The organism is Empedobacter stercoris (assembly GCF_025244765.1).
Classification (GTDB): domain Bacteria; phylum Bacteroidota; class Bacteroidia; order Flavobacteriales; family Weeksellaceae; genus Empedobacter; species Empedobacter stercoris.
Genome location: NZ_CP104209.1, coordinates 2,146,201 through 2,203,871, shown reverse-complemented (window position 1 = coordinate 2,203,871; position 57,671 = coordinate 2,146,201). Strand labels below are relative to the sequence as shown.

Below are 57,671 nucleotides of genomic sequence, written 5' to 3'. Positions count from 1 at the left end.
TGCCACATAAGAAAAACCCAGATGTTTTTGAATTAACTCGTGCACATTGTAATAGAATTCAGGCATTGCCAAATGACATTATGATGACGATCAATAATTTACCAAGTGGTTATCATCGTGATTATCAGATTTTGAAAGAAATCTTATTTGAACCAATGATGCAATTTGATAACATTATTGACATCTTAACTTTTGCAATTCCTCAACTTCAGATTAAAGACAACTATATGAATCAGGAAAAATATGATCCGATTTATACCGTGGAAAATATTAACGAAGCCATTAAAAATGGAACACCTTTCCGCGATGCTTACAAAGAAGTTGGATTATCTGTAGAAAATGGAACGTATATTCCGCACAAAGAATTTAAAACAACACATATCGGAAGTATTCATAATTTGAGATTAGATTTGATTTCGAATAAAGTTGAAAAATTCAAATTAGAAGCCCAAGTAATGAAATAACTTCTTGTAATTAATAAAAATATCAACCTCAACTTCTATAAATTGAGGTTTTTTTTAATTTACAATTTTATAATTTCGGAATATTCAAACATATAAACAACTGAAATAAAGTATTTTGTAAAATAAAATTCGATTTACAAAATAATTACAACAGATTTTTATTACATCAGGTCAAAATCATTCTAACTTTGACTCATCAAATAACAAATTTGTTTAATCGATTAAAATTTAAAAAAATGAAAAAATTTTTCGCAGTAGTTGCAGTAGCAGCTTTATCATTAGGAGCAGTATCTTGTGGAGAGAAAACTGAAGAAGCACCAGTAGAAGAAGGAGCAACAGTTGATTCTGCTACAGCAGTAGTTGATTCTGCAGCAGCAGTAGTTGACTCAGCAGCAGCAGTAGTTGATTCTGCAGCAGCAGTAGTTGATTCAGCAGCAGTAGCTCAATAATTTATAGCGAAGCTAAAATATAAAATGCGCTTAACTAGGTTAAGCGCATTTTTTTATGTTTTAAATTTTCAAGAATAACAATTAAATAATTGATCCATCAAATTTTTCGGATTCTATTTTGCGATCTAATTCTGCTTGAATATCTTCTAATACTGGGCGAACAGTAGATTCAGGAATATCAGAAACTCGAATATACATCAATCCATCTATTGCATCATTAAACTTAGGATCAACGTTAAATGCAATTACTTTCGCATTTTGTTTGATGTATTTCTTAATCAAGACTGGTAATCGTAACATATTTGGCTCAAGTTCATCAATTAATTTATCAAACTTATTCAAATCTGCTTCAGATTCATCAAAAATAAATTCTTTATCTTCTTCTTTTAATTTAACCTTGTATTCATTTTTAGCTTTTACATATTGTGCTACAGTCGAATCATAGTAATGAGATTTCATAAATTCAATCATCAATGATTTCGAAAAATCAGAAAATTGATTACTAATACTTACGCCTCCAATAATAAATTTTTGATTTGGATTTCTTAATGTAACATGTACTATTCCTCTCCATAATAAGAACAATGGCATTGGTTTTTGCTGATATTCAGCAGAAACAAAGGCACGTCCCATTTCAATACATTTCTTAAAGAACGGATGAATTTCTGGTTCAAAATTAAATAACTCGTGAATATAAAAACCATTAATTCCATATTTTTCGTACACTTCCGAACCAATTGCCATACGATAGGCACCAACAATTTTATTAGATTCTTTATCCCATAGAAATAAATGATGGTAATGATTATCAAAACGGTCTAAATCTATTTCATCATTTGTTCCTTCTCCTATTGCACGAAATGTAATTTCGCGTAAACGTCCAATTTCTCTTAAAATATTAGGAATTTGCTTCGCTGTAGAAAAAAAACATTCGTAATTATTATTTGTAAACAATAATGCTTCTTCATCTTTTCGCAACGCTTCAATATCTTGTAAAAGTAACTTTAAATCCGTTTCAGCAACAACATCCTTAACCTTTCTATTTGAAGATGATAAGCTTGGTAAATTCGGAATTTTCAAATCAATATTACTTGGATTTTTCAGTACTTCTGATAAACTTCTTTTTTGTTTATAATACGATGAAAGCATATAGGTTTTCTTTCTTAAAAAAGCCGAATAATCTTCTATTGTGTTGTGTTCGTCTTGTTGCTTTTGTAAAATAGGTTTTCCTATTCGAATTTGAATTGGTCGTGTTCTTTTTTTCATCATTTCTGATGGCAGCATAGCTGTTTGAAAATCTGGATGTAACTTTGCTACGCGGTAGAAGACATTGCTATTTCTTGCTCTAAAAAACATTGGAACAACAGGAACTTTTGACTTTTTAATCAACTTCATTGCTGATTCTTGCCATTCTCTATCAATCACTCTACTTTCATCATCACGATAAGAAACTTCTCCAGCAGGGAAAATTCCTAAACAACCTCCGTTGCGTAACAACTTTAATGCATCGCGCATCCCCGTAAGGCTACTGTATACTTCTTTACGTGTTTCGAAAGGATTGACTGGTATAATCATCGGTTCTAATGGTTTAATTTTTTGCAGTAAAAAATTCCCCATAATCTTGAAATCAGGACGAACTTTTGACATAAAATGCATCAAAATAATTCCGTCCAATGCACCAAGAGGATGATTAGAAATAATAATAAAAGGGCCTTCTTTTGGAATTCGTTTTAAATCTTCTTCATGAATTTCGTAATCCACTCCAAGATCATCTATTAAATAATCCAAAAAAGGTTCGCATTGCAAGTGTTTTCCTATATTGTATAAATCATTGATTCCATCAATATTAAAAACTTTTTTCAATGCCCAAGCAACAGGTTTACCTAAAATTCCTATTTTAGAAAGACCTGATGCTGAAATAATATCTTCTGTTGAAATTAAACTCATTTAAGCCTTGACAACTATTTGTAATGTTTCACGCACTGTTTGACGTAATAACTCTTTTTCTTTTGATACAACTTTATCAGAATCTGCATCGAAATGACGAATTGTGTACAATAAAACATCGTTTTCTACTTGTACTTTAAACGCTTCGTTCATATCTGCAACAAACTGATCTAAGTTGTTGTATTTATCCTCTAAACATAAAGATAATGAAATTGCTGAATTTTGCATCAAATTTACTTTGATTTGATAATCATATAGTTTATTGAAAATCCCACTCAATTTATCTTCTGTAATAAACGAGAAATCTTTACTTGATAAACGCACCAAATTTTGTTCTCTTTTTAGGATAAAACATGGTACTTTTGGATCTAATGGTTGACCTTTTGCTACTTCTGTTCCTGCTTCTGTTGGATTGATAAATGATTTAACAAAGAATGGAATTTCTTTTTGTTGAAGCGGTTGCAATGTTTTAGGATGAATAACCGAAGCGCCATAATAAGCCAACTCAATTGCTTCTTCGTACGAAATATGATGCAATAATTCTGCATGCTCAAAATAACGTGGATCAGCATTCAAAACACCTGGAACATCTTTCCAAATCGTCATGCTTTCAGCATTTAAACAATATGCAAAAATTGCAGCAGAATAATCTGAACCTTCTCTTCCCAATGTCGTTGTAAAATAGTTAGGATCTGAACCTAAGAAACCTTGTGTAATGAATAAACCTGATTGTGGTAATTTAGAAATACTATCCTCTGTCAACGCCCAGTTTACTTTTCCTTCGCGGTAAGTGTGATCTGTTTTGATATAATCTCGAACATCTAACCAATCGTTCTTAATTTTAATTGAATTAAGATACATACTGATAATTTTTGTCGAAATTAACTCTCCACAGCATACAATTTGATCATAAACATAGCTGTAATTTGGAGATTTGTTTCGTCTTAAAAACGAAACGATATCATCAAAAAATTGAGATATTTCATTCGAAACCTCATCCGCATTATCAAACAATTCTATTGCTAAATCAATATGTTGTTTTTTTACATCATTAATTGTTTTTTCGAAATCATCCTTTTCAAAATAGCGTTTGACTACTTCCTCTAATGCATTTGTCGTCTTGCCCATTGCAGAAACAATTATACATGTATTTTCGTAACCAACTGATTGCAATAAATCTGCAACATTTCTAACGCCGGCTGCATCTTTTACGGAAGCACCACCGAATTTGAAAACTTTCATTTCTATAAAAATTTTTTTTGTAAATATTTAACTTGCAAATATAACCAAACTACCTCTTATATATTGACCGAATTTAATTAAAGTTAAAAATAAATTTCCAGTATGATTTTCATGTATTTAGATTAATTTCAAACGTTTGAAATGAGTAGAATTGAGTTTTTATTCCGATATTTGACCAGCAAAACATAATTATGAACACAAATTCTCATCAAACTCTTGGAGAGTTTATCATAGAAAATCAAGCAGATTTTATTTACTCATCTGGAGAACTATCTAGATTATTGAGTTCGATTAAATTAGCAACAAAAGTTGTTAATTACAAAGTAAACAAAGCAGGATTAGTTAACATTTTAGGAGAATTCGGAAACGAAAATGTACAAGGTGAAAAACAGCAAAAATTAGATGTTTTTGCGAATGAAACTTTCATTGACACTTTATCACAACGTGAAGTTGTTTGTGGAATCGCCTCAGAAGAAAATGAAGATTTCATCGCTATTCAACCTTCTAAAAATTCAAAAAATAGCAAATATGTTGTTTTAATTGATCCCTTAGATGGTTCTTCTAATATTGATGTAAACGTTTCTGTTGGTACAATTTTCTCTATCTATCATCGTGTTACAGAACCAGGAACTCCTGTAACAAAAGCAGATTTTTTACAACCAGGAAATAAACAAGTTGCAGCTGGATATGTGATTTACGGAACATCGACTATGTTGGTTTACACAACTGGAAATGGGGTGAATGGATTTACATTGAATCCAGGAATTGGAACGTTCTATTTATCACATCCTAATATGTGTATTCCAGAAGATGGTAATATTTATTCGGTAAATGAAGGTAATTATGTGAAATTCCCTCAAGGTGTTAAGAACTACATCAAATATTGTCAGGCTGATGAAGAAGATCGTCCATACACTTCTCGTTACATTGGTTCATTATGTTCAGATTTTCACCGTAACATGTTGAAAGGTGGAATTTACATCTATCCTTCTGGAACAAATAACCCAAATGGTAAATTGCGTTTATTATATGAATGTAATCCGATGGCTTTTATTGCAGAACAAGCTGGTGGTAAAGCTACTGATGGGTTTAATCGTATTATGGACATCGTCCCAACTGAATTGCATCAACGTATTCCTTTCTTTTGTGGATCTAAAAATATGGTTGATAAAGCAGAAGAGTTTTTGCGTGAAGCAGAATCTAACTAAAGTTTTTCAAAAAATTATCAATAAAAAATCCGCTCAATGAGCGGATTTTTTATATTATATTCTATTAAGGAATTTCTATACCTGGATAATTTCCTGGATAAACGTGTCTTAAAGTAGAATGATATTTTTTGTTAATTGCATCCGCAAACATATTTGCTACAATGGCATATCCAGTTCCTGTTAAGTGAACTCCGTCTAATGAGAACGCTCCACCTGAAACGAACGTTGTTGTATATGTTTGTCCATAGTATTTAATTCCCGATTGAGAACTTAATTTCTTCATTTCAGAATATGCATCCACTAAAGCTAAATTATAAGCTGTTGCTAATTCAGCAATTGCTGCATTGTATTTAACCACAGCCGCTTCTGCTTTTGCTGTTTCTTTTGCTGTTAATACATAATTATCTGCCATTGGATAACTAACACCAACTACCGATAATTTACCAGCTTCTTCTTGAGTTAATCCTAATTTCATTAATTCTCCAACTCTATTAGTATCTACTTTTCCAATTACAGAAGAAGAAGTTAAAACCAATAAATCTTTCGCTGTTGCTTGACGAGCTTGACCATAAATCATTCCGAATAATGTAGCCTTAGCAGCTCCAATTTTTGGTGTTAAAGCTGCAGTAATAGTTGCTGATAAATCTGCTAAATCTTTATCTTTAATTACTACAGGACTTGCAGCAGTTTTAGAAAATGAAATTTTTCTATCAGAAGCTCCAACTGCATCAAATACTTGATTTAATCCTGCATAAGTAGCATTTAACTCATCAATCATTGGTGCAAAACTTGCATTTGCTGGTGATAATGGCGCGTATGGAACCGTTGTAAAATATGGAATAGATGTAACAGAAGGAATATTTGCAATTACTCCTTTTGCTCCTGCAGCAGTTAAAGCTTTCAATCCATCATTAATTGTAGATTTTACAACATTTACATTAGAGATATCAGAACCTCCATACGTTCTTGGATCAACATTATTTGTTTCATTATGATCTACTCCAACTCCTCCAGATGTTGCATAACCTAATACATCATTATTTCCAATCCAATATGAGAAAAATGTAGGCTTTTGCGCAACAGCATCAGCAACAACGGAAGTTGTAGCGCCACTTGCAAAACGCACAAAATACGGATTTGCTGTTACAGGATCAGTTTGTAATCCTGCTGGGTTTCCATAACCTGGTGCAACCAAATGATAAGATTTTGCTCCTGGAACTCCCATGTTTTGGTAAGTCCCTTTATCAGCTAAAATATCTAACGCTGCTCCTGGTGCAGTAGGAACTGGTGTTAAAGCTCCATTTACAATTTGCAAAGTCAACTTACCCGAAAAACCTGGTAAATTTGTAAAACCTCCTGTGTCATTTGGCATATAAGGAATTTTGAACTCCCCTCCTCCTGCAGCTTTCATTAATCCAGCTAACATATTTGGATAAGAGTTTTCTTGTCCTGATCTGTATAATGCATTATCTCTATAACCAGAAGTCAACGAGTTTCCTAAAGCAATATATTTTGAAAAGTTAGCTTCACCTGCTGTAACTTGAATATCCTCGATTGGATGCTCAAAGTCTTGATCACAACTAAACATTGTAGCAGCTAAAGCAACTAAAACTATTTTATTTAAATGTTTCATTTTGTAGTGTTATTTAAGGTTATACGTTAGTCCTAAACCAAAGTTAATTGCACGCATCTTAACATCTCCAGAGAAATTTTGTTCGATGTTATTAATGTATCTTTCATCACCTTGAACATAAGATCCAAATAAATCTAAGTAAAATCCATTGTTAAATTTAAATCCTACTCCAGCAGAAACTGAATTTAAGTTTGAACTTGGTGTTTCAGAAGACCAATAAGCTCCAGGAACCGGAGATTTATCATGGTAATAACCAACACGCCCTGTAATCATCTCGTTAAATGTATATTCTGCTCCAAAACGGAATAAAGTATTGTCTTTCCAATTTTTTGTTGACGTTGAAGTATAGAATGTATTTGACGCGTCGTTGTATAAATTAATATCTAAACTTTTGTAACGTGTCCAGTTTTGCCACACTACATCTCCAAAAAGCTCTAACTGTGGTAATACTTTATAAGACATTCCGAAAGTAAATTCAGATGGCAATGGTAAAGTTGTATTCCATTTATCTGTGTTAAAAGGCACATTAGATGCAATTCCAGCCGGAACATCCATCCATGTCACATCTCCTTTGTTTGCAGAAACATCTACATTAGAACGGTAAGCTAATCCAACTCCAAATTTCTCTGTTGGTTTGAACATTACCCCTACATTAAATCCTAAACCATGTGCATCTTTGTCTTCTAATCTAAGCTTAATGTCATTTCCAGCAACCGTTTGCACTTTTTCTAATTTAGCCGATCCATGTGAATAGATAAAACCTAAACCTAAACTAAACCAATCTGAAAAACGATAGGCAACTGTTGGCTGAATATTAAATGCTTTTAAGTCGATATGCGTGATATTAGCCTTATTTTGCCAATCTTCTGGCCAAGTAACCGAGCTACCAAAAGGCGTTGTCACACTCACTCCAATTGCCAAATCATCGACAGGTTTGTAACTCACCGCCAAATACATTGGAGTTCCTAATTTACTATCCGTTTCAGCTTTTTGGAAAGTTGTTGGATCTTGCCATTTTACGTCAGTTTTTACACCAAAACCTCCAACAGCAATACTCAATTTGCTCTCTACAAAAGCTAATCCTGCAGGGTTATAAAACGCCACACTCGCATCACGAGTTTGCGTTGCAGAAGTTCCACCTAAAGCAGCTTGGCGAACTCCTTGTAAAGCAACACGGTAACCTCCTGCAAAAGCAGATGAAGATAGACCGATCAATGCTAATGTTAAGAAAATTTTCTTCATATTTTTTGTTCGTTTTTAATAATTCCTTTTAACAAAAATAACATAATTTTATAATAATGTTATGTTAACATAATAAATTTTAAAAAATACTTTATACTTAAGGCTTTCAGCCATAATATTAATTGTGTAAAATATACACTATTGATAAATTTCTTTGATTTTTTCGGATATAACATACCCTTCAGACCAACAAGCCTGAAAATTAAAACCTCCAGTAATTGCGTCAATATTCAAAACTTCTCCTGCCATGAACAAATGAGGTAATTTTTTAGCTTCCATCGAATGAAAATCAATTTCTTTCAAATCAACTCCTCCAGCAGTCACAAACTCATCTTTGAATGTGCTTTTACCATTTATTTGGTATTTTCCTTGTGTTAATTCTGATGCTAAAGCTTCGATATGTTTCTTCGACAAGTCGGCATATACTTTATTTTCGGCTATGTTGCAATAATTCAGAATACTCAACCAAAAGCGTTTAGGAAAATCAAATGGATTGTTTTTGTGTACATTCTTCTTTGCATCAACTTGTTTCTTATTATTCAAAAAAGAAACTATTTCTTCTTTAGATTGATTGACAAAATTAATTTCAGCTTCGAATTTATAATTACTTTCGTTCAATTTTAAAGCTCCCCAAGCTGATAAACGCAAAATAGCAGGACCACTAAATCCCCAATGTGTTATTAACAAAGGTCCTTCTGCCTCTAACTTTTGTTGATTGATTTTAACTTCTGCATTTTCGAATGAAATCCCCATCAACCCTTCGATTCTTGGATCTTTGCAATTAAATGTAAATAGAGAAGGAACAGGTTGAATTATCTTCAAACCTAAGTTTTTCAAACTTTTCCAGAATTTTGGTGTACTTCCTGTTGTAATAATTACTGTTTCAAAAAAATACTTTCCTGATTTTGTAATCAATTCATAACCTTCATTAACTTTATTGATTTCTTGTACGCCATCCGAAAAATTTAATTGAACTTTATTTTGATCAACCGCTTTAGTTAACGCTTCGATAATAGAAAGAGATGAATCGCTTACTGGAAAAATACGATTATCATCTTCAATTTTCAATTCAACTCCGCGTTCATCAAACCACGCCATTGTATCGCCTGGCTGAAATGTATAAAAAACACTTAGTAATTCCTTTTTCCCACGTGGGTAAAACTCTACTAAATCCAATGAATCAAAGCATGCATGAGTTACATTACACCTTCCTCCACCCGAAATACGTACTTTTTGTAGTGGTAAATTTGCTTGTTCAAACAATACAGTTTGTTGTCCTACAGTTTTTCCAAGGTTTGCTGCAACAAAATATCCTGCTGCACCACCTCCTACAATGGCTATTTTTTTCACGGAGCAAAGGTAAAGTTTTATTTTTAACAGAAATTTTTAATAAAAAAAGGAAATGTTTTCACATCTCCTTTTATGCTTTTTGTTCGTGAAAAACGAACAAAGGTGTTATATTTTTGTTTGCTATTTTTTTTGTAAATCCAGGCGAAAATATCTTATCGAAGAAACCTTTGTTTCGACTAACAACGGTTAACAAATCAATTTCTTTTTCTTTGATAAAATCTAAAACCGCATTTACAGGATCCGCATCATGATAAATTTCAAAAAAAATTGGGTCTCCTGCAAATTGATTTTGCCAATCTTTCATTGCTTGTTTATTATATTTTCCGTCTTTAGAAACATGCATACAATGAATTTTTGCATGATGACGATTTGCTATTTCAAGCAAATATTTCAAGGCTTCTTTATCTTTTTGATCAAAAACAGTTGTAAAACCTATATTCTTAAATCCTTTGAATATCATTCCATTCGGAATACTTAAGATAGGAATTTTCATCGATGTAATTGCATTAATAGTATTGGAACCAAAAAGCATTTTTTCTATCCCTGTATTTCCATCTGTTCCCATTACCACAAAATCAACACTTTCTTCGCCAATGATTTCGCGTAATATATACAAGAAATTTCCTTCTTCTAAAATAAATTTAATTGGAATTTCATTTAATCCGTTTTTATCTGCTATTTCCCTTAATTGCGGAATATTATCTTTGAAGTTATTAAAACTTCCTAATTCTACAGTTTCATATACATTCTGAATTAAACCTGCACTCAAAGTACCAGTAATCATTGGTAGTTCATAAACGTGCAATACATAAACTTGTGCATCTATACTTTTCGCAAGGTTAAGAGCATATAAAAACGCATTATTAGCCGTCTCAGAAAAATCTGTTGGGAACAATATTTTTTTCATTTTTTTGTGTTTTGTACACAAAAGTTACGAATAATTTTAGTTCTACGCGAAAAAAAAGCTCAATCTATCAAAATAATTAAGCTTTTGTTATTTTCTAAAAATTGTCGCTATTCGTGAAAAACAAATAATGGTACTTTATTTTGAGAAAGAATTGTTTTGGTAAAACTTGGTGAAAATAATTTCTCGAAAAATCCTTTATTGCGACTTACCACTGTTAATAAATCAATTTTTTCTTCTTTTATAAATTCTAAAACTGCATCAACAGATTCGTCTGCTGTATAAATAGAAAAATCTACAGGTTCGTCTTTGTAATATTCTTTCCAATGATTAAGCGTAGGGACATCGTAATTTCCATCTTTAGAAACATGTAAACAATGAACTTTGGCTTTGTATCGATATGCAATTTCTGTTAAATAATCTAAGGCTTTACGGTCCTTATCTTCAAAAATTGTTGTAAAACCGATGCTTTTTATTCCTTTATATTCATATCCATGCGGAACACTCAAAACTGGAATTTTCAAATGTTTAATTGCATTCATCGTATTCGAACCAAAAAGTACTTTATCAAATCCTGTATTTCCTGTTGTTCCCATCACTACAAAATCAACTTTCTCTTCTTCTATAAAATTTGGTAAAACGAATGAAAGCATCCCTTCTTTAATAAAAAATTTCATTTCCACGTCACCAAAACCATTATCCCCTGCTAATTTTCTAAGAAAAGGAATGTGATCTTTTAGATTTTCAAATTTATTCAATTCAATGGTATCATATACATTTTGTAAAATGCCAGCATCAATTCCTGCATTCACAATTGGATATTGAAAGGCGTGTAAAATATACAACTCTGCATTTTGATTTTCTGCCAAATTCAACGCATACAAAAATGCGTTATTTGCTGTCTCGGAAAAGTCGGTTGGAAATAATATTTTTTTCATAATCTATCTCTTTATTAGCTCCCTAAATATACGAAATAAATAGCGTGTAAAATTAATTTGAAGTTAAATATTATTGTGTTTTTTTAATTTAAGCTGATTAAAAATATATTCATTTTTGAATAAATTCTTATCCGTAACTTTGCACTTCATAAATTTCAATTCATGAATAATAAATATTTCCAGAAAACCATTGTTCGATGGTCAGATTTAGACGCTAATCGTCATTTAGCGAATGCTTCATATATGAATTTCACAAGCTTTGCTCGAATTGCTTTTTTAAGAGATTTTGGTGTTTCGATGAATAACTTAGCTGAATATGGTATTGGTCCAGCAATTTTACACGAACAATTTTCATTTTTTAAGGAAGCTATGGAAGGTGAAGAAATTTATATTTCGGTAGAAATTGGTGGAATGTCAGAAGATGGAATGATTTATCAATTTATTCACAATTTGTATAACCAAGATGGAGTACATCTTTGCCATTCTGAATTGACAGGTGTTTGGTTTTCGATGTCGAAAAGAAAAATGCAGGCACCACCAACTGAAATGGTCGAAAATATTAAAAAATCATTTGAAGGACAAACAATCAAAGCAATGTCAAAACAAGACATTATCAATTTACCTTTTCGTTCAGAAAATATAGATCCTTCAATTTTCAATCAAAAATAAAATCATGTTAGAAGATAAAAACATTTCAAAAACAAGTTTAGCCGAAATCGGTGAATTTGGTTTAATTCATCAAATTAAAGAAGGTTTTCCAATCAAGTTAGAAAGCTCTATCAAAGGAATTGGCGACGATGCTGCTGTTCTTGATTACAAAAAGGACAAAATTGTTGTATCAACAGACATGTTGGTAGAAGGTATTAACTTTAGTTGGTCGTACATGCCTTTGCGTCATTTGGGATATAAAGCTGTTGTAACTGCAATTAGTGATATCTTGGCAATGAATGCTATTCCAAAACAAATTTTGGTTTCTATGGCAATCTCAAATCGTTTTACGATAGAAGCTGTTGATGAAATTTACAATGGTATGAAATACGCATGTGACAAATACAAAATCGATATCGTTGGTGGTGACACCACTTCTTCTGTTAGTGGTCTTGTACTAAGTATGACCGCAATTGGCTCGGCTCCTGAAAAAGATTTGGCGTACAGAAGTGGAGCAAAAGAAAATGATTTGGTTGTACTTTCTGGTGATTTAGGTGCATCTTTCCTTGGTCTACAGGTTTTGGAACGCGAAGCTCAAGTATCGAAAGTAAATCCAAACAATCAACCTGATTTTGAAAACTATTCCTATTTAATTGAAAGACAGTTAAAACCTGAAGCGAGATTAGATATCATCAATCTTTTGAAAGAATTAAAAGTTAAACCAACTTCTATGATTGATATTTCGGATGGATTATCGTCTGAGATTATTCATCTCTCAAAAGAAAGTGGCGTTGGAATCAATATTTACGAAGAAAAAATTCCGTTAGATTCTGTTGTCATTCGCACTGCCGAAGAATTCAAAATCAATCCAATTACATGCGCTTTAAGCGGTGGAGAAGATTATGAATTGTTGTTTACAATTGATCAAAAAGATTTTGAGAAAATAAAAGGAAACCCACATTTAACGGTAATTGGACATGTAACTGGTAAAAACGAAGAAAACTATTTGATTACTCGCGGAAGCGAACAAATGGTTCCGTTGACTGCACAAGGTTGGGGAGTTGAAACGGAAGACGAAAGTTAATTAACGAATTAGTTAATTCGAAAACGTGAGAATTTTAAAAGAAGCTGGCATTGAGCTTGTCGAAATGAAGCTTCTCATCAAAATATAAAATCAAAAGCATTCAAGAAATTGGATGCTTTTTTAGTTTGAAATAAGTTGTAATTTAGATTATTATTAATAATTATGTCTAAAAAATAAATAAAATGCTATTCAAAACAGGAATTGGGTTGTTATCTTTATCAATTCTAATGCTTATTTATGCGATTGCAATGTTTGCAGCAAGAGGTAATTATAGTAAATTTGAAATAAAGCTTTCAGAAATTTCACTTGTTTTTTGGCTCCCTATATTTTGTTTAGGTATTTTAATCTTAATAATTTCATTTGTATTAATTACAATAAAAAAACAAAAAAGCTCGAACTAATAAGTTCGAGCTTTTATATTGTTAGCGTTTTCGCTGTCGAATTATCAATTAAGATAATGGTTCAACTGAAACGTAAGATCTATCGTTACGTTTTTTAGTGAAAACAACTTTTCCGTCAACTAAAGCGAATAATGTGTGATCCTTACCGATTCCTACATTATCACCAGGATGATGTTGAGTACCTCTTTGACGAACAATAATGTTACCAGCGATTGCTGCTTGTCCACCAAAAATTTTAACACCTAAACGTTTCGAATGTGATTCACGACCATTTTTCGAACTTCCGACCCCTTTCTTATGTGCCATTTCGTTTTGTTTTTAAGAGTTAATAATTAATCTCTGCTCAATCTTAACCGATTGAAGCAATTTCAATTTTAGTGAATTGTTGACGATGACCGTTAGACTTTTGGTAACCTTTTCTTCTTTTCTTTTTGAAAACGATTACTTTGTCTCCTTTCACGTGTTCAACGATTTTAGCTACTACGGTAACTCCGTCTATAACTGGGGCGCCGACAGTGATTGCTCCGTTATCTGTTAATAAAACACGGTCGAATTTTACTTCGTCACCTGCTTCACCAGCTAAACGGTTTACAAACAATTGTTGGTCTTTTTCAACTTTGTATTGAAGCCCTGCTATCTCTACAATTGCGTACATAAATTAATGTTTATAAATGAAAATTGAGTGCAAAGATAATCAAAATTTTGAATTTAAGAACTTGAATTGATTGAAATTTAGTTAGAAAGATGAAAAAACAATGACATATCTTCTATTTGGATTAATTAAAAATAACATATCTTTGCAATGAAAATCAAAGATAGATTGGTAGAGATGGTTGAAAATTATTCTTTAAAAGATTTAAAAATTGGTGAACAAGCTGTTGTAATTGGTTTTACGACTGAAGATGTTCCTGCAAAATTTTATGAAATGGGTTTTGTCCCAGGTACTAATTTACTGGTTAAAAACAAAGCTCCTTTTGGTGGTCCTATTTGCATCAGTATTGTATCGAACAAGTCTGTTTTAGCATTAAGAAGAAACGAAGCCGATAAAATCTTGATAACAAAGAAATAATGAATCATTATAAAATTGCCTTAATTGGTAACCCAAATGTTGGTAAAACTTCGTTATTTAATAAGCTTACAAATCTTCGTCAAAAAGTAGGAAATTATCCTGGTGTGACGGTAGAGAAACGTGAGGGGAATATTGAACGAAATGGAAACAAATTTTTCATTACAGATTTCCCAGGAACGTATACTATTTATCCAAGTTCTTTGGATGAAGAAATTGTTTTCAAAACTTTAGGAAACAAAACCGATAAACATTATCCTGATTTAGCCATTGTTATAGGTGAACCATCAAATTTAAAACGTTCGATTTTATTGTATCAACAAGTTCGAGATTTAGATGTTCCTGCGATTTTTGTCATTAACATGAAAGACGAAATCAAGAGCAAAGGCCTTAACATTGATTTACCAAAATTAGAAGATTTTCTTCAAACTAAAATATACTTAACAAACGCTCGTACAAGCGAAGGTATCGATGAATTGGTAGATGCTTTCACTAAAAAAGCAACCGATTACACTAATCATTATGCAATCACGAAAGAATATCTTTCAGTCGTAGAGAATGTAAAAAATGAATTTCAATTAGATTCTAATTATCAAGCTTGGCAATATCTATCGCAAAAAGAAGTTCCTTTTCTATCAAAAGAGAAGCAAGATAAATTAGAAGCAATAAAAAAAGAAAACGCTATTATTTCGAAGCGTTTACAAGTAAAAGAAGCTTTAGATCGAAATAAAATTTTAGAGGAGAAATTAAATACCATCATTTCTTATAAATTCGAAGGAAATGAAACTTTAACTGATAAAATTGACAAAATCTTAATTCATCCAGTCTTTGGTTATGTTATCTTTTTAGGGATTTTATTATTAATCTTTCAAGCTGTTTACGCATGGTCAGCTCCATTAATGACAATGGTTGAAGACCTGTTTGGTTGGTTTGATGAAAAAGTAATTAGTTTTTTACCCGAAGGACCCATCAATGAAATAGTTGGCGGCGCTATAATACCAGGAATAGAAGGTATTGCTGTTTTTGTTCCTCAAATTGCCATTTTGTTTTTATTCATTTCGATTATGGAAGAAACGGGATACATGAGCCGTGTTGTATATTTGATGGATAGATGGTTAAAACCTTTTGGATTAAGTGGAAAAAGTGTTGTACCATTAATCTCGGGCGCTGCTTGTGCAGTACCAGCAATTATGTCTGCGCGTAACATCGAAAATGACAAAGAACGCTTATTAACGATACTTGTCACCCCATTTATGACGTGTTCTGCTCGTTTGCCTATTTATATCGTTCTGATTGCCTTGGTAATTCCTGACGAAAAAATATTTGGTTTCAGTTACCAAGCCTTGGCCTTATTTGTGATGTACATATTAGGTGTTGTAGGAGCTTTGGGAAGTGCTATTTTACTGAACTTAATTATAAAAGCAAAACATAAAAGTTTCTTGATTTTAGAGATGCCAACGTACAAACTTCCTGATTGGAAAAATGTTGGAATTAATGTATGGGAAAAAACATTAGGTTTCTTGATTGATGCTGGTAAAATAATATTTGCAATTTCGATTATTCTATGGGTTTTAGGAACATTTGGACCAGGAGAACAATTTAAAAATGCAGAAGAGATAGTTACTGCTCATCACCCAAAAATGGATGAAGATGATTTAGCCAATGAAATTGCTTCTTATAAATTAGAACATTCATACTTAGGAAGATTAGGAGCAGTTATAGAACCAGTTGTAGAACCGTTGGGATATGATTGGAAGATGGGAATTGGTTTGATTTCTTCCTTTGCTGCCCGTGAAGTATTTGTCGGAACAATGTCAACTGTTTATAGTTTAGGCGAAGTTGATGTGGAAGACGATGGTCAAAAAGATCGTTTACTTCATCGTATGCAATCAGAAATCAACCAAAATACAGGTGAACCTGCATATAATCTTGCAACAGGAGTTTCGTTGTTATTATTCTACGCTTTCGCAATGCAATGTATGAGCACTATCGCGATTGTAAAAAGAGAAACAAATTCTTGGAAATGGACACTGATTCAGACAGGATTTATGACTGGTTTGGCATATATTGTTGCATTTATTGCTTATCATTTATTAAAATAATCCTATGGACAATATTTGGATACAATATGGCTTTATTGCATTTCTTTTTGGATTTGCTATTTGGTATATTGTTAAATTAATAAGAAACTCATTTAGTTCAAAAGGAGGAGGTTGCTCTAAAGGGTGTGGCTGTTCTCCAACTAAAAATGAATTTCAGAAAAAGGCTAACTCATAAAGTTAGCCTTTTTTATTTCAAAATTTCGGAGTATTTTTACACTAAAAAGAATTAGTATTTATCAATTATTTTATTGATTTCTAATTAGTTTTATTTCATTTATTCGGAATTATATTTTACAAAATGGACAATTGGATAATCATTTCTTTCGTTATTTCAGCTTTAATCATTTTAGGCTTAATTATTTACTTTATCTCAAAAAATAAAAAAAATAAAATTATTCAAGAGATTGAGTTAAGTACGAATAATGATAAAATAAAAACTGTAAAGAACGAAGTTGCTGCTAAAAAAATTGTAGAAATTAAATCAACAGGAAATACAGAATCTGAATCTACTCCACAACAAGATATACGGAAAGAAAAAATCGTTAGTAATCTGAGTATCTCCTCAAAAACAGAAAACGATTTGTTACGAAAGTTAGAGCAATTTGAGAAAAATAATGATTTTATCAAAAAGGACATAAATCTTGCTGTACTATCAAAACAGTTTAAAACAAATACGAAATACCTTTCTGAAGTGATTAAAACTCATCGGCAAAAACCTTTTAATACTTACTTGAATGAGTTAAGAATAAACTATATCGTCAACCGTTTAAAAAATGAACCGAAGTACATCAATACAAAAGTGAGTTATTTAGCAAGTGACTGTGGATTCACTTCTCATAGTACTTTTACCACTATTTTTACTCAAATTATGAACGAATCACCTTCTGTTTTTGTAAAAAGAATAAAAGAAGAACAAAAAAAATAATAATTCTGTTTTATAAAAACATATCCTATTCATTTACAACCAGTAACTTAATTTATACCTTTCTTTTAAAATCTATATTAATAGAAGAGCTATATAAAATATCCTATCAAAATTAACTTTATATTTTTTTATTCTTGATTAAGATTCTATCTTTAATTTAAGATTATGTCTTATGCGAAAAATAGAACCAGAAATACTTGCACAAAAAATTAAAGAAGGTGATCGATTTGCCTTATCAAGAGCAATTACACTTGCGGAAAGTAATCGATTAGATGACCTTAATTTAGCACATCAAGTTATTAGCTTACTACCCACTTCCAAAACATCTAAAAGGATTGCTATTACAGGAATTCCAGGTGTTGGAAAAAGTACATTTATTGAGTCTTTAGGAAAGTATATCGTTCAACAAGGAGAAAATGTTGCTATTCTTGCAATCGATCCAAGTAGCTCTTTGTCTAAAGGAAGTATCTTAGGCGATAAAACTCGAATGGAAGATCTATCCCGAGAAGAAAACGCATACATTCGTCCAAGCGCTTCTAATGGCTCTTTAGGCGGAATTACATCGCGTACCTATGAAGCTATTTTACTATGCGAAGCTGCTGGTTTCGAAAATATTTTAATCGAGACTGTTGGAGTTGGACAATCGGAAACACTTGTAAACGAGATTTCAGATCTTTTTCTTTTCCTACAACTTCCTGGTTCTGGAGACGATTTACAAGGGATTAAACGAGGAATAATGGAAATGGCAGATCTAATTTTTGTCAACAAATCCGATTCATTTCAAGAAAAATTAGTGAAAGACGCAAAATTAGATATTGTACGCTCATTACAGTTTTTACCAACAAAAGCATCTCAATGGAAAAGAAAATCGATTATCGGATCTGGATTAATCGGAAAAGGAGTTCCTGAGTTATGGGAATTGGTCCAAGATTATTTTACATTTATTAATGAAAACGATTATTATCGTTCAAATAGAGAAAATCAGCAACTAAAACAAGCTGAGCGATACACTATTGATTTGATTAATCAACATTATTTAAAAGCTTTAAAAGCTCATCCAATTGAAGTAAACAAACACATTTCTGCCTTTGAAATGGCTAAAGATTGGCTAAACAATCATTCAGTTGAAATGACTATAAAATAAAAAAAGACAATCGTAATGATTGTCTTTTTTGCTCCTCCTCTTGGGCTCGAACCAAGGACCCTCTGATTAACAGTCAGATGCTCTAACCAACTGAGCTAAGGAGGAAAATCCGATATTTTGTAAATTTATTTTTAAGTCTTTGTTTGACTTTTTACTAAAAAAGCTCCTCCTCTTGGGCTCGAACCAAGGACCCTCTGATTAACAGTCAGATGCTCTAACCAACTGAGCTAAGGAGGAATGTTGCTTAATTGTGGGTGCAAATATAATAGTATTTTTTACACCCACAAAAAATATTTTAAATTTTATTGAAAAATCATATTGATAATATCATTACCGAAGATGAAAATCATTAATCCTAAGATAATTACAACACCAATCATTTGTGCTTTTTCTAAAACTTTTTCACTTGGTTTTTTTCCAGTGACCATTTCATAGATAGCAAAAACTGCGTGTCCACCGTCTAAACCAGGTATTGGTAGTAAGTTTATAAAGGCTAACCAAGCAGAAATCATTGCTGTAAATGACCAGAAAAATAACCAGTTCCATTCTGTTGGCATTTGTTTTACCATTCCAATCGGACCCGCAACTTGCTTACGACCATCTTTTACTTGGAATAACGTTCCAATACCACGTACTTGTGTTGCAATTGCTTCAAAAGGCTCTACAATTCCTTTTGCAATACCTTCTCCTATTGTATAATCTTCTCTCGAAATTAATGATTGTACATATTCAGTAGAAGCATTAAAACCGATTGTACCATCTTTATCTACATTTACCATCAATTCAATAGGTTCACCTTTTCTTTCGATACTTAAAGAAATCGTTTTTCCTTTGTAATCTTTCAATTTGTTTTTAAAATCAGAAAATAAAGGTGTTGTAAACCCATCCACTGCAATTATTTTATCACCTTTTAATAAACCTGCTTTTTGGGCGGCACTATTATCCACGATAGAATCAACAACAGTTGGACTTTGCGGAATAAAGAAATTTCCTTTAGCATTCAAGATTTCTGTTCTAAAATCTTCTGTAATTGGTAATGATACTTCTTGTCCATCACGTTTTACATCTAAAGTTTCACCTCCCAACAAAGCTTCTTTGCCTATTTCGTTTAGTGCTTGATATTTTACACCATTTACACCAACAGGAATATCACCTTTCTGTAAACCAAATTTTGTTTGTGTTTCATTTGCTTCAATTCCATATTGCATTTTATTTACATCAATAAAACTTTTTCCTTGCGAAATAAAAAGTGCAGCATAAATAATCATTGCTAAAATGATATTGACAATAATACCACCTAACATAATAATTAATCGTTGCCAAGCTGGTTTTACTCGGAACTCGTAGGGTTTTGGTTCTTGTTTCATTTGTTCCAAATCCATGCTCTCGTCAATCATTCCCGAAAGTTTTACATAACCTCCAAGTGGTAACCAACCGATCCCATAAACGGTATCTCCAATTTTCTTTTTCCAAATGGCAAATTTCACATCGAAAAAACAAAAGAAACGTTCAACTCGAACGCCAAACCATCGTGCTGTAACATAATGTCCAAGTTCGTGCAACATTACTAAAAGCATCAAACTAAGCATTAAGGTAGCTATCTGTATTAACATATTATTTTAAATTTGATTATGTTCTAATTTTTAAATGACTACAAAATTAATTGTTTTTATTTACCAACGCATTTTATTTTTTCCATTCTAAGGTTTCTAACAATTTTTTTACATCTTTCTTGATGTAATCAACTGCAGGAGCTAATGAATCTGGCTTTGGTTGAGTTTTGAAATATACCGAACCTGCCAAAAAATTCTTGAGGCTATCGGTTGCATGAAATTGAATGTTAATTGCGGATTCTCCTCCTAACTCATACATAGTACCAAAAACCTTTCTTTCTGGAAAAGAAAATTCTTGTGGCGAAATAAAGCTGGCTTTAACCGTCTGTTCTTGTACAAAGCTTTCACTTTCTTTAATTTGAATGATTAAATCTTGAGGTGATTGAACTGGAAAATAAGTTAAGTAAATCGTTGCTTTCATGCTTGGATAAACAATATTAAAAGAGTTTGTTTTTTTCCCTTCTATAATTTTCCCAAAATTAGAATATTGAAATGTATAAGGAACATTTTCTTTAAATGTAAGGTAAGTTTGCTTAGGATATTCAAGACGAACTTGTCCCAAAGGCTTGGCGATATCCTCGCTTTTATTACATGACACAAAAAAAATAGCACTACTACATAATGCTATTATAGTTTTAAAATTCATGGTATAACGTAAAACGTTAGATTTTGTAAAATTCATTTAATAATTTAATTTCTAAAAAGGCAAATCGTCCTCTCCTTCATCGATAAAAGGAGGTTCAATTGTTGTATTTTCTTGTGTTTTCTGAACTTTGTTTTGTTCGTTTTGCATTGCTTGTCGTTGCTCATGATCAATTTTTGGTGTTAAAAATTCGATAGAGTTGGCAACAATTTCTGTTGTATAACGCATTTGTCCATTATCGTCCCATTTACGAGTTTTGATACGTCCTTCAACAAAAACTTTATCTCCTTTTTTTAGATAACGATCACATAATTCTGCCAACTTATTTCGTGTCACAATATTGTGCCATTCTGTTTCAGTAATACGTTCTCCTGTCCTCGAAATGTACGATTCTGTTGTGGCAATAGGAAATCGTCCAATGCAATTTTGTTCATCAAAATGATGCAATTTTACATCATCACCTAAATTCCCAATCAAAAGTACTTTATTCGTTGTTCCATTCATAGCTATAGATTTTTAGTGGCCTGTAACATACAAAGTTAATCCAAATAATGTTTATTTATAAATTTTTCTATTGGTTTTGGAAGCGGATAATCTTCGAGATCATTTAGAGAAATCATTTCAAAATTATTTTCTGCTTTCATTTTTGTTATTTCATTTAAAGATACATTTAATTTCCAATATTTTATAAATAAATTTTGATGGGATAAAACATGTTTTTCTTCGTCTATGAAAGTTAGTTTATTTTCAAGATTTTGATCTAAAATCCAACCTTTATCCAATAAATCAGTTTCAGTTTCAATTTTAGGAAAAGTGAATAAATTTTTCCAAACATCATTACCCGTTCGTTTTGAAAAAGCAATTGTTGATTCATTTTCGATAATGATAAAATGTAAAAAACGATTCGACACTTTTGTCTTTTTTAACTTTACAGGAAGTTCGGTCACTTTATTCAACCGAAGAGCTTCGCACGATTCGTTTAAAGGGCAAATTTCACACTTTGGTTGTTTAGGCGTACAAATCGTTGCGCCAAGATCCATTACGGCTTGATTAAAATCTCCTGGACGTTTTTTATCAATGATTTCTAAACCTAAATCCCAAAATATTTTCTTGGTTTTAGGTGAGCTTATATCATCCTCAATATTAAAATATCGAGCAAAAACACGAAACATATTACCATCTACTGCAGGGACAGCTTCATTGTAAACAATTGATGAAATAGCAGCTGCTGTATAATCTCCAATTCCTTTTAGTTTTTTTAAATCGTTAAAATTTGTAGGAAAATGTCCATTTAATTCATCAGAAATCACTTTCGAAGTGTAATGTAAATTTCTTGCACGCGAATAGTAACCTAATCCTTGCCAGAGTTTTAGGACTTTTTGCTCCTCTGCATTTGCTAAATCAAAAATTGTATCAAATTCTTGTATGAAATTATTGTAAAATTTCATACCTTGGTCAACCCTTGTTTGTTGGAGAATTATTTCCGATAACCAAATGCGAAAAGGGTCTTTTGTATGACGCCATGGTAAATCTCGTTTATTTTTGTCAAAATATGACAAAATCAGATAGTTGAAGTTCATAAAAACTATTAAAATGTTTTTTTGTTGAGATACATTCGTTATATTTGCACCCGCTTTCAAATTTAAGAATAATAAGAGGAATTATGACAAAGGCAGAAATAGTAAATAACATTTCAAGTAAATTAGGACTTGAAAAGAGCGATACTCAAAGAGTGGTAGAATCGTTTATGGAGGAGGTGATTAAATCATTAGTAGAAGGAGAAAATGTATACTTAAGAGGATTTGGATCTTTTACTATTAAAACTAGAGCAGAAAAAACAGGTAGAAATATCACAAAAGGTACGTCTATTATTATTCCAGCTCACAACGTTCCTACATTCAAACCAGCTAAGACTTTCATCGAAGATGTAAAGACTAGTGAAGCAAACGTAATCAAATAACAATAAAATAATTGTATCATGCCAAGCGGAAAAAAACGTAAAAGACATAAGGTAGCGACGCACAAACGCAAAAAACGTCGTCGTCTTAACAGACACAAAAAGAAAAAATAATTAGTAGCTCGCTATTAATAATTTTAGTCTTTTTACAAGATAGCACTTTTCAATGGAAATTTTGGAAAGTGCTTTTATCATTTTTAAAAACATAATTTTTTGATGAGTAAAGAATTAGTGATTTCAGCCTTAGCTGATCAAGTACGCATCGCAGTTTTAGATGAAGGTCGCTTGATGGAATTTCATCAAGACACTGCAAATGATGGCTTTGCAGTTGGCGACATTTACTTGGGTAAAATCAAAAAATTAGCTCCCAGTTTAAATGCAACCTTTGTTGACATTGGTTATTCGAAAGATGCATTTTTACATTATCATGACTTAGGTCCACAAATACGTTCGTCAAATGCTTACAACAAAATTGTAGCAAATGGAACGTACAAAACCGAAAAATTGAAAAACTTCCGTATGGAAAAACCAATTGACAAAGATGGTCTGATTACAGAAATCTTTGCACCAGGTGATTCCGTTTTAGTTCAAATTACAAAAGAACCAATCCATACGAAAGGACCAAGAATTACTTCTGAAATTTCAATTGCTGGTCGTTATTTAGTTTTAGTTCCTTTCTCGGAACGTGTTTCGATTTCACAAAAAATCAAACAAAAACCAGAGCGCGATCGTTTAATCAAAATTTTAGAAGGTTTAACACCCGAAGGCTTCGGAGTGATCATCAGAACTGTTGCTGAAGATAAAAATGCTGAAGAATTACAAGCAGACTTGGCTTATTTATTGAACAAATGGACACAAGTTTTCAAAAATCTTCAGAAAAAGAAAGCTCCTTCTAAAATTCTTAGTGAAATGGACAGGGCTTCCTCTATCTTGAGAGATAATTTTAACGATGATTTTGTTAAAATTTCTGTTGATGATGCTGAATTAGCTGACGAAATGCGCGAGTATTTGGAAGTCATAGCACCAGATAAAGTAAATTTGGTGAAAGAATATGAAGATCCTTTTGTTCCAATTTTCGAAAAGTTTAATGTCGAAAGACAAATCAAACAAGCTTTTGGTAAAACGGTAACTATTCCTCAATCTAAAGGTGCTTACCTCGTGATTGAACACACAGAAGCGTTACACGTAATTGATGTAAACTCGGGAAATATTTCTCGTAACTCTAAAAATCAAGAAGATTCAGCTTTTGCCGTAAACAAAATTGCTGCTTCTGAAATTGCACGTCAGTTACGCTTACGCGATATGGGAGGAATTGTTGTGGTCGATTTTATAGACATGACTGATGCAGAACATAAAAAAGAATTGTTTGAGCATCTGAGAGCTGAAATGTCGAAAGAAAAAGCAAAACATAAGATTTTGCCACCAAGTAAATTTGGATTGATTCAGATCACAAGACAACGAGTTCGCCCAGAGGTGAATTTTATAACGACTGAAGAAAATCCGAACCAAGAATCGAATGAAGTAGAAGCACCTATCGTTACAATTGATAAAATTGAACAAGTGCTCTTGAATATCCTTGACAGAAAAGATAAGGATTTACGAAAAATGTCATTGCATGTGCATCCTTTCGTAGCGGCTTATTTACAACATGGATTGCCAAGCATTCAGATGAAATGGTTTTTTAAGCATAAAAAGTGGATTAAGATTGTGCCAAGAGATGCGTACAAATACTTACAATTTAACTTCTTGGATAAAGATCATAATACACTTTACAACGAATCAAATTAATAAAAAACCTGCTCAATAGAGCAGGTTTTTTTAAGTTTTGTCAACACCTTGTTTTTGAGATTCTTTAAACTTTTCATCAATTTTTCTGTAATAATCACCGATAAAAACTTTGAATCCCACATCATTCATTTGAACCCCTTTACTCGGTTTCTGAATTAATATTTTATTGTCAAGTTTGATAGATTCTAATCTTATCGTTGTAAAAGTTGTTGGTTTTTCTATAACTGTAGATTTTACTTCTAAAATTAAACCTGGTAAATTATTATATTTATTAGGTCCACATTTACTTTTAATATCCTTTGCAAACCGAGCTTCTACAAGATGAATATCGTTGTTTAAGATAGCTTTTCTTACTTTATAACCATTAATAATTTTAGTCTCTTTTGTAAGTTTCCAATCATTATTTTCGATTATATCACTAACCAAATAAGCTTTTCCATCAACGCTTTTTTCAATGATTTTTTCGTTAGAATTAAAATCTAAATATGTTTGTTTGTCAACTACATCTCCTTCAACGGTAAATATAGTCATTCTACTTCCCTGAGAATTATCAATTCGTTGAAGTTCTTTGGATAAACATTTATCTTTATCAACAAATAATTCATAGAATTTAGGTTTTGAATAAGCTTCTTCTAATTGTTTTGCCTTTTCGGGTGATGTATTTGAAATGGTTACAAAATTTCTAATTTCATATTCGACCTTGAATTTTTCTTGAGCAAAAGTCATGAAAGGAATAAAGAGCAATAGTAAGTATTTCATTTGTATTAATGAAAAGTGAATTAAATATACTAAAAAAAATAGAGAACTAATTAACAAAAGCTTTTCGCGATTTTCTTTATTTTAGCTAATTAATCCATTACGATGAAAAAAATCTTACGAATACTACTAAAATCCTTAGCTACTTTAGTATTACTTGTTATGGTATACTTGCTTGCAGTGGTTTTGTTACCGTTAATTCCTGTGCACAAGGAAAAACAGAAATCAACAGATCAAATAACGGCTTATATTTTAACAAATGGTGTACATACAGATATTGTGGTTCCTGTGAAATCTGAAGCAATTGATTGGTCATTTTTCGTACCATTTTCCGATACAAAATCGAAGAAAGAATATAAATACATTGCTTTTGGTTGGGGAGATAAAGGTTTTTATTTGGATACGCCAGAATGGAAAGATCTTAAATTTACAACAGCTTTTAATGCTGCTTTTTGGTTAGGAGATTCAGCGATGCACACTACTTTTTATGATAATATGACAATTGGCGAAGATTGCAAAAGAATCTCTTTGAGTTTAGAAGAGTATCAAAATCTGATCGTATATATTAAAAATTCATTTGATTTGGATCAAAATTCTAAAGTAGAATTGGTTGAAACAGATGCAGTTTATGGAGAGCGTGATGCGTTTTATGAAGCGAAAGGAAGTTATAGCTTATTTTTTACGTGCAATACTTGGGCGTCAAGTGCCTTAAAAGCGGCAAATAAAAAAGCTCCTTTGTGGACAGCAACCCAACAAGGGATATTTTATCATTACAAATAACGTTGAATAAAATTATTTCTAATTCATTTTCAAAGAGTTGTTTGTTTTAGCGACTTTCAGCGCAAAAAAAAATAGTTTTAAGATTTGGAAGTAATAAAATTTGCTCTATATTTGCATCACAATATCGATAACGATACTCCTCCTTAGCTCAGTTGGTTAGAGCATCTGACTGTTAATCAGAGGGTCCTTGGTTCGAGCCCAAGAGGAGGAGCAAAAAAGACAATCATTACGATTGTCTTTTTTTATTTTACAAATATTTAACACTACATCACACAACCTTTTCTCCTCTTAGATCATCTTACAAGTAGAAAACAAAAAATAAATTTAAGATGAAATTTAGAAAAGTATTTAGCATTTTAGCAATATTAATGGTTATGGTATCATTTGCACAAAAAAATAATAAAATGGATTATTCGATGTACCCAGAAGCAAAAGAAGGTTACGAACAAAAAATTATCGTTCTTCAACCTCAAACGAACGAAGAAAATTATTCGGTTGAAATTTTTGCTGGTAAAAAAGTAATGGTTGATTCGTGCAATCGTTTTTTCTTAAGTGGAAATTTTGATCAGAAAACAGTAGAAGGATGGGGATATAATTACATTAATTTCGAATCGAATGGGAATGTCGGAGGAACTATGATGATGTGTCCAGATAATCAATCTGTAGAGAAAACAATCTACGCTCAGTCTTTACAAACACGTTACAACAGCAAATTGCCAATTGTAGTTTATGTACCGAAAGGTTATACGTTAGAATATAGAATTTGGAAAGCTGATGAAAAACTTAACTTGGTAAAATAATATTACAGATTTTAAATTGAAAAAGCTCGAGAAATTCTCGAGCTTTTGTATTTTAATGGAAAACCAATTGTGTAATAGTATAAATAATCAAACCAACAAGCCCTCCGACAAGCGTACCATTTATCCGAATAAATTGTAAGTCTTTACCAACTTCCAATTCTAACTTTTCGCTCAGTTCTTTTCCTTCCCATTTATCGACTGTATTACTAATCAAACTTTCTACTTCTTTCACATTTCTCAAAATCATGCGGTAAATAAAATGACGTACCCAACTATTAATTTTATCAATCATTTCTTGGTTATCATTCAAATTCTCGGTTAATTTTTTAATGTTTTTATTGATATAAACTTGTATCGCAGAATTTGGATCATCAAAGCTTTCTGTCAGACTTACTTTAAGAGTCAACCACAAATCTGAGGCATATCCATTTAATCTTTCTTTGGTGATAAACTCATCTCGAAGCGATTCTAATTTCAATTTCCAATCGGGCGATTCTTTTACATTCAAAATATTTTCTCGAATAATTCGTTCGATATTATGACGAACTGGGTGTTCTTTGTCATTCTCTACCTCATCCAAAAAACTCACCACTCCTTCCACTACTCCTTTTGAGATTTTTTTTCCTGCAAAGAATGAAATGACAGGATGTTTTTCGTTTAATTTATCTTTAATAATCAAATCACTTTCGATGATATATTCTTTGGCTTTCGGAATAATTGCTTCTAAAATTTCATTGTGCTTTTCTTTTTCGAGGATATATTCTAAACTTGTTGAAACCAATTCTGGAAGATCAAACTGTTTTAAAATCTCATCACCTTTTAACGTGATAAAATCAACCACATCTTTATCATCTAAATCTTTGACAATCTTCTTCAAAAAATTAATCAATTCTACTTGTAACATTTCTTGATTAGTCGGCTTATTCAACCAATCAGCTGCATATTTCACCACTTCTAACTTAACGATATACGGACGAATAGTAGAAGGAATTAAAAAATTATCTGTTACAAATTGCCCCAAATTATCACCTATTGCATTTTTACTATTTTCGATCAAATTTGTGTGTGGAATTTTTAGCCCTAATGGATAGCGAAACAAAGCAGTAACCGCAAACCAATCTGCAAGTGCTCCAACCATAGCCGCTTCGGCAAATGACTCTACATAGCCAATCCAGTTTGCAGGAGAATATTGTTTCAAATAAACCATCAAAAAGTAAACAAAAGCCATCAAGATAAATAATCCTGTTGCAATTGCTTTATGTTTTTTGAGGCTTTTTATTTTCTGAAGTTCAGTCATAAACGTATTTTGAAAGAATTGAAGCAAAAATTTAGCCAATCAAAAAAGCGGAGAATTCTCCGCTTACAAATTTATGTATATAATTTATTTACTTTCTTGAAAAACCAATAATGCTACATTTGCACTTGATAATAATCGTTGGCTGTGATTGATGGTAAACAAGCGTTCGAAAGATGTTAATTCTCTGTGTACAACTCCTAAAACATCAATATTGTTTTGGGTACAAAAATTAATTAATCCTCCTTCTACATCTTTGTTGGTTTCTATCGTAACAATAGCTTCAGGATATTCGGATTGCCATTCTTTTTTAACGTTTAACATTTCTGGTGTAATTGACTTGTCATCGACATGAACAATATTCAACAATTTTCCGTAACGACTTGTCACTTCTTCCATCTCAGCCAAAGCCTTCGATTCGTTTTGGTGAAACAAGGTTGCAAAAGCAAAATTTCTTTCTTCCTTGAATTTTACTTGATTTGGAACAACCAACACAGGAACGGGTGAATTGTTGATTACATTTACTGTATTCGAACCAAAAAACTTTTTACCTAAACTATTTTGTCCATTTGTTCCCATTACAACATATCGAATATTATCTTTATTGATAATGTCTAAAATCATTAACAATAAGTCACCCACAATCAACGAACTTTCTATTTTGACATGTTCTAAGTGATTTTCTTTTGCTATGTTTTTTAATTTATTAATATAGTTTTCAAAGTTTTCTTCTGTTACATCAAGATAATTTCTAAGATTAGGTTGTACCGAAACTAACTTGATATCTGTATTTAAAACTTTTGCGAGATTTAAAGCATATAAAAAAGCATTGTTTGCTGTTTCAGAAAAATCCGTTGGAAATAATATTTTAGCCATAATTTAATTCATTAATGTGTTCTATTCTTTTTATAAATTTACAATTAATATTATGTCTATCCATAAAAAAAGCCTTGATTTCTCAAGACTCTATTATTTTTTATTCGTTTTTAATAACCAAAGCGGCGCAAATCATTTTCTTTGCTTCTCCAATCTTTTCGCACTTTTACAAAAAGTTTAAGGAATACTTTCTTATCAAAGAATTTTTCTAACTCTTCTCGAGCTTCTTTTCCTACTTTTGATAACGATTCGCCTTTATGTCCAATAATAATTCCTTTTTGAGAATCTCGTTCAACATAAATTTCAGCTTCAATCGAAATTAAATTCAAATCTTCTTTGAATCGCTCTGTTACGACTTCTACAGAATAAGGAATTTCTTTTTGATAGTTTAATAAAATTTTTTCGCGTATCACTTCGTTCACAATAAAACGCTCTGAACGATCTGTTAATTGTTCTTCTGGATAATATTGCGGACCTTCTGGAATGATTGCTTTAATTTTATTAATCAACAAATCGACATTTACATTTTCCTTTGCCGAAATGGGCAAAATCTCGGCCTTAGGTAATAATTCGTGCCAATATTCTACCGCTTCATTCAAACGATCTGGTGTAGCAGTATCAATCTTATTCAACAATAAAATAATGGGTGTCGATGTTTTTTGCAGACGTTCAAAAACTTCTTCGTTTTTCAAACGTTTTTCTCCGATTTCCACAACATAAAGAATCACATCAGCATCTACCAACGACTCTTTTACGGCGTCCATCATTTTGGTTTGTAACTCATATGCAGGATCTAATACGCCTGGTGTATCAGAAAATACAATTTGATAATCTTCTCCTGTCAAAATACCTTTGATACGATGACGTGTCGTTTGCGCTTTGTGTGTCGCAATTACAAGACGTTCTTTCATCAACATATTCATCAAAGTAGATTTCCCAACATTTGGATTACCTATGATGTTTACAAAACCGGATTTAAATTTCTTTTCGTCTGACATTCTGCAAATTTAGTGATTTCTATAATATTATTTCAGATTAATATGTTGAAGAAAAGATTAATCTTCTAATGAAATTTTAGTTTCATAAAATTGATTTTGGTCTGTATTTTGAATAATTCTAATTAACATCAAAAAAAGATGACAAAAGTTATGGTTTTTTGAAAAATATGATTAATTTCATACAAGTGTTATGGAAAAATTAAATTAACCAAAATTTAAAAAAATGATGAAAGCAGAGCTTATTGAAAAAGAAGAAGTAAGAAACTATAAGTTTTTAGATGCACCAAAAGACGAAGTAACAGTAGAAGTAAATAAGTTGAATGGTGCTGTTAGATTAGGGAATGAATTCAAATCGAAAGCATATATCACTTTTCAAACGGATCAAGGTCCAAAGAAAATCGAAACAACTGTATGGTCTGTTATGGATAAATTTTTGCAAATTAAAAATGGTGTTTTGATACCTTTGAAATCTTTAATTGATATTCAATACTAATAATTGTTTATGACTTAAACTAAAATGGGGACACTACATGTAGTGTCCCCATTTTAGTTGTTATTGATTATCATCTGATTGATTTAACAATTTAATTAACTCTTTTCGAATAGCGGCTTTGTCCTTACTTTTTGGAAATTCTCCAATAAAAAAAGTTTGTTGTGGAACTTCATTGCGTTCCAATTCGCTTTTCTGAATATCAACATGTTCTGTAAATCGACTTTCTATCACCAAAGAAATAACATCCTCTGTACTTCCTTGCTTCGGAAAAGTCACTACACTAAAATTATAATCAATATATGGTTTTAGTTTCTCTTCTATAACTTCTAAATTGACAACATCTTTTCCATTTAGCTTGCATTCGTTTCCTGAAATCCATCTAAACTTCTTCTGATCATCAGAAATAACAGCTTGTCTATACAGATTTAAAGACTCATCTTCATAAGGCGAACTTAAAACCAAATGGCCTTTTTCATCTTCAGAAAGTTCTATTTTATCTAAAACAGTATACTCTATATCATCTATATTTTTTACTGCAATCGGAAAACCATTTGCGGTAAACACTTGGTAAAAACTTGTTTTTTTATGATCTTTTAATTTCTGAATCAACTCATGTGATAAATGATCACTTTCGATCGCAATTTTTTCTATTCGAGCTAAATCGTCAAATGAATTTTCTAATTGATTTTTTGTCAAATAAGCATAATTCAAAGCATAACCAATTTCGCTTTGACCCTCGTTAGTTAACGGAATTTTCACTTGATCCGAATCTTCGTGACAATACAAATCTAATCCTCCTTCTATCGCTTGTACCAGGGATATTTCTCCTTCATTTTCTAACACAGATGAAATTAACAAAGACGAATCACCGCTCTTTAATCCTAAAAAATGATTCAATGATTGAAAAGTTTCATTTACAAACTGTCGATTAAACGTTGACGTATAAATATTATCTTCTTTCATATAATGAAAATTAAACATCTCATTTTTTCCATCGATTTTTTCCATCAATTCAAAAATATCATCCTGCCATTGAAAGGTATTCTTATCTTGAAATTCATTTAGAATTTCAGAAATCTTCTTTTTACTAAACTCTAATTTCATAATAGCTATTTTTTGTGCGGTTTTAATATATTGATAATCAAATTCAATCAATAATTTGACCAAAGGCATTTCAATTTCTATATTTATTGCTGTTGTTGAAAAAAAGTTGAAAAAAGAGCTCTCAAAAAATGGTAATTTTATAAAATCTAATAGATTATTATTTATCTTAGCAAGATGAATCACAAAACAGATTTTTCGAATTTAAGATTTAAACGAAATCTAAATTCTAATCCATCACATATAGAGTTATTTGAGTTAGATAGCTTACAGGTAAAAAGTGATTACGATTATAATGATGTAAAAGATTTAAAACAATTGGATTTTTTACCTGGTGTTGCACCTTATTTACGTGGTCCTTATTCTACAATGTATGTTCGTCAACCATGGACAATTCGTCAATATGCAGGTTTTTCTACTGCCGAGGAATCAAATGCATTTTACAAAAGAAATTTAGCTGCAGGACAAAAAGGTCTTTCAGTTGCGTTTGATTTGGCTACTCATCGCGGTTATGATTCTGATCACGAACGTGTTGTTGGAGATGTTGGAAAAGCTGGTGTAGCAATTGATTCTGTAGAGGATATGAAAATTTTATTTGATGAAATTCCATTGGATAAAATTTCAGTTTCGATGACAATGAACGGAGCTGTACTTCCTATTTTAGCTTTCTACATTGTAGCGGCTGAAGAACAAGGGGTTTCGCAAGAACAACTTTCGGGTACAATTCAGAATGATATTTTGAAGGAATTCATGGTACGTAATACATACATTTATCCACCAACACCTTCGATGAAAATCATTGCTGATATTTTCGAATATACTTCTCAAAACATTCCGCGATTCAATTCTATATCTATTTCAGGTTACCATATGCAAGAAGCTGGAGCTACTCCTGTTTTGGAAATGGCATATACATTAGCAGATGGTTACGAATACGTAAAAACTGGATTAGCTGCCGGATTAAAAGTTGATGATTTTGCTCCTCGTTTATCATTTTTCTGGGCAATTGGAATGAATTTCCCTCAAGAAATTGCGAAAATGAGAGCCGCTCGTATGCTTTGGGCAAAATTGATGAAGGAATTTGAACCTCAAAATAAAAAATCATTAATGCTAAGAACGCATTGTCAAACTTCAGGTTGGAGTTTAACAGAGCAAGAACCATATAACAATATTGGTCGTACAGCAATCGAAGCTTTAGCTGCTGCATTAGGAGGAACGCAGTCTTTACACACAAATGCATTAGACGAAGCCATCGCTTTACCTACCGATTTCTCAGCACGAATTGCACGAAATACGCAAATCATTTTACAAGAAGAAACACAAATTTGCAGAACTGCAGATCCTTTTGGTGGTAGTTTTATGATTGAGTCATTGACAAATGAAATGGCAAATCAAGCGTGGGAATATATTCAAGAAGTTCGCGAATTAGGTGGAATGACACAAGCGATAGAAGCGGGAATCCCGAAAATGCGTATTGAAGAAGCTGCTGCAAAAAAACAAGCCAAAATAGATTCTGGCGAAGTTTCAATTATAGGTGTTAATGCCTATCGTTCGAAATTAGAACAACAAGAGTTTGAAATTCTTGAAGTTGACAACACAACTGTTCGTCAAAAACAAATTGATCGATTAAATCAAATAAAAGCAGAGCGTAATAACGAAGCTGTTCAAGAGATATTAGCGCAATTAACAAAAGCTGCTGAAACAGGTGAAGGAAATTTATTAGAATTATCTATCGAAGCGGCTCGTCGTCGTGTAACGTTAGGTGAAATTTCTGATGCTTTAGAAACTATTTTTGGTCGTCACAAAGCAATTACAAGAGGAATTCAAGGGGTTTATGCTATGGAAGCAGGAAAAATGAATAAATTTGAAGAAGCTCGCAATTTAGCAGACGAGTTTGCAGAAGAGGATGGTCGTCGCCCTCGTATTATGGTCGCAAAAATGGGACAAGATGGTCACGATCGCGGTGCTAAAGTTGTTGCAACATCATTTGCTGATATGGGATTTGATGTCGATATTTCGCCATTATTTCAAACACCAGCAGAAGTTGCTAAACAAGCAATTGAAAATGATGTTCACATTTTAGGAATTTCTTCTTTAGCTGCAGGACACAAAACATTAGTGCCAGAAGTAGTAAAACTATTAAAAGAATTAGGTAGAGATGATGTATATATTGTTGTCGGTGGTGTTATCCCACGTCAAGATTATGATTACCTTTATCAAAATGGCGCAGATGCGATTTTTGGTCCAGGAACCAATTTAGCAGAATGTGCGTGCGAAATTTTAGAGAATTTATTGAAATCTTATAAATAAATCTATTTTAGTTTAAGTATTCCTGTCTATTGACAGGAATATTTTTATATTTATACCACACAAACCAACAAGCGATATGAATAAAACTCTTCGAAATATTATCTTAATCATCTGTACAATTTTTATTTTATGGTTTATTGGATACTTTTTAATTGGAGATTTTATTAGTTTAGAATTTGCGAATCATGAGTTTGCAAAACTATTCCCAAAGATTTTAACCTTTGCTACAGCTGTCAGCATTTATATCCTGTTTCTACTTTCTATTAAAAATAAAAATGGTTGGAGTTTTATGAATGTGATGAAATTTATCTTAGGCATTATATTTAGCTTACTTCCTTTATTAGCCTTTGAATATTATAACATTGGAAGTTGTACAAATTGGAAAGTTGACAAAAAAATTAAAGAAACGCTTTACAAATCAAACTCTTCTGACTCTGAAAAAATAGTATTATTTGAAACATTTTGCCCAGAATCAAACTTGAGAACAACTCAAATAAAACGAATTGTAGAAATTACGCCTCTTTTTATCACTACTTCTGATTTTGATGTTTCGAAAATCTCAGATAAAAGTTGGAAAAAACTTTAATCAAAATTAAACTTTATCCTAATTTAGATGTCTAACAGATGAAGAAATCAATTCATCTCATGACAAAATATATTTTTGCACTTCTTATTAGTTTCGTCACAACACTCTCTTTTGGACAAGATAAAATTACCATTACAGGAAAAGTAACCGATGGACTTCATTATCCATTAACTGATGCTGAGATTATATTAGGTAATCAATCCGATTCGACAAAAATTGTTTCTGCAACAACAAATGAATCAGGCGTTTTTAAACTTGAACTTACTCCACAAGAAAAACCCGTTTACTTGATTATTGATGATGCTTTAGAAGGTGTTTTCAAGCAAAGTTTTGAGTCTCTAAAAAACAACATTGACCTTGGTACTGTTATCATTAATCCGATGATTTATGATTTGGACGAAGTGATTGTAACCAATGTAGAACCCATTGTTGTAAAACAAGATACAATCGAATATAATGCGGATTCATACAAAGTAAAACCAAATGCAAACTTAGAAACCCTATTAAATGAGTTGCCTGGTTTTGAGATGGACGAAGATGGAAAAATAACGGTAAATGGCAAGGATGTTAATGAAATTTTGATAGATGGAGAACCTTTTTTTGGAACAGATGGAAAAGTCGCATTAGAAAATTTACCAGCTGATATCATCAAAAAAATTCAGGTTTCGGATTATAAAACGAAAAACGAAAAATTTTCTGGCGAACGCTCTAAATCTGATAAATCTTCGTTGAATATTACCTTGAAAGAAGACAAGAAAAAAGGTTATATGCTGAAGGCCACAGCTGGTTATGGAACAGCTAATCATTACGAAGGTAATTTAATGGCAAACTATTTTAAAGGAAAAAAGAAAATTAGTCTAATTGGTTCTTCAACTGATATTGCGTCTTCGGGAATGACAAATGGAGAAGGTTCGAGAGGACAAGGCAGAATGGGAAGAAGAAATTCGAACGGTGTTACAAACAATACATCAATTGGACTGAATTATAGTGATCAATTAAATGATAATTTGAAGATTGGTGCTGATTATAGACTGAATCATTCCTATACAAAAAACGACCAATTCAAACACATCGAAAACTTTGCTCCAAAAAACACGTATATATCTGATGCAAATTCTAAAACAAAAAATGAAACCTATGGTCATAACTTTGGAACAAATTTAGAATGGACAAAAAACAATACGAAGATCTATTTTTACCCGTCTTTTAACAATTCTTCATCAACAAAATCCTCTATTTCGGATAGTAAAACCTATTCAGATTTAGGAGATTTAAGAAATCAAATGAACCAAACATCCGATGCAAAATCAAATTCGAACATCTTCAAAACGATTTTATCACTTAATCAACAATTCAAGAATAAATCTTATTTAGACTTTAATTCGGATATTTCGATTGGCAAAACAGATCGCAATTCATTCATAAATTCGACAACTTTATATACAACTGATTCGATTGATGATATTTATCGAAATGTAAATGAACAAAATATTTCGAAAGATAATTCGTATAATTTTAACGTAAAATATACCTATCCCATTTCTGATTCTTTAAAAATTGCAGTTGGTACTGCATATAATTTAACCGATTCTGAAACCAATAATAGAACGTTAAATTACAATGAAACTACTGGAGAATATGATAACTTGAACACTGATTTGACACGATTTTATTCCACTCGACTGAATGAACTTAATCCATTCACTCAATTATTATTGAACAAAAAGAAGATTTCTGCAACCTTAAGATTAGGTGCAACGACTTATAATCAACAAAATTTTGGAATATTTAAAGCAGCTGATTATAGTTCGACACAAAACAAAACTTTAACAGATATTTCGGGTAATATTCGTTATCAAAATGGAAACAACTCGCTTTCTTTGTTGTATAATTATCAAACAAGTTTAGCTTCGACTTCACAAGTTTTACCAATTATAGACGAAACGGATCCGTTAGATGTTTTTAAAGGTAATCCTGATTTAAACCCTAATAAAGCACATCGAATCAATTTAATGTTTAGCAATTTTGATCGAAAAACACGTCAAGGATTCAATGCAAATTTAGGCTATACCTACAACGAATCGAATATTGTTAATTATACCGAAATGGATTATTCGATTTATAAAAGAACAACAACTTACGAAAATGTCAAAGGAAATTATCGCCTAAATGGTAATGTTTTTTTCAATAAACACTATCAAAAAGGAAACAATAAATTTAGAATTAATATTGGTACATCTGCAAGTTATGCATTAACACAAGGTTTTAGGGATGCTGTAAAATATGAACAGTACAACACGACTTTATCACCTATGCTAAGATTAAATTGGGATTACAGCGATTATTTAACAATTTCTCCATCGTACCGTTTAAACTTTACCAATTCTAAATATGTCAATTATTCGATTGATAATCAGAATAATATAACGCACAATTTCGGAATTAAAACGATTTCTACTTTTCCTAAAAATTTGACATGGACAAATGATTTCAGCTACAATTATAATTCGAGAATGGTAGCAGGTTTCAAGCGCGATTTCTTTTTATGGAATACAAGTTTAATGTATCGTTTCTTTGATGATAAATTAGAAGCTGGAATAAAAGTATATGATTTATTGAACCAAAATAATAGTTATACGCGAACAATTAATGCAGAGTCTGTCGTTGATCAACGTAACAATATTTTGACGCAATTCATCATGTTTTCATTAACTTTTAACCTCAATCAATTTGGAGCAAAAGTAAGCAAAACAGGAGATGGAAATCGATATAGAGAAAGTAGTGGAATGCAAATACAATAAAACAAAAAAGGCTCAATATTACACTGCCCCCAAAAAGTTAGACACTTTTGGGGGCATTTTTTATGACAAGAAAAGTAAAATATGGTGTAGCATTTAAGTTACGCTGTGTGAAAGAAGTTTTAGAAAAACATCGAACAATACGTTCAATTAGTAAAAAAGAAAATATACATGCTTCTTTATTAAAGAAATGGGTTTCTGATTATCATAATCAAGGAATTTCAGGTATAGAACCTAAAAAAAACCAAACGTATAGCGTTGAATTTAAGTTGAAAGTTATTAAGACTATAACCAAACAGTTTCTTAGTTTGCGTGAAGCACACTTGAAATTTAATATTCCAAGTGAATCGGTTATTATAAAATGGCAAAAAGATTTTGCTACCTTTGGAATAGACGGATTAAACCCCAAACCAAAAGGCCGTCCCAAGACTATGAGCACATCTAAGGGTAGACCTAAAAAATCGAAACAACCGTTAACAAGAGAAGAAGAACTATTGTTAGAGATTGAACGTTTACGTTGTGAAGTTGCACTCTTAAAAAAGTTCAATGCCTTAATTCAAGCCGAGGAAGAAAAACAAAAGAAACTTGGACGCAAGCCATAAATGAATTAAGGCCAGAATTTCATCTAAATTTACTTTTAGATTGTACACATATGGCTAGAAGCAGCTTTTACTATCATATTTCACGTAGTAAAACAGATAAATACGAGGAATTAAAACTTAAGATAAAATCCATTTATCATCAGCATAAAGGGCGATATGGCTATCGACGAATTACCGATGAATTAAGAAAATCAGGAACTATCATCAATCATAAAACTGTTCTTAAACTGATGAATAGCTTAGGATTAAAGAGTTTGATTCGAAGAAAAAAATACAAATCTTACAAAGGAGAACAAGGAAAGATTGCACCAAACATCTTGCAAAGAGCATTTAAGGCTGATAAACCCAACCAAAAATGGGTAACAGATGTTACCGAGTTTAAAGTAAAAGATAAAAAACTATATTTATCACCAATAATGGATCTGTACAATCAAGAAATTATCAGCTATGAGTTAAGCGAACGACCTGTTTTTAATCAAGTAACTCAAATGCTTAAAAAGGCATTTAAAATAACGAAAGACATCAAAGATTTGATATTACATTCAGATCAAGGATGGCAATATCAAATGAAACAATATCAGGCTTTATTAAATGAAAAAGGAATCATACAAAGTATGAGTAGAAAAGGAAATTGCTTAGATAATGCTATTATCGAGAATTTCTTTCGAATACTGAAATCGGAACTATTTTATTTACAAAAATTTAATTCTATTGAAGAGCTAAAAAAAGAAATAAAACAATACATTTACTATTACAATAACGATAGAATAAAATCGAACTTAAATAAAATGAGCCCGATACAATATCGAACTCATTTTTATAATTATTAATTTTTAATCTGTCCAAACTTTTGGGTGCAGTCTATATTTGAGCCTTTTTTGTTTTTACTATTTTAGCGAATTATTATAACATTTTCAAGAAGTTAACTTCTAATTCTGTTAATTTTCTATATTCACCTCTTTGTATTGTTTTCTTTGTAAGTCCAGCAAAAGAAACACGATCTAAAGCCTCTACCTCATACCCTTTCTCTTGGAAAATACGGCGTACAACACGGTTCCAACCAATGTGTAGCTCTATACCAACTTCATTTTTTGGTCGACCTTCGATAAAAGAAATCGCATCAACAACTGCAATTCCTTCAGGAATTAAGCGTACACCTTTTTTGATGTCAGCCATATCGTTAGCTGTTAATTTCTTATCCAATGTCACATGATATATTTTCTTAATATCGTGACTTGGATGCGTTAATTTCTTCGTTAAATAACCATCGTTCGTAAACAATAAAACACCTGTTGTTTGTCTGTCTAAGCGACCTACAGGGAAAATACGTGCTGTAGTTGCATTAGCCATTAAGTCCATAACTGTTTTACGTCCTTTTTCGTCATTTGAAGTAGAAATAAACCCTTTAGGTTTATTCAATACAAAATAGACATTTTTCTCTGAAGAGATTTTACGACCATCAAAACGTACTTCATCATCGGGTTGTACTTTATACCCCATTTCTGTAATCACTTGACCATTCACTGTAACGATTCCAGTTTTGATCAACTCGTCAGCCTCTCTTCTGGATGCAATCCCTGCATTCGCTACATATTTATTTAAACGAATAGTCCCGTCATCAACTGGTGCTTTTTTTAACCTTTTTACAAAAGGTTTTTCACCTGGTTTACTGAACGTCTTTTTTGGTCCAAAACTTTTCTTTCCTTCTTCTGTTGGTTTTCCTCCAAAAGTTGGTTTGCTTGAGCCAAAAGATGGTTTACCACCTTCTGTTTTTTTAGCTCCAAAACTTGGTTTACTTCCTCCAAAAGACGGTTTTCCTTTCCCTGAAGATGGTCGTGAAGAAGAATTTCCTCTTGCTGACCCACCTTTTCCACGATTGTTCCCGCCTTGGGAATTTCTGTCGTTGGATTGATTTCGTCTGTTATTCATTTGAATTTGATTAATTTATGCGCTTGTTAAAATTTTGCGCAATAGTTTGCAAAGTTAAGGGATTTATTTCGATTAATACGATACTAAATACACCTGCAACAATCATTCCTTTAAAAAAATAATGTAAAATCTTATATTCTTGCATAGTTTTGATTCTCCAAATGATAAGTAAGATCAAGGTAAATGCAATATTTGCTGCAATAAAAAAATATTTCATAGCACCCACATCATTTTTTATCAAAATAATAAAACCAATGATTAATTCGATAATAATTAAACCAGAAATTAAAATTTTGGTAAAATCTATTCCATATTTGATTGGAATCGAGTCGTAATTATAAATTAAATCTGCTTTCTGAGAGCTCAAATCTTTTACGATATCGGTAATCAACAACAAAATGGTTAAATATGTCGCGTGTAATGCAAGATTGAATGTAAAATGGTCAAAATAAATGAGTAATGCAAAAAATGGCATGACGCGAATAATAACCAAATAAAAATTTTTAATCAATGCAAAACGGTTAATCTTGTGGCTATAAAACCAAACTAAAAATTGATAAACGAAGAAGAAAATAAAAACACGCCAAGAAATCAAGGCCGCAATAAATAAAGCGAGTAAATTAAGAATGAGATAAACAGTTAATTTAAAGCCTTGCGTAACTTGTTTTTGCAAATATACTTGCATCGGACGTTTGAGTTCGTCTTTCTCTAAATCGTAAAAATTATTGATAATATAGCCAGCTGCAACGCAAAGAATAGAGCAAAGTATTAATCCATCTAATTTAGGATTAGTTAGCAATTCTCGGTGGCTAATATCGGGTGCAAAAATAAAAAGTGCGGCAAGATATTGTGCTAAAATTAACACAATAAGATTGTAACAACGAACAACAGAAAATAATGCAAAAATTTTTAAGATTATTTTCTGTATGTTCATAAATTGTATTTTAATAAATTATTTTATTAGAATTTGTAGATAACTTCTGTCTGAAAGTCTTTCAAATAACTTTTTGCTTTGTCATAATCTTGCGTAAATCCAAGAACGTAACCACCGCCACCAGAACCACAAAGTTTTAGGTAATAGGTATCTGTATCAATTCCAGTTTTCCAAGCGTCCACCAATTTTTGAGGAATCATTGGTCTAAAATGTTCATAACCCCAAGCAGATAATTTCTGAAGATTAGCAAAAAGCGGATTGTATTCTCCCTTTACAAAGTTTTCGATACAAGCATTGTTGTATTTGATAAATTCCTCTTTCAATGTTTTACGGAAACCTTCTTTTTTCATCTTTTCGAAGAAAATGTGAATCATTGGTGCAGTTTCTCCAGGAGTTCCTGAATTGATTAAGAAAACAGCTCCTTTTCCATCTTCTTTTGCAGAAGGCAAACCAATTGTCGAAATATCGTCTTTAGATTGTATTAGTAATGGAATATTCATGTAACAAATCAAAGGATCAATTCCAGAACTTTTACCATGAAAATGAGATTCTAAGTTTCCAAAAAGAGTTTTTAATTCGCTAATTTTTTCTTTGTTTAGATGTTGATTGATATCAATTTTATTCAATGCATATTTGTCATAAATAGCTGCGACCAAAGCGCCCGAACTTCCTACGCCATATCCTTGTGGAATATTAGAGTCGAAGTACATGCCGTTTGCAACATCTTCTGAAAAAGATTTTGTATCAAAGGTATCGGCAAAATTTTCTTCTAAAAATTTTGCATAATTTTTTAAGTGAGCATTTGATTGTTCTGCTATTTCAGAAGGTTCAAATTTTAATGCACCTTGGTAAAAATTATAAGGAATTGTTAATCCTTTCGAGTTCTCAATAATTCCATATTCGCCAAAAAGTAAGATTTTGGCATAAAATAATGGGTTTTTCATTCCACGCTAAAATTGGTCTTGCAAATCTACAAAATTTAAGCCAATCTTTTCTCAATTCGTAAAAGACTTTTGGTTTAAGAAATTGTAAATCACCTTTATTTGAAATCAATCGAATTATTTTTTCGTTTTAGACTTATTTTGGAATATATTTTGACTAATCATTTTAAAATAAATTAATTAAATTTTGATTAAGGTGAAATGATTTTAAACGAATTAAGACTAAAAATAGAGAATTAATGTATTAAAATATATAAATTTGCGCCATGTATATTACTGAATATTTATCAAACGAAGTTAAACCCGGAAAAGTTAGTTTTTCTCCAAGTCAGCTTTTAGAAGTTGTACAGGAGAATAGATTGACGCATATACCTTTGTTCCAAGGATTGGATTTTGTTGGTAATATCTCAGATGAAGATTTGATCGAATTATCTCTTAACGATGAAAAAGTGGATTACACTTCCTATTTAGAGCATTTTTATCTTTCGGAATCAAGTACGCTTTTAGATGTTATTCAGATGATGTACACGAATCAGGCGAATATCCTTCCAATTATCAATGAACAATCGCGCTATGTTGGTTGTATTACAGAAACGGATATAATCAATACATTAGCAAAATTTCCTTTTGTTGCAGCTCAAGGCGTCTCGATGTTAGTTTCTATTGCAGAAAAAGAGTTGTCGATGACTGCGATTTCTAATATTATCGAAGTGAATAATGGAAAAATTTTGGGAATGATGATTGTTGGTTACAAAGAAGATAGTGTTTATGTTTTGCTAAAATTTAGCTCTTCCAATTTGTTAGCGATTGGTGAAACATTTGAACGTTATGGATATCAAGTGATTCAGAAATTTTATAACGACGAAAAACAAGAACTTCTACAAAGTCGTTATGCACAACTATTAAAATACATGAATACCTAATGATAAAAGTTGCACTTTTTGGACAAAAAACAAGTACGTCTTTAACGGATATTATTCCACCATTTATTAATTATTTAGTTCAAAATGAAATTACTTTTTGTGTTGAACAAAACTTTCTTCAAATTTTAAAAGAGACAACTGATTTTCATAGCGAAAATGTAGAAACCTATACTTCTTATGAAGATCTTGACAAATCAGTCATGTTCTTATTCAGTTTTGGAGGAGACGGAACAATATTGTCTGCGACAACAATAGTGAAAGACTCTAACATTCCGATTATCGGTGTCAATACAGGTCGATTAGGTTTTTTAGCAACAATTAATAAAAATGTATTGTTAGAACAATTAGATAGTTTTTTCAATGGACAATACAATATTATTCCAAGAACTTTATTGACAGTAAAAAGAAGTGATGGTGTAGAAATTGAAAATAATTTTGCCATTAACGAAGTAACTGTTGTTCGACGCGAAACCACGAGTATGATAACAGTTGATGCTTATTTAAACAATGAGTTTTTAAATTCTTTTTGGTCCGATGGTTTGATTATATCGACACCTACAGGTTCTACAGGATATTCGTTAAGTTGTGGAGGCCCAATTGTACATCCTTCTAATCAAAACTTTGTGATAACACCGGTCGCACCTCATAATTTGAATGTACGTCCATTGATTGTGTCTGAAAATGAGAAAATTGACCTAAAAATACGCAGTCGTGCCAACGAATATTTTCTTTCCTTAGATTCTCGTAACTTTCCTTTAACAACTGATGTTGAGTTAACCATACAAAAAGCAGACTTCAAAATTTTAATTGTAGAAGCTATTGACGCGACTTATTTCACAACTTTGAGAGAAAAAATGCTTTGGGGTTCGGATAAAAGGAATTAAAATTTACAATAAAACTTCTTAATTTTTGTTAAATCAGTTACGTTGAATTGACTTTTGTTTATATTTGTTCGAATTTAAAGAAGATAAAAAGCAAAAGCCGAAAAAATAACACAACTTATGAGGAGATTATTTTTGTTTGTTTTTATACTATGTTTTTCGCAATTAACTTTTGCGCAAAGACATGAACTCGGAGTTTTTGCTGGTGGTGCAAATGTGATTGGCGATATTGGTAAAGCGAATTATATAAATCCTTTGCCAACAAAAACAGAACCAGGTGGAAAAATATATTTCCCTATTTCGATGGGCGCATTGTATCGTTTTAATATAAATCCACAAATGGGATTTAGAGCAAATGTTTCTTATTCGAAAGTAGGAGCAAGCGATCATCGCTCAAAAGAGTATTATAAATTAGAACGAAATAAAAATTTCCGAAATAATATTATAGAAGGCTCGGTGATGTTTGAGTATAATTTCTTTAATATCAATGATGATCAAGAAACAGCTCAATCTCCATATATCTTTTTTGGTGTAGGAGCATTTTCAGCAAAAGGAAAAGAATATGATTTCGATGGGACGAATATTATAGAAAAAACAAAATATAATACCGATTTATCAATTCCATTTGGAGTAGGATATAAAGTAAGATTTAATTATAGTTGGATTTTATCTTTTGAAACAGGTATTCGATATACAAATGTTGATTATATCGATTATAACACTGGAAAATTTAGTGAAGATTATAAAAATAAATTTCCTGATTATCTGAAAGGAGAATATAATTATGGAAATCTATCCAACAAAGATTGGTATGTGTTAACAGGAATTTCCTTAACCTATAGTTTTGGAAGACCTGCATGTTATTGCGATTAAAAAAGAATGGAAATTAGTTTAGTAGAACAAATAGATAAAAATAATATACCTAATCATGTTGCAATCATTATGGATGGTAACGGAAGGTGGGCAAAGAAGAACGGTAAAGAAAGAACTTTTGGACACAAAAGTGCTTTGGGAGCTGTACGATCTTCAATAGAAACTTGTCGAAAATTGGGTATAAAATATCTTACACTTTACGCATTTTCTACTGAAAATTGGAATCGTCCAAAATTAGAAGTCAATGTTTTGATGACTTTATTAAGTTCTGCAATTAAGGACGAAATAAATGAATTGCACAAAAATGGCATTCGATTGAATGTGATTGGAGATATATCAAAATTACCAAGCAAAGCATTCAAAGATTTGACTAAAGCAATGGAAAAAACAAAAGACAATACAGCTTGCGTTTTAACATTAGCATTAAGTTATGGTTCCAAAGAAGAACTATTAAATGCGATGAAATCTATTGCTCAAAAATACAAAGACGGTGAAATATCCGACAATGATTTTAATGAAGAATTAGTTCATAAAAACTTATATACACACGATTTACCAATGGTAGATCTTATGATTAGAACAAGCGGCGAAACCAGAATTAGCAATTTCTTATTGTGGCAAATTGCCTATGCAGAATTGTATTTTACAGAGGTTCTGTGGCCTGATTTTAATGAAGAAGAATTTTATAAAGCAATTTTAAATTACCAAAATAGAGAACGTAGATTTGGTAAAATAAGCGAGCAACTAACGAACTAATCGAACTGAAATAGAGGATTATGAAGAAAATTTTTTGGACAATGTGTATGCTTGGTGCTTACATGGCGCAAGCGCAAGTCGTAGATTCTACGAAAACCATTGATTCAACACAACAAGATAATTTTGTCTTAGATTATAGCAATTCTAAAACTTTCAAACTGAAAGATATTATCGTAACGGGAGATTCTAAATATTCTAAGAATCAAATTATTCGTTACGCAGGTTTTGCTATCGGTGAAGAGATAGAATTACCAGGTACAAAGGTGAATAATGCTGTAAAAAAATTATGGAGATCTAATATTTTCTCTGACATCGATTTGTATGTTAGCAAAATAGAAGAAGACGAAGTAACTTTAGAGCTAGCCTTAGTTTCAGTTCCAAGTTTAGGAGAAATCAAGATGAACGGAGTTAAGAAATCTCAGCGCGAAGATTTAATCAAACAAAATAAATTAAATCCAGGCGTTAAGATTACACAAAGTTTAATCAATTCAACAAATAATAGAATCAAAGATTACTATACTGGCAAAGGTTATCCAAACACAACAATTAAAGTAGATCGTCAACCAATCGAAGGAAAAGAAGATGAAGAAAACATTACATTGGATGTGAATCGTGGAGAGCGCGTGAAAATTAAGAAAATTATTTTCGAAGGAAATGAAAACTTAACTTCTGCTCGTTTGCGAAAAAAAGGAATGAAAAATACCAAACAGAAATCAATTAATATTTTCAAATCATCTAAAATGATTCCTGAAAAATTCCAGGAAGATTTGAAAACATTGGTAGAAGAGTATAAATCTGTAGGTTTTAGAGATGCAAAAGTTGAGTCTTATGATATCGAGAAAGTTGATGATAAAAACTTATTGGTTAAGATAAAAGTCAACGAAGGAAAACCTTATTTCTTAGGAGATGTTACGTTTTCTGGAAACTCTATTTATACATCTGAGCAATTGCAACGAATTTTTGGTTACAAAACAGGCGATCGTTATGATGCAGTAGGTATCAACAAAAAGATCTCAGGATCAGAAAAAGACGACGATATTTCGACATTGTATATGGATGGAGGTTATCTTTTTGCACGTGCTATTCCAGTAGAGAAAAGTGTAAAAAATGATACGATTGATCTTGAAATTAAAATTTTCGAAGGAACGCAAGCGACACTTAACAAAGTTACGATTAATGGTAATACAGAAGCTCATGACCATATTTTATACCGTGAGTTGAGAACAAAACCAGGAGATTTATTCTCTAAATCAGATATCAAGCGTACGATGATGGAGTTAGCTTCTTTGGGATATTTAGAGCCAACGCAAATTGTTCCAGATATTCAGCCTAATCAAGACAATAATACAGTTGACATTGAATGGAAAGTTGCACCAAAATCATCTTCTCAAGTAGAATTGCAAGGAGGATATGGAGCAGGTACATTTATCGGAACGTTAGGATTAACATTTGGTAACTTCTCTCTGAAAAATATTTTCAATAAAAAAGCATGGAAACCAATTCCAATGGGAGATGGTCAACAATTATCTTTGAGAGCACAAGCTGGTAATGGATATAGCAATTATAGTTTTTCTTTTGTAGAACCATGGATTGGCGGAAAACGACCGACTGCTTTATCAACATCTGTTTACTATTCTATGTATGATTACCGTGATAACTATGGTGAAAAAGCGAAGTTAGATATCTTGGGTGCATCTGTAGGATTAACAAAGTTATTAACTTGGCCAGATGATTACTTTAGATTATCAAACTCTATTTCTTATCAGTTATATAACTTTGATAACTATGCGATGTCAGTGGGTAATATGCAATATGAAAACGGTTCGTCGAACAACTTAAACTATACAATAGGTTTATCGCGTAACTCAGCAGGACCAGATCCAATTTTCCCACAATCAGGATCAGAAATTAATTTATCATTTACGACAACTGTTCCTTATTCTGCTTTTAAAGAAAAGGATTATACAAAAATGGACGATGTCGAAAAATTTAAATGGTTAGAATACTATAAATTTAAAGCTAAGGCTTATTTCTACAAAGAATTAACAGGTAAATTAGTTTTAAAAGCTGGTGGAGAATTTGGAGTTTTAGGTACATATAACCGTAAAATTGGAACGATTCCTTTCGAACGTTTTTACTTAGGAGGAACAGGACTTAATCAAAACCGATTTGATGGACGTGAAATTATTTCTTTAAGAGGTTACGAAGATACTTCTAACTCTGGAGGTCAAAATGGAGATATCACACCAGAAGGAGGAGGTACAATCTACAATAAATATTCGTTAGAATTACGTTACCCAATTACGATGAGCCAGACAGCAAAAATTTATGCCTTAACTTTTGCTGAAGGAGGTAATGTTTGGAACAATACAAGCGAATTTAAACCGTTTGAATTAAAACGTTCTGCAGGTGCAGGGGTACGTATTTACATGCCAGCATTTGGTTTATTAGGATTTGACTTTGGATATGGATTTGATAAAGGATTTGGACAAACAGAACGCTCTGGATGGCAAACTCACTTTATTATTGGACAACAGTTCTAATAAATTATGTAAATTTGTATAGAACGTTTTGGCATAGTTTTAGAATTAACACACTCAGAATATGAAAAAATGGATTAGCTTTATAGCGTTGTTCTTTGGATTTGCAAGTTTAACTTTCGCACAAAGATTTTGTTACGTAGATTCTCAATATATTTTAGAAAGTTTACCAGAGTATACATCATCTCAAAGTAAATTAAAATCTCAAACAGAATCTTGGCAAAAAGAAATTGAACAGAAAAAAGAAAATTTAGTTAAATTACAAACTGAATTTGAAGCTGAAAAAATTCTTTTAACAGCAGAACAAGTTAAAGAGCAAGAACAAAAACTAGCGGATGAAATTGCGGCTGTAAAAGTTTTACAAGATAAACGTTACGGGCCAAATGGAGATTTAGTAAATTTGAGACGATCAATGGTAAAACCTTTACAGGATCAAATTTATAATGCAACAAAAGAAGTTGCAGACAAAAGAGGTTATAGTTTTGTTTTTGACAAAGGAAGTGATTTGATCATGATTTATACGGATCCAAAGTTTGATATCAGCCGAGAAGTTTTACATACGCTGAGACCAGATTTGAAACCAACTAATTCAAAATCGAATTCAAATTCTAAAACAAGAAAATAAAAAAGAAACACAAGTAATACAACAAGAAAATAAATTTTAAAACAAATTAGACTAGAAATGAAACAAATTAGATTGATAGCAGTATTTACAATGATGGTTTTCGGTAGCGTTTTATCATTCGCTCAAGAAATTGCACATATTGATACGCAAGCGGTTATTGAATCAATGCCAGCCTACAAAAAAGCAGAAACTGATTTACAAGCTTTAGGTAAAAAACACGAAGAAGCAATCTCTAAATTACAAGCTGACTATAAAACTTTTATGGAAGCAGCTCAAAAAGATTTAGCTGGTAAATCTCAAGAAGAAGCTCAAAAATTAATCGCTGCTAACAAATACCAAGAAAAAGAGCAAGAAATGCAAAAGAAATACGAAACTTATGCAAAAGCTGCTCAAGAAGAAATGCAAGCGAAAGAAAAAGCTTTAATGGATCCAATCGAAAAAAGAGTGATGGATGCAATTAATGCTGCAGCTGCTAAAAAAGGAGTTAAATACGTTTTACCTGCAGGTGTATTAGTTTACAAAGCTGGAGGATATGACTTATTAAACGACGTTAAAAAAGAATTAGGATTATAATTTTAAAAAATTATTAATATCTTCAAGCCACTATTTTAGTGGCTTTTTTTATATATGAAAAGAATTTTAGTTACAGGTGCGAATGGTCAATTAGGTCAATCCATTTTAGAACAATCTAAGACTTACAAAGAAATTGAATGCTTTTTTATAACTCGAAATGAATTAGACATAACGAATGAAGAGTTAATCAAACATTACTTCGATGATAAATCATTTGATTTTGTTGTCAATTGCGCTGCATATACAGCTGTAGACAAAGCCGAAGATGAGCAAGAAAGTGCTTATTTGGTTAATGCGAAAGCAACCGAATTTTTGGCTAAAATAACAAATGAGAAAAAAATTCCGTTCATTCATGTTTCGACAGATTATGTTTTTGATGGAACTGCTTCTCAACCTCGTATGGAGACAGATCAAACCAATCCAATTGGCGTATATGGTCAAACAAAGTTGGAAGGAGAAAATTTAGCTTTAAAAAACAATCCGAAATCAATTATTCTTCGTACAGCCTGGGTATATTCAAGATTTGGAAATAACTTCGTTAAAACGATGCTAAGATTGTTTCAAGAGAAAGAATCGATTTCTGTTGTAGCTGATCAAATTGGTTCACCAACAAATGCGATTGATTTAGCTGATGCAATTTTAGAAATTATTTCGACAGATGAATTAACTTATGGAATCTTTAATTATTCAAACGAAGGAAAATGTTCTTGGTTTGAATTTGCGCAAAAAATAAAAGAATTTTCAAGTTCAACGATTGAGATTAACCCTGTTCCAACTTCAGCTTATCCAACGAAAGCGAAACGTCCTGCGTATAGTTTATTGGACAAAACGAAGATCAAAGAAGTTTATCAACTTACAATCCCGAATTGGGAAGATAGTTTGAAAAAAGAATTGAAACATTTGTTATAATTTCATTTAATGATATAGCAAAAAAGCTCGAGAAATTCTCGAGCTTTTTGTATCTATTAATTAGGAATAATTGCTTAATCTAAAACTTCAAAACGAGTATAGGGCTGTAAAGCTTTCGGAATTTTAACTGTTCCATCAGCTTGCTGATGATTCTCTAAAATAGCGGCTAAAATTCGTGGTAAAGCTAATGCAGATCCATTTAATGTGTGAGCCAATTGCGTACCATTTTCGTCTTTGAAACGTAATTTCAAACGATTTGCTTGGAATGTTTCAAAGTTTGAAACAGAAGAAACTTCTAACCATTTTTCTTGTGCTTCAGAGAAAACTTCAAAATCATAAGTTATTGCAGATGTAAATCCAGTATCGCCACCGCATAATCTTAGAATACGATAAGGTAATTCTAAATCTTCTAAAATACCTTTTACATGTTCTATCATACCATCTAAAGATGCATACGAATTTTCTGGTTTCTCTATACGAACAATTTCTACTTTCTCAAATTGGTGTAAACGATTTAAACCTCTAACATCTTTTCCATAAGAACCAGCTTCACGGCGGAAACAAGGAGAATATGCCGTCAATGTAATTGGTAAATCTTCAACTTTTACAATTGTATCTCGGTAAATATTTGTTACAGGAACTTCCGCTGTTGGAATCAAGTACAAATCATCTTCACCAATATAATACATTTGCCCTTCCTTATCAGGTAACTGACCCGTTCCATAACCAGATGCCTCGTTAACTACGAAAGGAGGAACAATTTCTGTATAACCAGCATCAGCATTTTTATCCAAGAAGAATTGTGTTAAAGCACGTTGTAAACGAGCACCTTTTCCTTTGTAAACAGGAAAACCAGCTCCAGTAATTTTAACACCTAATTCAAAATCAATGATGTCAAATTTCTTAGCAACTTCCCAATGAGGTAAATTTTCAGGTTTCGCAGCTGCAACTCCATGTTCAAAAACAATTTCATTATCGTCTGCATCTTTTCCTTCTTTTACAAGTTCATTTGGGATATTTGGAATTTGATATAAAATCTCTTTAACGGAGTTTTCGTAAGATGATAACAAATCTTGTAATTCTTTCGATTGTGTTTTTAAATCGACAGTTTTAATTTTTAATTCATTAGCCTCTTCCGATCTTCCATCTTTAAACAAATTACCAATTTCTTTTGCTAATTTGTTGGATTCAGCTAATATATTATCCAATTCAAACTGAGTTTTACGACGAAGTTCATCCACATTTAAAACTTCATCAACAAGATCTAATTGTTTGAAGTTACGTTTTTTAAGTCCTTCAATAACACGATCTTTGTTTTCTTGAATGTAAGAAACTACTAGCATATCTTTAATTAAATTTATACAAATGTATAAATAATAAATATTTTAGAATAGCGTTTAAACCATTTCACGCTAAAAATAGATAAAAAAGACATTTTTAGCATTAATTAAAGACTGAAATGAATAATCATAAGAAGTATTGTTTTTTACAAAATAATTTTAAATTTTGTAAAATATTTTTCAAGAACTTCATTTACAGTTATTTAATTTTTAAAATATATGAAAATGATGTTACAATTATATTACACTGATTTTACATGACGAAGATCAGTTTTCAAAATAAATTTGTCAAAGAAAATTAATCGGAATTATTAATTAAAACAATAAAAAAATGAAAAAGTTTTTCGCAGTAGTTGCAGTAGCAGCATTATCTTTAGGAGCAGTATCTTGTGGCGAGAAAAAAGCAGAAGAAACTCCAGCAGCAGTAGATTCAGCAGCAGTAGTGGTTGATTCAGCAGCGGCAGTAGTTGATTCAGCGGCAGCAGTAGTAGACTCAGCAGCGGCAGTAGTTGATTCAGCAGCAGCTAAAGTAGAAGCTCCAGCAAACTAATTGAAATAATTCAATCACATAAAAAAACCACTCATTTAATGAGTGGTTTTTTTATGTCGTTTTAAGATGTAGATAACGAGTTAACTTGATTGAAAGATCCAATAATATAATTTTAGAATTTCCATTTCGTTCGATGTGATACGAAGCCTCAGTTATTTCTTTTAAAATATCTTCGATGTTTGCTCCATGAATAAACGGTGCAAAACCTTGCCATTTAAAACCTTCAGCATTTATTTGTAAAAAAACTAATTCCTCAGATTGATAGTTTTTTAATAAGGCTTGACGAAAAATTTCGGAGCAATAATTTAAAAAATCTTTTTGTTCACTGCGCGACCAACTTGCAATTTGATTTGACCAATCAATCAAGTCCTTCAAAACAGTTGGTGTTTTTGCTGCCATAAATGCTTTTCGAACCCAAGTGACAAAATATTTATCAAATAAATGTTCGTCATCATTCAACTGATGCAATGCTTCGCGTAAATTTCCCTGTGATAAAAAGGCGATATGTTGCGCTTTTTCTGTAGTAATATTCTTCTTCTCAATTAAATAATTTTGAATATCAGCTTGAGATAAGCGAGGAATTTTCACCAATTGACAACGGGAAGTTATCGTTTGCAAGATTAAATCTTCATGTTCTGTTACCAGTAAAAAAAGTGTTTTGAGAGGTGGCTCTTCTATAATTTTTAACAATTTATTCGCTGCTGCAGTTGTCATTTCCTCTGCTTGCCAAATAATCATTATCTTATATCCACCTTCGTAACTATTTAAAGCAAGTGTTTTTACAATTTCGTCTGCTTCATCAACAGGAATAACACCTTGTTTTTTTTCTATACCAAGGTGAGACATCCAATCGGTTAAATTACCATAAACATTTTCTTCAACAAAGCTTCTCCAATCGTTTAATAAATACTTTGCAAGAGGCTTTTTGACATTTTCTGTTGCCGAATAAGGAAAAGAAAAATGTAAATCGGGATGTTGTAATTTATCAACTTTAAGATTACATTGTTCGTTATTCAATCCACACAAAACTTCTCTTGCATAAGCAAGTGCTAAAGCCAAAGTTCCTGAACCTTCTGGACCAGAAAAAAGCTGTGCATGGCTAATACGACCATCTTTTATAGATTGTTGAAGTTTGTTTTTAATCTCTTGTTGTCCAATTACATTTTCCCAAAGCATAAGCCAAAGTTACTATTTTTATTTTTCAGAATTAATCAAACTTTTTAAATGATTGATTTCTTCTAAATTAGCAATTCCAGAATCATCAATCATAGCAGAAGAATGAAAGTAAGTTGCTTGTGTAAATGAATCGATTTCTTCAATATTTGTCGAACGTAATCCACCACCAGGCATAATCGTAATACGATCTTTTGCTGTCTGTACCAATGTTTTTAGTTGCTGTTTTCCTTCTTCTACATGACGTGTTAAACCGGAAGTTAGAATGGTTTTAAAACCTAATTTGATAACCGTTTCTAATGAATCTTCTGCATCTTTAGTTCGATCAAAAGCTCGATGAAATGTACAAGGAAACGGTTTTGCGAGTTCAATCAATTTTCGATTTCGTTCAAAATCAATTTCATTTTCTTCATTTAAAATTCCGAATACAAAACCATCAATTCTAAAATTTTTAATCATGATAATTTCAGATTTCATTTGTTCAAATTCTTTATCAGAATAAATAAAATCACCTCCACGAGGGCGAATCATAATCATGATTTCTTTGTCTGTTTCTTTTCGCAATGTTTTGATGTCTTCAAATGTTGGTGTAATTCCACCAGAAGAAGCATCTGCACATAATTCGATTCTATCGACATTCGATTTTGATGCGACTAATGCGGAGGCTATATTGAAGCAAGCAACTTCTAATTTTTTCATTTTGTAATAGATTTTCCGTCAATCAAACGATTTCCACTTTGATCATGAACGGCAAAGTTAAAGCCTGGATGAATACAAAACGAACCATATTCACCTTGTTTGTTAATCGCGATAAAACCAACTTGAATTGCAGATAAATCTTTATTTCGTGATTCTGTTAACTTAATAATTCGATGTACTGCTTCTTTGCACGCGTTTTCTGGCGAATAACCTTGACGCATCAACTCAACAACCAAATGACTTCCCGCAATACGAATCACTTCTTCGCCATGACCTGTTGCTGTAGCTGCACCAATTTCGTTATCAACATATAAACCCGCACCAATAATTGGAGAATCACCAACACGTCCATGCATTTTATACGCCATTCCACTCGTTGTACAGGCTCCCGACAGATTGCCATGTGCATCTAAAGCAATCATTCCAATTGTATCGTGATTTTCGATGTTAATAGGCATTTGATAATTGGTGTCTTTCAACCATTCTTTCCATTCTTTTTCAGAAATATCGGTTAATAAATTCTCTTTCTTAAAACCTTTTTCTAAGGCAAATTGCAAAGCACCATTCCCAACTAACATCACATGAGGCGTATCTTCCATTACTTTTCGAGCGACTGAAATGGGATGTTTAATATGCTCTAAACCTGCAACAGAACCAATATTTGCTTGATCATCCATAATACAAGCATCTAAAGTAACCTTTCCATCTCGATCTGGACGACCACCATATCCAACACTTCTCTCATTAGGATCAGCTTCTACTAATTGCACACCTTTTTCCACCGCATCTAAAGCGGTTCCGTTTTTACCTAAAACTTTCCATGCTTCAGCGTTTGCTTCTATTCCGAAACGCCAAGTAGAAAGTACAATTGGTTTGGTAATTTTCGTAGATTTTGTATGTTTCGTTTGTGCACTTAGGTCTAATTTTGATGTACCTAAAAGTAGTCCCAAAGCACCTAAATTCTTTATAAAATTTCTTCTATTGTTCATGTGTTAATCGATTTCTAAAATGTATTAAAACAAATATAAATCATATTACTTAAAAATTATCGACTGATTTTTCTACCATTTCAATTCATTTTCAATTCACCTCTTTTTCGTAACTTTATATTCGAAATCGAAAGAAATGCAAACAGAAGTTCTAAACAAAACCTTACAAAACCGTTCTATTAATCCAACTGCAATGAGATTGTTGGTCTTGGACAAATTGATGCATGCAGAAGTTGCATTGAGTTTGGCTGATTTGGAAATTGAAATGGATCAGGCAGATCGAGTAACCATTTACCGAACATTAAAAAAGTTTGAAGAAAATAAGTTAATACATTCGATTGAAGACGGAACAGGCTCTATAAAATATGCTTTATGTGAATCGAGTTGTAAATGTACACCCGAGTTTACGCATGCTCATTTTCATTGTAACAAGTGTAATCAAACCTATTGTTTACGAAATATTCACTTACCAGAAATTGATCTTCCCAAAAATTTTCAAGCAGAACAATCGTCTTTTATCTTGAAAGGAATTTGCGATCAGTGTAAAGCCTAACTTTGCAACCAAATTGCATCAACCACATGGTAACTTTGCTGTCTTAAATGATTCATTATGGCAAATTGTAAGACTTGTTGTTCAACAGACGAACCTCAAAATCACTCTCACGAAAGTCACGATCATAATCACGAAGGTCATGACCATAATCACGAACACAACAATAGTAAAATTTTGTTAGGAGCGAGTTTAGCTATTTTCTTTGCTGGAATATTTGTTCAATATGTGTTAAAGCCAACTTGGTTTGTCGATAATCAAACGATTCGCTTGATATGGTTCGCTATTTCTTATATTTTAGTAGCAGCACCTGTTTGGAGTGAAGCGTTTAAATTGGCTAAAAAATTAGACTTTTTCAATGAATTTTCATTGATGGGAATTGCAACTTTAGGCGCTTTTATCATTGGGGAATATCCCGAAGGTGTTGCCGTAATGCTGTTTTATACCATTGGTGAAATGTTTCAAGAAGCAGCAGTTAATAAAGCAAGAGGAAATATAAAAGCCTTATTAGATGTTCGTCCAGATACAGCGCATGTTTTACGAAATGGTCATTTCGAAACCATAAAACCACACGATGTTGCAATTGGTGAAACAATTCAAGTTAAAGTTGGAGAAAAAGTTCCGTTAGATGGAATTATGCTTTCGGATAAAGGGAGTTTTAATACAGCGGCATTGACGGGAGAAAGCAAACCTTCTACATATAAAACAGGTGAAACAGTTTTGGCCGGAATGTTAAATCTTGAAAACGTAATAGAAATTCAAACAACTAAAAAGTTTGAGGATAGTTCGATTGCTAAAATTTTACAAATGGTTCAGGATGCAGCTTCTCGTAAAGCTCCTACTGAATTATTTATCCGAAAATTTGCAAAAATATATACGCCAATTGTTTTCTTTTTAGCAACAGCTTTGGTGATCATTCCTTACTTTATTGTTGATAATTATGATTTCAATGATTGGTTATATAGAGGTTTGGTTTTCTTGGTTGTTTCTTGTCCTTGTGCATTGGTGATTTCGGTTCCGTTGGGTTATTTTGGTGGAATTGGAGCAGCTTCGCGTAATGGTATTTTAGTAAAAGGTTCTAATTTTTTAGATTTAATGGCGAAAGTAAATACCGTTGTGATGGATAAAACTGGAACCATGACTGAAGGCATTTTCGATGTGCAGAAAGTAGAAACAAATCTACCTCAAATGGAATTTTTACGCTTGGTTTCTGCGTTAGAAAAACAATCAACACATCCCATAGCAAAAGCCATTGTAGCCAATCATCCTTCTGATTTGAAGGCAATAGAAGTGGAAGAAATTTCAGGAAAAGGACTAAAAGGAAAAGTTGATGGTAAAATTGTTTTAGCAGGAAATACAAAATTATTGGATCATTTTTCGATTCAATATCCACAAGAAATACATGCTATTGTAGAGAGTATTGTTGTCGTTTCAATAGATCACAAATATGCTGGATATATTACAATTGCAGATAAAATAAAAGAAGATGCACAACAAGCGATTCAAAAAATGAAAGCTTTGGGTGTCACGAAGACGATTATGTTGAGTGGTGATAAAGATACAATTACACAAAAAGTTGCACAAGAAGTTGGTGTTGATGAAGCTTTTGGAGGATTATTGCCAGAAGGAAAAGTAGAAAAAGTAGAAGCCTTGAAAAAAGATACAAATCAAGTGGTCGCTTTTGTAGGAGATGGAATCAATGATGCGCCTGTTTTAGCTCTTTCTGATGTCGGTATTGCAATGGGAGGTTTAGGAAGTGATGCGGCAATTGAAACGGCTGATGTAGTGATTCAAACCGATCAACCATCTAAAATAGCAACTGCTATAAAAATAGGACGCGAAACGAAAAAGATTGTCATTCAAAATATCATTTTAGCAATGGGTGTAAAAGTGATTGTATTATTACTTGGTGCCGAAGGAATTGCCAATATGTGGGAAGCCGTTTTTGCAGATGTTGGTGTCGCTTTATTAGCAATTTTGAATGCAGTACGAATTCAGCGAATGAAATTTTAGATCAACAAAAAAGCGACCAATGGTCGCTTTTTTGTTAAATATATAATTCCTTCATCAAATCTAAATCAATGTTCAAGATATCGGTTAAATAATTTTCAACTGATCCAAAATTCTGATTAATTGCTCGGTAAGAACTCTCCAAATATTCAGGTAAAACAGTTATTAAGTATTTATAATTCGGATCGATTTTTAAAATGTGCGCATACTTTTGTTCCAAATAGACATTAGAAGCTAAATAATCATCCATGATTGTATCAAAATCAACTTTTAATGCAGATAAAATCATCGCTGTTGCAAATCCTGTTCGATCTTTTCCGGCTGTACAATGAAA

At 31.9% G+C, this 57,671-nt stretch carries 55 protein-coding genes, 3 tRNA genes and 1 pseudogene (2 of these 59 only partly in view); 31 read left to right on the top strand and 28 right to left on the bottom strand.

The features are described from left to right. Together argH and NZD85_RS10435 are read left to right on the top strand one after the other, a co-directional pair. Positions 1 to 464: the 3' end of an argininosuccinate lyase gene (gene argH / locus NZD85_RS10440; RefSeq protein ID WP_260541741.1), read on the top strand. It extends 838 nt beyond the left edge of the window; only the last 464 of its 1,302 coding nucleotides appear in the window; its start codon lies beyond the left edge, outside the window; it ends in the stop codon at positions 462 to 464. Between the two features lie 236 nt (positions 465 to 700). Beyond that, positions 701 to 913: a hypothetical protein gene (locus NZD85_RS10435; protein WP_171623788.1), complete on the top strand. Its 213-nt coding sequence runs from the start codon at positions 701 to 703 to the stop codon at positions 911 to 913. An 81-nt stretch (positions 914 to 994) separates the two neighbouring features. Here NZD85_RS10435 and NZD85_RS10430 read toward each other — a convergent pair whose 3' ends face one another. Together NZD85_RS10430 and NZD85_RS10425 are read right to left on the bottom strand one after the other, a co-directional pair. Next, on the bottom strand, positions 995 to 2,860 hold the full coding sequence (locus tag NZD85_RS10430; protein WP_260541740.1) for a lysophospholipid acyltransferase family protein: 1,866 nt from the start codon (positions 2,858 to 2,860) through the stop codon (positions 995 to 997). Then, positions 2,861 to 4,102: an aspartate kinase gene (locus NZD85_RS10425; RefSeq protein WP_260541738.1), complete on the bottom strand. Its 1,242-nt coding sequence runs from the start codon at positions 4,100 to 4,102 to the stop codon at positions 2,861 to 2,863. It lies immediately after the preceding gene. A 191-nt stretch (positions 4,103 to 4,293) separates the two neighbouring features. On the opposite strand from NZD85_RS10425, the gene fbp reads away from it, so the two are divergent. Further along, positions 4,294 to 5,310, top strand: coding sequence for a class 1 fructose-bisphosphatase (gene fbp, locus NZD85_RS10420; RefSeq protein WP_260541737.1), 1,017 nt, complete (start codon positions 4,294 to 4,296; stop codon positions 5,308 to 5,310). Positions 5,311 to 5,374: 64 nt separating this feature from the next. Here the strand turns inward: fbp and NZD85_RS10415 are convergent, their stop codons facing one another. From NZD85_RS10415 to NZD85_RS10395, 5 genes are all read right to left on the bottom strand, one after another. Then, complete coding sequence (locus tag NZD85_RS10415) at positions 5,375 to 6,943, bottom strand: SGNH/GDSL hydrolase family protein (RefSeq protein WP_171623470.1); 1,569 nt, start codon at positions 6,941 to 6,943, stop codon at positions 5,375 to 5,377. Positions 6,944 to 6,952: 9 nt separating this feature from the next. Further along, complete coding sequence (locus NZD85_RS10410; protein ID WP_260541736.1) at positions 6,953 to 8,185, bottom strand: OmpP1/FadL family transporter; 1,233 nt, start codon at positions 8,183 to 8,185, stop codon at positions 6,953 to 6,955. Between the two features lie 138 nt (positions 8,186 to 8,323). Beyond that, entirely contained in the window at positions 8,324 to 9,535 is a 1,212-nt protein-coding gene (locus NZD85_RS10405; RefSeq protein ID WP_260541734.1) for a BaiN/RdsA family NAD(P)/FAD-dependent oxidoreductase, read from the bottom strand. 70 nt (positions 9,536 to 9,605) lie between these two features. After that, positions 9,606 to 10,442: a universal stress protein gene (locus NZD85_RS10400; protein ID WP_260541732.1), complete on the bottom strand. Its 837-nt coding sequence runs from the start codon at positions 10,440 to 10,442 to the stop codon at positions 9,606 to 9,608. A 107-nt stretch (positions 10,443 to 10,549) separates the two neighbouring features. Next, on the bottom strand, positions 10,550 to 11,377 hold the full coding sequence (locus tag NZD85_RS10395) for a universal stress protein (RefSeq protein ID WP_260541730.1): 828 nt from the start codon (positions 11,375 to 11,377) through the stop codon (positions 10,550 to 10,552). A gap of 162 nt (positions 11,378 to 11,539) precedes the next feature. Here NZD85_RS10395 and NZD85_RS10390 point away from each other — a divergent pair, with 162 nt between their 5' ends. Continuing rightward, complete coding sequence (locus tag NZD85_RS10390) at positions 11,540 to 12,046, top strand: acyl-CoA thioesterase (protein WP_171623475.1); 507 nt, start codon at positions 11,540 to 11,542, stop codon at positions 12,044 to 12,046. 4 nt (positions 12,047 to 12,050) lie between these two features. Next, positions 12,051 to 13,109, top strand: coding sequence for a thiamine-phosphate kinase (gene thiL, locus NZD85_RS10385; RefSeq protein ID WP_260541728.1), 1,059 nt, complete (start codon positions 12,051 to 12,053; stop codon positions 13,107 to 13,109). Positions 13,110 to 13,558: 449 nt separating this feature from the next. Here the strand turns inward: thiL and rpmA are convergent, their stop codons facing one another. After that, complete coding sequence (gene rpmA, locus NZD85_RS10380; protein ID WP_150431414.1) at positions 13,559 to 13,816, bottom strand: 50S ribosomal protein L27; 258 nt, start codon at positions 13,814 to 13,816, stop codon at positions 13,559 to 13,561. Positions 13,817 to 13,859: 43 nt separating this feature from the next. Further along, positions 13,860 to 14,165, bottom strand: a complete 306-nt coding sequence (gene rplU, locus NZD85_RS10375; protein ID WP_188319372.1) for a 50S ribosomal protein L21 — start codon at positions 14,163 to 14,165, stop codon at positions 13,860 to 13,862. A 147-nt stretch (positions 14,166 to 14,312) separates the two neighbouring features. Between rplU and NZD85_RS10370 the strand changes: the two genes are divergently transcribed. The 4 genes from NZD85_RS10370 (at position 14,313) to meaB (ending at position 18,747) form a co-directional block, all read left to right on the top strand. Then, complete coding sequence (locus NZD85_RS10370; RefSeq protein WP_225532484.1) at positions 14,313 to 14,579, top strand: FeoA family protein; 267 nt, start codon at positions 14,313 to 14,315, stop codon at positions 14,577 to 14,579. Further along, positions 14,579 to 16,678: a ferrous iron transport protein B gene (gene feoB, locus NZD85_RS10365; RefSeq protein ID WP_260541726.1), complete on the top strand. Its 2,100-nt coding sequence runs from the start codon at positions 14,579 to 14,581 to the stop codon at positions 16,676 to 16,678. The genes NZD85_RS10370 and feoB overlap by 1 nt, the downstream gene beginning before the upstream one ends. Before the next feature lie 298 nt (positions 16,679 to 16,976). After that, positions 16,977 to 17,603, top strand: coding sequence for a helix-turn-helix domain-containing protein (locus tag NZD85_RS10360; RefSeq protein ID WP_260541724.1), 627 nt, complete (start codon positions 16,977 to 16,979; stop codon positions 17,601 to 17,603). 172 nt (positions 17,604 to 17,775) lie between these two features. After that, entirely contained in the window at positions 17,776 to 18,747 is a 972-nt protein-coding gene (gene meaB, locus NZD85_RS10355; protein WP_260541722.1) for a methylmalonyl Co-A mutase-associated GTPase MeaB, read from the top strand. 31 nt (positions 18,748 to 18,778) lie between these two features. On the opposite strand, the gene NZD85_RS10350 is transcribed toward meaB, so the two are convergent. From NZD85_RS10350 to mutY, 6 genes are all read right to left on the bottom strand, one after another. Further along, a tRNA-Asn gene (locus NZD85_RS10350) sits at positions 18,779 to 18,852 on the bottom strand. A gap of 58 nt (positions 18,853 to 18,910) precedes the next feature. Continuing rightward, a tRNA-Asn gene (locus NZD85_RS10345) sits at positions 18,911 to 18,984 on the bottom strand. A gap of 65 nt (positions 18,985 to 19,049) precedes the next feature. Continuing rightward, a complete protein-coding gene (rseP, locus tag NZD85_RS10340; protein WP_260541720.1) occupies positions 19,050 to 20,360 on the bottom strand; it encodes an RIP metalloprotease RseP in 1,311 nt (436 codons plus the stop codon). A 73-nt stretch (positions 20,361 to 20,433) separates the two neighbouring features. Next, positions 20,434 to 21,042 carry a gliding motility lipoprotein GldD gene (gene gldD / locus NZD85_RS10335; RefSeq protein ID WP_225532485.1) on the bottom strand — a complete coding sequence of 203 codons (609 nt, stop codon included), beginning with the start codon at positions 21,040 to 21,042 and terminating at the stop codon, positions 20,434 to 20,436. Between the two features lie 15 nt (positions 21,043 to 21,057). Then, the gene (locus NZD85_RS10330) at positions 21,058 to 21,507 is read right to left on the bottom strand and encodes a single-stranded DNA-binding protein (RefSeq protein ID WP_171623483.1); all 450 of its coding nucleotides are present in this window, start codon (positions 21,505 to 21,507) and stop codon (positions 21,058 to 21,060) included. 35 nt (positions 21,508 to 21,542) lie between these two features. Further along, complete coding sequence (gene mutY, locus NZD85_RS10325; protein WP_225532486.1) at positions 21,543 to 22,583, bottom strand: A/G-specific adenine glycosylase; 1,041 nt, start codon at positions 22,581 to 22,583, stop codon at positions 21,543 to 21,545. Between the two features lie 83 nt (positions 22,584 to 22,666). Between mutY and NZD85_RS10320 the strand changes: the two genes are divergently transcribed. Both NZD85_RS10320 and NZD85_RS10315 read left to right on the top strand, forming a co-directional pair. Then, positions 22,667 to 22,963 carry an HU family DNA-binding protein gene (locus NZD85_RS10320; RefSeq protein ID WP_092909071.1) on the top strand — a complete coding sequence of 99 codons (297 nt, stop codon included), beginning with the start codon at positions 22,667 to 22,669 and terminating at the stop codon, positions 22,961 to 22,963. Between the two features lie 213 nt (positions 22,964 to 23,176). After that, positions 23,177 to 24,748: an Rne/Rng family ribonuclease gene (locus NZD85_RS10315; protein WP_171623485.1), complete on the top strand. Its 1,572-nt coding sequence runs from the start codon at positions 23,177 to 23,179 to the stop codon at positions 24,746 to 24,748. A gap of 30 nt (positions 24,749 to 24,778) precedes the next feature. Here NZD85_RS10315 and NZD85_RS10310 read toward each other — a convergent pair whose 3' ends face one another. Then, positions 24,779 to 25,507, bottom strand: a complete 729-nt coding sequence (locus NZD85_RS10310) for a GLPGLI family protein (RefSeq protein ID WP_260541718.1) — start codon at positions 25,505 to 25,507, stop codon at positions 24,779 to 24,781. Between the two features lie 102 nt (positions 25,508 to 25,609). Between NZD85_RS10310 and NZD85_RS10305 the strand changes: the two genes are divergently transcribed. The 3 genes from NZD85_RS10305 (at position 25,610) to NZD85_RS10295 (ending at position 27,084) form a co-directional block, all read left to right on the top strand. Continuing rightward, complete coding sequence (locus tag NZD85_RS10305) at positions 25,610 to 26,284, top strand: TIGR02117 family protein (RefSeq protein WP_260541717.1); 675 nt, start codon at positions 25,610 to 25,612, stop codon at positions 26,282 to 26,284. Positions 26,285 to 26,421: 137 nt separating this feature from the next. After that, positions 26,422 to 26,495, top strand: a tRNA-Asn gene (locus tag NZD85_RS10300). A 118-nt stretch (positions 26,496 to 26,613) separates the two neighbouring features. Beyond that, positions 26,614 to 27,084: an ecotin family protein gene (locus tag NZD85_RS10295; RefSeq protein ID WP_260541716.1), complete on the top strand. Its 471-nt coding sequence runs from the start codon at positions 26,614 to 26,616 to the stop codon at positions 27,082 to 27,084. A 52-nt stretch (positions 27,085 to 27,136) separates the two neighbouring features. Here NZD85_RS10295 and NZD85_RS10290 read toward each other — a convergent pair whose 3' ends face one another. The 3 genes from NZD85_RS10290 to era form a co-directional block, all read right to left on the bottom strand. Continuing rightward, on the bottom strand, positions 27,137 to 28,381 hold the full coding sequence (locus NZD85_RS10290) for a DUF445 domain-containing protein (RefSeq protein ID WP_260541714.1): 1,245 nt from the start codon (positions 28,379 to 28,381) through the stop codon (positions 27,137 to 27,139). Between the two features lie 84 nt (positions 28,382 to 28,465). Then, positions 28,466 to 29,254: a universal stress protein gene (locus NZD85_RS10285; RefSeq protein WP_171623490.1), complete on the bottom strand. Its 789-nt coding sequence runs from the start codon at positions 29,252 to 29,254 to the stop codon at positions 28,466 to 28,468. A 110-nt stretch (positions 29,255 to 29,364) separates the two neighbouring features. Beyond that, entirely contained in the window at positions 29,365 to 30,252 is an 888-nt protein-coding gene (gene era / locus NZD85_RS10280; protein ID WP_171623491.1) for a GTPase Era, read from the bottom strand. A 223-nt stretch (positions 30,253 to 30,475) separates the two neighbouring features. Here era and NZD85_RS10275 point away from each other — a divergent pair, with 223 nt between their 5' ends. Then, positions 30,476 to 30,745: a hypothetical protein gene (locus NZD85_RS10275; RefSeq protein ID WP_171623492.1), complete on the top strand. Its 270-nt coding sequence runs from the start codon at positions 30,476 to 30,478 to the stop codon at positions 30,743 to 30,745. Positions 30,746 to 30,805: 60 nt separating this feature from the next. On the opposite strand, the gene NZD85_RS10270 is transcribed toward NZD85_RS10275, so the two are convergent. Next, positions 30,806 to 31,849: a hypothetical protein gene (locus NZD85_RS10270; protein ID WP_260541713.1), complete on the bottom strand. Its 1,044-nt coding sequence runs from the start codon at positions 31,847 to 31,849 to the stop codon at positions 30,806 to 30,808. A 174-nt stretch (positions 31,850 to 32,023) separates the two neighbouring features. On the opposite strand from NZD85_RS10270, the gene scpA reads away from it, so the two are divergent. The 5 genes and pseudogenes from scpA to NZD85_RS10245 form a co-directional block, all read left to right on the top strand. Then, on the top strand, positions 32,024 to 34,156 hold the full coding sequence (scpA, locus tag NZD85_RS10265; protein ID WP_260541712.1) for a methylmalonyl-CoA mutase: 2,133 nt from the start codon (positions 32,024 to 32,026) through the stop codon (positions 34,154 to 34,156). A gap of 76 nt (positions 34,157 to 34,232) precedes the next feature. Further along, positions 34,233 to 34,742 (top strand): hypothetical protein, encoded by a 510-nt coding sequence (locus tag NZD85_RS10260; protein WP_188319383.1) that lies wholly within the window; start codon positions 34,233 to 34,235, stop codon positions 34,740 to 34,742. 38 nt (positions 34,743 to 34,780) lie between these two features. Beyond that, positions 34,781 to 37,543, top strand: a complete 2,763-nt coding sequence (locus NZD85_RS10255) for an outer membrane beta-barrel protein (RefSeq protein WP_260541711.1) — start codon at positions 34,781 to 34,783, stop codon at positions 37,541 to 37,543. Between the two features lie 62 nt (positions 37,544 to 37,605). Next, positions 37,606 to 38,142 (top strand): helix-turn-helix domain containing protein, encoded by a 537-nt coding sequence (locus NZD85_RS10250; protein WP_260541709.1) that lies wholly within the window; start codon positions 37,606 to 37,608, stop codon positions 38,140 to 38,142. Next, a pseudogene (locus NZD85_RS10245) lies at positions 38,133 to 38,972 on the top strand (IS3 family transposase); the annotation flags it as partial. The gene NZD85_RS10250 and the pseudogene NZD85_RS10245, both read left to right, overlap by 10 nt. A gap of 73 nt (positions 38,973 to 39,045) precedes the next feature. Here NZD85_RS10245 and NZD85_RS10240 read toward each other — a convergent pair. The 3 genes from NZD85_RS10240 to NZD85_RS10230 are packed head-to-tail and all read right to left on the bottom strand — an operon-like array spanning position 39,046 to position 41,949. Further along, positions 39,046 to 40,071 (bottom strand): pseudouridine synthase, encoded by a 1,026-nt coding sequence (locus tag NZD85_RS10240; RefSeq protein ID WP_260541707.1) that lies wholly within the window; start codon positions 40,069 to 40,071, stop codon positions 39,046 to 39,048. 10 nt (positions 40,072 to 40,081) lie between these two features. Then, positions 40,082 to 41,005: a UbiA family prenyltransferase gene (locus NZD85_RS10235; protein WP_260541705.1), complete on the bottom strand. Its 924-nt coding sequence runs from the start codon at positions 41,003 to 41,005 to the stop codon at positions 40,082 to 40,084. Between the two features lie 26 nt (positions 41,006 to 41,031). Continuing rightward, positions 41,032 to 41,949 (bottom strand): mevalonate kinase family protein, encoded by a 918-nt coding sequence (locus NZD85_RS10230; RefSeq protein WP_260541704.1) that lies wholly within the window; start codon positions 41,947 to 41,949, stop codon positions 41,032 to 41,034. 263 nt (positions 41,950 to 42,212) lie between these two features. On the opposite strand from NZD85_RS10230, the gene NZD85_RS10225 reads away from it, so the two are divergent. The 8 genes from NZD85_RS10225 to rfbD all read left to right on the top strand — a co-directional run bounded on the left by NZD85_RS10225 (position 42,213) and on the right by rfbD (position 50,026). After that, positions 42,213 to 42,869, top strand: coding sequence for a CBS domain-containing protein (locus NZD85_RS10225; protein WP_260541703.1), 657 nt, complete (start codon positions 42,213 to 42,215; stop codon positions 42,867 to 42,869). Then, complete coding sequence (locus NZD85_RS10220) at positions 42,869 to 43,753, top strand: NAD kinase (protein WP_171623501.1); 885 nt, start codon at positions 42,869 to 42,871, stop codon at positions 43,751 to 43,753. Before NZD85_RS10225 ends, NZD85_RS10220 begins: the two co-directional genes overlap by 1 nt. Positions 43,754 to 43,870: 117 nt before the next feature. Further along, a complete protein-coding gene (gene porG / locus NZD85_RS10215) occupies positions 43,871 to 44,623 on the top strand; it encodes a type IX secretion system protein PorG (RefSeq protein ID WP_260541701.1) in 753 nt (250 codons plus the stop codon). Between the two features lie 12 nt (positions 44,624 to 44,635). Beyond that, the gene (locus NZD85_RS10210; protein ID WP_260544564.1) at positions 44,636 to 45,379 is read left to right on the top strand and encodes an isoprenyl transferase; all 744 of its coding nucleotides are present in this window, start codon (positions 44,636 to 44,638) and stop codon (positions 45,377 to 45,379) included. A 20-nt stretch (positions 45,380 to 45,399) separates the two neighbouring features. Continuing rightward, complete coding sequence (bamA, locus tag NZD85_RS10205; RefSeq protein ID WP_260541699.1) at positions 45,400 to 47,922, top strand: outer membrane protein assembly factor BamA; 2,523 nt, start codon at positions 45,400 to 45,402, stop codon at positions 47,920 to 47,922. Between the two features lie 61 nt (positions 47,923 to 47,983). After that, positions 47,984 to 48,544, top strand: a complete 561-nt coding sequence (locus NZD85_RS10200) for an OmpH family outer membrane protein (RefSeq protein WP_171623504.1) — start codon at positions 47,984 to 47,986, stop codon at positions 48,542 to 48,544. 57 nt (positions 48,545 to 48,601) lie between these two features. Further along, complete coding sequence (locus NZD85_RS10195) at positions 48,602 to 49,117, top strand: OmpH family outer membrane protein (RefSeq protein WP_171623505.1); 516 nt, start codon at positions 48,602 to 48,604, stop codon at positions 49,115 to 49,117. 54 nt (positions 49,118 to 49,171) lie between these two features. Continuing rightward, positions 49,172 to 50,026 carry a dTDP-4-dehydrorhamnose reductase gene (rfbD, locus tag NZD85_RS10190; protein ID WP_260541698.1) on the top strand — a complete coding sequence of 285 codons (855 nt, stop codon included), beginning with the start codon at positions 49,172 to 49,174 and terminating at the stop codon, positions 50,024 to 50,026. Positions 50,027 to 50,100: 74 nt separating this feature from the next. On the opposite strand, the gene serS is transcribed toward rfbD, so the two are convergent. Beyond that, positions 50,101 to 51,369, bottom strand: coding sequence for a serine--tRNA ligase (gene serS, locus NZD85_RS10185; protein WP_171623507.1), 1,269 nt, complete (start codon positions 51,367 to 51,369; stop codon positions 50,101 to 50,103). 328 nt (positions 51,370 to 51,697) lie between these two features. Between serS and NZD85_RS10180 the strand changes: the two genes are divergently transcribed. Continuing rightward, a complete protein-coding gene (locus NZD85_RS10180; protein WP_171623508.1) occupies positions 51,698 to 51,916 on the top strand; it encodes a PG1828 family lipoprotein in 219 nt (72 codons plus the stop codon). Between the two features lie 51 nt (positions 51,917 to 51,967). Here NZD85_RS10180 and NZD85_RS10175 read toward each other — a convergent pair whose 3' ends face one another. The 3 genes from NZD85_RS10175 to NZD85_RS10165 are packed head-to-tail and all read right to left on the bottom strand — an operon-like array spanning position 51,968 to position 54,777. Continuing rightward, entirely contained in the window at positions 51,968 to 53,092 is a 1,125-nt protein-coding gene (locus tag NZD85_RS10175) for a DNA polymerase III subunit (RefSeq protein ID WP_260541696.1), read from the bottom strand. Between the two features lie 18 nt (positions 53,093 to 53,110). Continuing rightward, positions 53,111 to 53,788, bottom strand: a complete 678-nt coding sequence (locus tag NZD85_RS10170) for a copper homeostasis protein CutC (RefSeq protein ID WP_260541695.1) — start codon at positions 53,786 to 53,788, stop codon at positions 53,111 to 53,113. Beyond that, entirely contained in the window at positions 53,785 to 54,777 is a 993-nt protein-coding gene (locus tag NZD85_RS10165; RefSeq protein WP_260541694.1) for an isoaspartyl peptidase/L-asparaginase family protein, read from the bottom strand. Before NZD85_RS10165 ends, NZD85_RS10170 begins: the two co-directional genes overlap by 4 nt. Positions 54,778 to 54,913: 136 nt before the next feature. Between NZD85_RS10165 and NZD85_RS10160 the strand changes: the two genes are divergently transcribed. Next, positions 54,914 to 55,330, top strand: coding sequence for a Fur family transcriptional regulator (locus tag NZD85_RS10160; RefSeq protein WP_260541693.1), 417 nt, complete (start codon positions 54,914 to 54,916; stop codon positions 55,328 to 55,330). 57 nt (positions 55,331 to 55,387) lie between these two features. Continuing rightward, a complete protein-coding gene (locus NZD85_RS10155; protein WP_260541692.1) occupies positions 55,388 to 57,340 on the top strand; it encodes a heavy metal translocating P-type ATPase in 1,953 nt (650 codons plus the stop codon). Positions 57,341 to 57,374: 34 nt separating this feature from the next. On the opposite strand, the gene NZD85_RS10150 is transcribed toward NZD85_RS10155, so the two are convergent. Further along, positions 57,375 to 57,671, bottom strand: the final stretch of a protein-coding gene (locus NZD85_RS10150) for a tyrosine-protein phosphatase (protein ID WP_171623929.1). The gene runs 453 nt beyond the window's last position; the window shows 297 of its 750 coding nt (coding positions 454-750); its start codon lies beyond the right edge, outside the window; its stop codon occupies positions 57,375 to 57,377.

What these genes read in the sequence shown, in the direction of transcription:
- rplU (WP_188319372.1), bottom strand. Translation starts at nt 14,165, where the DNA reads ATGTACGCAATTGTAGAGATAGCAGGGCTTCAATACAAAGTTGAAAAA.
- NZD85_RS10160 (WP_260541693.1), top strand. Translation starts at nt 54,914, where the DNA reads ATGCAAACAGAAGTTCTAAACAAAACCTTACAAAACCGTTCTATTAAT.
- NZD85_RS10310 (WP_260541718.1), bottom strand. Translation starts at nt 25,507, where the DNA reads ATGAAATACTTACTATTGCTCTTTATTCCTTTCATGACTTTTGCTCAA.
- NZD85_RS10275 (WP_171623492.1), top strand. Translation starts at nt 30,476, where the DNA reads ATGATGAAAGCAGAGCTTATTGAAAAAGAAGAAGTAAGAAACTATAAG.
- NZD85_RS10315 (WP_171623485.1), top strand. Translation starts at nt 23,177, where the DNA reads ATGAGTAAAGAATTAGTGATTTCAGCCTTAGCTGATCAAGTACGCATC.
- NZD85_RS10170 (WP_260541695.1), bottom strand. Translation starts at nt 53,788, where the DNA reads ATGAAAAAATTAGAAGTTGCTTGCTTCAATATAGCCTCCGCATTAGTC.
- era (WP_171623491.1), bottom strand. Translation starts at nt 30,252, where the DNA reads ATGTCAGACGAAAAGAAATTTAAATCCGGTTTTGTAAACATCATAGGT.
- NZD85_RS10330 (WP_171623483.1), bottom strand. Translation starts at nt 21,507, where the DNA reads ATGAATGGAACAACGAATAAAGTACTTTTGATTGGGAATTTAGGTGAT.
- thiL (WP_260541728.1), top strand. Translation starts at nt 12,051, where the DNA reads ATGTTAGAAGATAAAAACATTTCAAAAACAAGTTTAGCCGAAATCGGT.
- serS (WP_171623507.1), bottom strand. Translation starts at nt 51,369, where the DNA reads ATGCTAGTAGTTTCTTACATTCAAGAAAACAAAGATCGTGTTATTGAA.
- NZD85_RS10290 (WP_260541714.1), bottom strand. Translation starts at nt 28,381, where the DNA reads ATGACTGAACTTCAGAAAATAAAAAGCCTCAAAAAACATAAAGCAATT.
- NZD85_RS10370 (WP_225532484.1), top strand. Translation starts at nt 14,313, where the DNA reads ATGAAAATCAAAGATAGATTGGTAGAGATGGTTGAAAATTATTCTTTA.
- NZD85_RS10360 (WP_260541724.1), top strand. Translation starts at nt 16,977, where the DNA reads ATGGACAATTGGATAATCATTTCTTTCGTTATTTCAGCTTTAATCATT.
- NZD85_RS10320 (WP_092909071.1), top strand. Translation starts at nt 22,667, where the DNA reads ATGACAAAGGCAGAAATAGTAAATAACATTTCAAGTAAATTAGGACTT.
- NZD85_RS10220 (WP_171623501.1), top strand. Translation starts at nt 42,869, where the DNA reads ATGATAAAAGTTGCACTTTTTGGACAAAAAACAAGTACGTCTTTAACG.
- NZD85_RS10250 (WP_260541709.1), top strand. Translation starts at nt 37,606, where the DNA reads ATGACAAGAAAAGTAAAATATGGTGTAGCATTTAAGTTACGCTGTGTG.
- NZD85_RS10295 (WP_260541716.1), top strand. Translation starts at nt 26,614, where the DNA reads ATGAAATTTAGAAAAGTATTTAGCATTTTAGCAATATTAATGGTTATG.
- scpA (WP_260541712.1), top strand. Translation starts at nt 32,024, where the DNA reads ATGAATCACAAAACAGATTTTTCGAATTTAAGATTTAAACGAAATCTA.
- NZD85_RS10410 (WP_260541736.1), bottom strand. Translation starts at nt 8,185, where the DNA reads ATGAAGAAAATTTTCTTAACATTAGCATTGATCGGTCTATCTTCATCT.
- rfbD (WP_260541698.1), top strand. Translation starts at nt 49,172, where the DNA reads ATGAAAAGAATTTTAGTTACAGGTGCGAATGGTCAATTAGGTCAATCC.
- NZD85_RS10260 (WP_188319383.1), top strand. Translation starts at nt 34,233, where the DNA reads ATGAATAAAACTCTTCGAAATATTATCTTAATCATCTGTACAATTTTT.
- NZD85_RS10430 (WP_260541740.1), bottom strand. Translation starts at nt 2,860, where the DNA reads ATGAGTTTAATTTCAACAGAAGATATTATTTCAGCATCAGGTCTTTCT.
- porG (WP_260541701.1), top strand. Translation starts at nt 43,871, where the DNA reads ATGAGGAGATTATTTTTGTTTGTTTTTATACTATGTTTTTCGCAATTA.
- NZD85_RS10390 (WP_171623475.1), top strand. Translation starts at nt 11,540, where the DNA reads ATGAATAATAAATATTTCCAGAAAACCATTGTTCGATGGTCAGATTTA.
- NZD85_RS10285 (WP_171623490.1), bottom strand. Translation starts at nt 29,254, where the DNA reads ATGGCTAAAATATTATTTCCAACGGATTTTTCTGAAACAGCAAACAAT.
- rseP (WP_260541720.1), bottom strand. Translation starts at nt 20,360, where the DNA reads ATGTTAATACAGATAGCTACCTTAATGCTTAGTTTGATGCTTTTAGTA.
- rpmA (WP_150431414.1), bottom strand. Translation starts at nt 13,816, where the DNA reads ATGGCACATAAGAAAGGGGTCGGAAGTTCGAAAAATGGTCGTGAATCA.
- NZD85_RS10235 (WP_260541705.1), bottom strand. Translation starts at nt 41,005, where the DNA reads ATGAACATACAGAAAATAATCTTAAAAATTTTTGCATTATTTTCTGTT.
- NZD85_RS10395 (WP_260541730.1), bottom strand. Translation starts at nt 11,377, where the DNA reads ATGAAAAAAATATTATTTCCAACCGACTTTTCCGAGACAGCAAATAAC.
- meaB (WP_260541722.1), top strand. Translation starts at nt 17,776, where the DNA reads ATGCGAAAAATAGAACCAGAAATACTTGCACAAAAAATTAAAGAAGGT.
- mutY (WP_225532486.1), bottom strand. Translation starts at nt 22,583, where the DNA reads ATGAACTTCAACTATCTGATTTTGTCATATTTTGACAAAAATAAACGA.
- NZD85_RS10225 (WP_260541703.1), top strand. Translation starts at nt 42,213, where the DNA reads ATGTATATTACTGAATATTTATCAAACGAAGTTAAACCCGGAAAAGTT.
- NZD85_RS10175 (WP_260541696.1), bottom strand. Translation starts at nt 53,092, where the DNA reads ATGCTTTGGGAAAATGTAATTGGACAACAAGAGATTAAAAACAAACTT.
- NZD85_RS10200 (WP_171623504.1), top strand. Translation starts at nt 47,984, where the DNA reads ATGAAAAAATGGATTAGCTTTATAGCGTTGTTCTTTGGATTTGCAAGT.
- NZD85_RS10400 (WP_260541732.1), bottom strand. Translation starts at nt 10,442, where the DNA reads ATGAAAAAAATATTGTTCCCAACAGATTTTTCTGAGACGGCTAATAAT.
- NZD85_RS10255 (WP_260541711.1), top strand. Translation starts at nt 34,781, where the DNA reads ATGAAGAAATCAATTCATCTCATGACAAAATATATTTTTGCACTTCTT.
- NZD85_RS10435 (WP_171623788.1), top strand. Translation starts at nt 701, where the DNA reads ATGAAAAAATTTTTCGCAGTAGTTGCAGTAGCAGCTTTATCATTAGGA.
- NZD85_RS10195 (WP_171623505.1), top strand. Translation starts at nt 48,602, where the DNA reads ATGAAACAAATTAGATTGATAGCAGTATTTACAATGATGGTTTTCGGT.
- bamA (WP_260541699.1), top strand. Translation starts at nt 45,400, where the DNA reads ATGAAGAAAATTTTTTGGACAATGTGTATGCTTGGTGCTTACATGGCG.
- NZD85_RS10240 (WP_260541707.1), bottom strand. Translation starts at nt 40,071, where the DNA reads ATGAATAACAGACGAAATCAATCCAACGACAGAAATTCCCAAGGCGGG.
- feoB (WP_260541726.1), top strand. Translation starts at nt 14,579, where the DNA reads ATGAATCATTATAAAATTGCCTTAATTGGTAACCCAAATGTTGGTAAA.
- gldD (WP_225532485.1), bottom strand. Translation starts at nt 21,042, where the DNA reads ATGAATTTTACAAAATCTAACGTTTTACGTTATACCATGAATTTTAAA.
- NZD85_RS10230 (WP_260541704.1), bottom strand. Translation starts at nt 41,949, where the DNA reads ATGAAAAACCCATTATTTTATGCCAAAATCTTACTTTTTGGCGAATAT.
- NZD85_RS10165 (WP_260541694.1), bottom strand. Translation starts at nt 54,777, where the DNA reads ATGAACAATAGAAGAAATTTTATAAAGAATTTAGGTGCTTTGGGACTA.
- NZD85_RS10155 (WP_260541692.1), top strand. Translation starts at nt 55,388, where the DNA reads ATGGCAAATTGTAAGACTTGTTGTTCAACAGACGAACCTCAAAATCAC.
- NZD85_RS10270 (WP_260541713.1), bottom strand. Translation starts at nt 31,849, where the DNA reads ATGAAATTAGAGTTTAGTAAAAAGAAGATTTCTGAAATTCTAAATGAA.
- NZD85_RS10425 (WP_260541738.1), bottom strand. Translation starts at nt 4,102, where the DNA reads ATGAAAGTTTTCAAATTCGGTGGTGCTTCCGTAAAAGATGCAGCCGGC.
- NZD85_RS10305 (WP_260541717.1), top strand. Translation starts at nt 25,610, where the DNA reads ATGAAAAAAATCTTACGAATACTACTAAAATCCTTAGCTACTTTAGTA.
- NZD85_RS10180 (WP_171623508.1), top strand. Translation starts at nt 51,698, where the DNA reads ATGAAAAAGTTTTTCGCAGTAGTTGCAGTAGCAGCATTATCTTTAGGA.
- fbp (WP_260541737.1), top strand. Translation starts at nt 4,294, where the DNA reads ATGAACACAAATTCTCATCAAACTCTTGGAGAGTTTATCATAGAAAAT.
- NZD85_RS10415 (WP_171623470.1), bottom strand. Translation starts at nt 6,943, where the DNA reads ATGAAACATTTAAATAAAATAGTTTTAGTTGCTTTAGCTGCTACAATG.